This is a genomic window from Alloscardovia omnicolens DSM 21503 (genome assembly GCF_000420505.1).
Classification (GTDB): domain Bacteria; phylum Actinomycetota; class Actinomycetes; order Actinomycetales; family Bifidobacteriaceae; genus Alloscardovia; species Alloscardovia omnicolens.
This window is the reverse complement of sequence record NZ_ATVB01000009.1, coordinates 1-57,671: the sequence shown is the minus strand read 5'-3', so window position 1 is coordinate 57,671 and position 57,671 is coordinate 1. Positions and strand designations below refer to the sequence as shown.

Here is a 57,671-nt window from a genome sequence, read left to right as displayed (position 1 = left end):
GGGTAGCGCAGACAGTGCGGACAGCACAAACAGCGCAGGTAACGCGAAAAAGCAAGTAACGCAAAACGCGCGAAAAGTACGAAAAGTACGAAATAACAATAATTCTTAGTAGAACTCTCACTCAAAGAGGAGTAAATCATTATGACAATCGAATTTCCACATAGTATTCATGCAACTCAGCCAAGCGAGCAATGGCTGACTGACCCATCTATCTGTGCAGTTAATCGTTTAGATGCCCATAGCGACCATGCAATCCGTGGATCGCAGGGCGAAAGTTTGCGCCATAGTTTAGATGACTCTAATGGGACATGGCATGCCAGTGTTGTGTATCACGACAGCAGCTTGCTTGAACGTATCAGTCAGGCAAGTATTCAAGCCAGTGCCCGCGAGTTTTTGACTGAACTCAAGGAGCCTATTTCGAAGGTGCGTGTTCCTGGACATCTGCAAACTGATGAACTGTTCCCTCATCAATATGTTAATCAGCAGTATCCATGGGATGGTCATGCACAGCTCGATGCTCCCGACATTCCTGAGCACAACCGTGTGGGCGTCTACGCCCGTGATTTTATGCTTTCACCTCGTGAGATTGCTGCTCTGCTCAATTCGCGTGACGGCTTAGGCGAGCGTGTGCATCTAACTTTTGATGGCGCGGCTATTGCTCTGTATGTGTGGGTTAATGGTGTGTTTATTGGCTATGCCGAGGATTCTTTTACTCCAAGCGAGTTTGACGTCACCGATGTGCTTCGCGAAGGTGTTAATACAGTAGTTGCTGCGTGTTATGAATATTCCACCGCGCATTGGTTAGAAGATCAGGATTATTGGCGTTTGCATGGTTTATTCCGCAGTGTTCATCTAGACGTTATACCTGCTGTGCATGTGCAGCATGTGCACGCTGCATCTGATTATGATTGGCACACTTCGCGCGGCTTGTTATCTGGAACTGTTTACGTAAACAGTTCGCAGACAGCGCATGTTCACATTGAACTGCTTGACGCTCGCGAAGAAGTAGTTTATGACGAACAATACATGCTCGAACAAGGAAGTAGCACTTTTGAGCTGAACGCAACCGTGCAGAATGCTCAACCATGGAGCGCAGAAGATCCATATCTGTATGCTTTGCGTTTCACCGTGTTAGACGACACTAATACGGTTATTGAGAAATCCCACACTCGTCTTGGATTCCGTCATTTTGAGCTTGACCCTCAGGACCACATAATGAAGCTCAACGGCAAGCGCATTGTATTTAAGGGAGTTAATCGCCATGAGTTTGGTTCTGACTGTGGTCGTGCGCTGAGTGAAGAGCAGATGCTCTGGGATATTAAGTTCCTCAAACAGCACAATATTAATGCTGTGCGCACAAGCCATTACCCTAATCAAACGCGATGGTATGAGCTGTGCGATAAGTACGGCATTTATCTGATTGATGAAACTAACTTGGAAACCCACGGTTCTTGGTGCGATGCTTTTGGTACCGTTACCGAACACCGCGCGGTTCCATCATCACGTATGGAATGGCTCAACCCGTGCATGGATCGCGTGAACTCTATGTTTATGCGCGATGTTAATCATGCTAGCGTTCTCATATGGTCATTGGGTAATGAATCATACGGTGGCGAAGTGTTCGTGCACATGAGCAACTACTTCCATGAACACGACACACGCCCAGTTCATTACGAAGGCACCACATGGAATCGCGAGTTTGAGCACGTTACCGATATTGAGTCACGCATGTATGCGCGACCGCAAGACGTTGAAGCCTATTTAACTGGCTCTTCTGAGCTTGGTCAGCCTCGTAAACCATATATTTCTTGTGAGTATATGCATGCGATGGGTAATTCTTTGGGCGGTATGAAGCTGTATACCGATTTAGAAAAATATGACCTGTATCAGGGTGGATTTATTTGGGATTACGGCGATCAGGCTTTAGAACAGCAGCTAGCAGACGGCTCTACCCGTTTAACCTACGGTGGTGATTGGTATGACCGTCCAACTGATTATGAGTTTAGCGGCAACGGCATTGTTTTTGCTAATCGTAAACCAACTGCTAAGGTTGCCGAAGTTAAATTCCTCTATGCTAACGTGAAGATTAACATCGCTGAAGATTTATCTGTGCACATTGTTAACGATAATTTATTTACGTCTACTCAAGATCATGTTTTTGTGGCGCGCGTTCTTATTGATGGCGTAGAACAGTGGACGCACAATTATCGTTTTAATATTCCTGCTTTAAGTGAGCAAACAGTAAGAGTTGATTGGCCTGATGCTCAGCTTTTCGACGGTAAAGAGATGGTTCTTGAGCTTGCTTATACACTCGGCGAGCATACAGCTTGGGCTCATGCTGGTTACGAGATAACTTTCGGTCAGCGTGCAATTGCTTTACCAGAGCGGCCTGTGAGCGAAATTCATCCATCTGCTCATATTGTTGAGGATTATTGGAATATCGGTTTGCGCACAGCTCAGGCTGAGATTTTGCTGTCACGTCAGCATGGTGGACCAGTAAGTTTTAAGCGACTGAATCAAACTGACGATATGGTTGTGCGCACTCCTAAGCTCACAACATGGCGTGCGTTAACTGATAATGACCGCGGTTACCAAGCAGGTTTTACGCGCGCTCAATGGTTTGCTGCTGGACGTTTTGCGCAGATGTCAGGAAAAGATTTTGCGATTGACCGCAAGAACGGAACAATAACTGGTACATATACCTATACTTTGGCTACAGCTGCTCATACTCCTGTAACCGTCGTGTGGGAAGTCGATAGTTCTGCTCGTGTTCATCTGACTGCTACTTTCTCTGGAAATCATAACGAGCCTTCAAATCCTTTAGCTTTCGGACTTGAATGGATGCTTCCTGCTTCCTATACGCACACACGTTTTTATGGTTTAGGGCCTGAGGAAAGCTATGCTGACCGTCACAATGGAGTAAAACTGGGCGTATGGTCTACTACTATTTTCGATGATGTTCAGCCATATCTTCTTCCTCAGGAAACAGGAAACCATGAAGATACGCGCTTTGTAGAGCTTACTAATCAGTTTGGTCATGGTTTACGTGTAAGCGCTCATGCAGGCAGTACTTTTGCTTTTAGTGCCTTGCCTTATAGCTCCGCCATGCTTGATGAAGCCACCCATCAGGAAGAATTGCCAGCACATACGCATACCTTCTTGCGACTTCTTGCAGCCCAGCAAGGAGTAGGTGGCGATGATTCTTGGGGATCTCCAGTTCATGATGAATTCCAGATTGACGTGACGAAGCCTGTGATTCTCGATGTGGATATTGAATTAATCTAATTGGTATACAAGCGTTCGTGATATTTCACACATTGTGGCTTATTGCGAACGCTTATGCGCGAAAATAGTAGGGACGTTATTTCTGTCACTAAAGAAGGAGAATCATGGCAATTTACACTCTCCCTGAACTGCCATATGACTACGCAGCACTCGAGCCACATATTTCTGGCAAGATTATGGAGCTTCATCACGATAAGCATCATGCAAACTACGTAGCAGGCGCTAATACAGCTCTTGAGCGTCTCGAAGAAGCACGCGATAAGAACGATTTTGCTGCTATCAACTTGTGGGAAAAGAATCTCGCTTTCAACTTGGGTGGTCATATTAATCACACCTTCTTCTGGAACAATTTGACTCCAGAAGGTAAGGGTCGTCCTGATGGTGAATTCGGCGAAGAAATCACCAAGCAGTTCGGTTCCTTTGAAAAGTTCCAGGCTCAGTTCACTGCTGCTGCTTTGGGATTGCAGGGTTCTGGTTGGGCTGTTCTCGCATGGGATGCTTTGGGTGACCGCTTGGTAACCTTCCAGCTCTACGATCAGCAGTCTAATGTTCCAGTCAACATTGTTCCACTGGTTATGCTCGACATGTGGGAGCACGCATTCTACTTGGATTATGTGAATGTAAAGGCTGACTACGTGAAGGCTTGGTGGAATATCGTCAACTGGGATCACGCAGCAGAAACATGGGCAAAGGCTAAGGGCTTAAAGTAACAATAAAAGCCACGTGGGGGTACAGAGTTGAATAACCTGTACCCCCCACTTTTGTTTTCGCCTAGCTTGCGTTTTGATAGTGATGGCGTGCTCTCATACGTTCCTGAAAGTTGCTAGCGTCGCACGCACACAACGCCCACGTCCACTTTAAGGATTGCAGTCTTCGTGCCGTGCATGAATCATGGAGTACTATACCAAATCAAACCACCCCCACGAAACCCCAAGAGCAAGTTTGCCTACATACGTGAAGTCGATACGCGCAACCGATATGCCACTTGTGAAGCCATTTTTCCGCATCAAAACTGGCATAACAGTGTATTAATCGGTTAAGCAGAATGTGTAAGAGTAATAGCTCTTCGGATGTAACGCAGTGTGAAGGTTAATCGCACAGAACAACTGCTAGTCACTCACCTGCAACCTCGAAAACCCTGCTAAACCCCCAAGAACCAGAATACGTCCTCACCATCGCGCAGCATCAATCAGTTGTTTTGTATATTCATGTTGAGGATGCGCAAGAATCTCGCGTGTAGAACCCTGCTCAACAATACGCCCGCGATGCATCACAACCAGAGTATCGGAAACTTGTTGCGCAACACCTAAATCATGCAGAACGATTAAGGTAGCCAGATTACGTTCGCGCTGAATCCTTGCTAAAGCCTCAATAATATGCTGTTTTCCCAGCACATCAACAGCGCTCACTGGCTCATCAGCTACCAGTAGGCTCGGATTACTCAGCAAAGCACGTGCAATTGCTACGCGCTGAGCTTGCCCACCTGAAATATCGCTCACATACCGTCCGAGTAATTCCTCTCCCAAGTCAATGCTGTGCAAAGCAGAAATCACATCAGAGCGATCCACCTGAGTCGTTGAGCCTTCACGCACAATACGTTCCACAGTCCACCGTGGGTCAAGAGAAGTCAGCGGATTTTGAAAAACTAAGCCTGTGCTCGCTGGATCCGCAATCTCCACTTCCCCAGCTTGAGGAGTAATAAAACCGAGCGCAATATTCAAGACGGTGGTTTTGCCTGAACCAGACTGACCGACAATTGCTACACGCTCCCCCTCGCTCACACTCAGGCTGACTGCATGAACAGCAGGCTCATGCGCACCTGCAAAACTATGAGAGACCTCACGTAAAGATAATAAACTCATGATCACTCCCCCTCACCGCGTACAGCTATACTGCGTGCAGCTTCAACCAATTGACGGGTGTAGTCCACGCTCGACTCGTATAGTTCCTCTAAACGTCCACTATCTACAACCCCACCGTTATTAATCACATAACAGCGATGAGCTACCCGAGAAATAACAGCAAAATCATGACTAGCAAATATTACGCTCAAATTCTGCTTATCAGAACGTTCTACAAGCACATCCATAATCTGCTTTTGCACAATAGAATCAACAGCAGTAGTTGGCTCGTCAGCAATAAGCAGTTGAGGATGTGCCACAACAGCCTGCGCAATAGCTGCTCTCTGCGCTTGCCCTCCCGATAGTTCTGAAGGGTAACGCGAGACTAAATCACTGTCTAAGCCAACGCTTTCTAAAGCTTGCTGCACGCGGTGCAAACGTTCCGCAGCACTCAAATTGTAATGCAATGTAAGAGGTAGCTCCACGTTAGCACGCACAGAAACTACCGGGTTAAGAGCTGCCACAGGATTTTGGAAAACAGCAGTCATATACGTACCGCGCATAGCTGCACGTTCATGCTCACTGAGTTCTAAAACATTAACTCCATCAATAAGAATTTGCCCTTCAACCCTCATAGAACGTGGAAGAGTTCCTAAAATTGCTTTTGTTATTAATGATTTTCCTGAACCCGAGGCACCGATTAAACCGATACGTTCATGATCTGCTACGTCAAGATTCACGTTATGCAATAACTGGTTATTGCATAAACTCACAGAAAGATTTTTAATCTGTACACTCATATTATTGCCTCAATGCTTCGTTCGATACAGGATCACTTGCTTCTCGCAGAGCGTCGCCCAGTAAGTTCACGCTGAGAACTGCAAGAGTAATAAGTAAACCTGGCCAGATTGCTACGCTCGGATGGACGGTAACATAGCTGACCGCGCTCGCTAAAGATCGTCCCCATGATGCAATATGACTTGGCACACCAACTCCGAGATATGTTAAACCTGATTCCGCAAGCATTGAGGTTGCTGCAGCCAGAGAAACATTAATAATAACGGATGGCATGATTTGTGGCAGAATATGTTCAATAAAAATTCTGCCGTGTGATTTTCCTTTATACCGCGCGAAAGTAACGTAAGGCGAGCGCGCGGCAGCCACTGCTACAGGACGCACAACGCGCATAAGATTAAGACTGTATGCGAAAGAACATGCGATAATAATGCCTGCAATACTTGCTCCGAGAGGAGCTGCGCATAACAATGCTACAACAATGGTTGGTATGGAAATTAAAGCATCAATAATAATGACGCTGAGTGTGCGCACACCAGTATGACGGCTAATAGTCACAGATACTCCTGCAATACCTACAACACATGTAATCACAGACACAGCTATAACAATAAGTAGCTCTGTAGCAGATCCTGCCAGAAGCCATGATGCAATATCTGCACCTGCTCCATCTGTTCCCAGCCAATGCGCAGCAGATGGCGAGCTCCACACATTGTAACCATCACTAATGTTCAAATCGTATGGAGTCCATACCAGCGAAACGAGGGCAGTAATAATCCATAACGCACAGAAAAGGCAGGCGAATAAACCGTCTGTGCGCATAAGAATGGAGCGGATAATAATACGTAAAGTTCTTAAAGGTGTTTTTTCTGTGTTTTTCATTATTGATCCCGCCTCTTCGTATCCACTTCTATCGCTTGTGTTGCGCGAGTATTAGTGCTGTGAGCAGAGGTTTTTAGACGAGGATCGAGCATACGCACAATCGTGTCAATAACAAATCCCACAATGAGGAAGAAAGCTGATAAAAGCAATAGCTCAGTTTGCACAGACGCGAGGTCTCGCTCAGATAAATCTGTCATGAGCATAGTAGCGAGTCCAGGCAGATTAAAGAGGGTTTCTACGGTCAGAACGCCGGTAATCATGGAGGCAAAAGTAACGCCTGCAACCGATGCAATCTGCGGGGCAGCTAAACGCAAACCTGTGGTGCGCACAGCCTGAGCATAGGTCATTCCTGAAGCCATGCTCCACGCAATATAATCAGATTTTTCTACGTCAACAATTGCAGAGCGGGTGTAGCGCATAAGATGTGCTCCCGTAATAATACTCACTGACAAAGCAGGAATAATTAACGATGCAGCTGCACTCACCACATTCGCAGGTGAACTCAAAGGATTGGATGGGAAGCCCTGCGTTGGTAACACGTTAAGCATTCCGTTGCCTTTTCCAAAAACAATAATAAGAGCTAAAGCTGCCCACAATGCAGGAACGGCGCCCAAAATCTGAGAAATCACACGCAGTCCACCGCGCACCCAAGCGTGCCGTGAAGTGAGCGAGTACACGGCCGTAGGCAAAGCAATCACTAGGGTTAAAACCATGCTCACTACGATGAGCGGGAAAGTCACCGCCGCACGCGTGAGCAATCGCGTGCTCATAGCTTGCCCAGTGAGCAAAGACGTGCCTAAATGCCCGGTAAAAATAGAGCCTAACCATTGCCCATACTGCACAATAAGAGGCCGATTGAGACCTAACTCAGCGCGCAACTGCTCATATTTTTCTGGAGTTGAATTCGTTCCAGCCATAATAGCTGCAATATCGCCAGGCAAAACACGCAGGGCGAAGAAAATAACGACGGATACAATCCACAGCATAAGCAGGAGCACAGCGAAACGTTTGAGGGCAGTTGCGACTTTTGACTGATTCTTTGCCTTTTTTGCCTTTTTCATCTTTTTCGGCTCCGTCGTCGTGCTCGCCTTCGTCATCTCTGTCTTCATCTCCGTCATCGCACACTCACCTCCCACAACGGCAAAACGGTTTGATTCAAATTCACAGGGAATCCTTCTACATTTGTGCGCCATGCAGAGACCACACGGAAATTCATAATCCAATCAGCTGGGGCATCTTCGCTTACAATGCGAGCAGCCTTCGCCAGCAAGGTATCGCGCTGTTCATCACTCAGCGCTGCCATAGCTTCGGCATAGAGCTTCTGAACTTGGGCATTATTGTATCCGTAATAGTAATCTGGCGTAGCCCACTGCTTAAAGTCATGACTATCGTTATGGTCAACCATTGATATGTCGAAATTGTGCTGCTTGTAGACTTGCGCAAGCCATGTGGCAAATTCTGTGCGGTTAACCGTTAAATCTATGCCAATTTTGGCCAGCTGGCTGCGTAATTGTTGACCAATTTCTGCTGGGTAAATATTGGCGTAGGTCAAGGTGAGTTTCAGTGGTGTGCTTGGACTGTATCCTGCTTCTTGCATTAACGATTGTGCTTTTTTCACATCTGTAGCGTATAGTCCTGTTAAATCTTCATAGCCAGGATCAAGGCTAGGAATAGGCCCGCCGAGAAGAGCATCCGTTCCTCCTCGCGAGGCGATAATGGATTTTTCGTCGATGGCATAGCGAATTGCTCGGCGCACACGTTTGTCGGTAAAAGGCTCCTTGCGATTGTTGAATGCCAACACGTATTTGTCTGTGCCGTCGCCTGCTTGAACCTGAAAACGCTCGTCTTTTTCGATGGTAGAGGCAAGTTGTGAGCTGATAGGTGCGAGGACTTGCACATCGTTCGATTCCAGAGCGTGAAGAGCAGCCTGAGGGTCTACGTAATAGTTGAGCACAATAGTGCGTACTTGCGCTTTGTGTGCGCTCCCCCAGTAGTTCGGGCGAGCTTGGAGAGTAACGGATACTCCGGGATTGTATGCGGCAATGGTATATGGACCGGAGCCTACGGCTTGGGTCTTTGCGTCGTATGTTGCATCTTTATCGTAGACCACACCTGCACGGCTCGACAGATTCCACAAAAGTTCGGAATATGGGGCGCTGAGGCGTAGCACAACTGTGTGAGCATCGAGCGCTTTTACCGATTCAAAGTTCGCCAGAGAAACCGCGCCTTGCAGTTGCTTATCCATCATAGTTTGGATTGACCAGGCCACGTCCTGAGCATCTAAAACATGTCCATTACTAAAACTCATATTCTTATGAAGGTGGAAAGTATATTGCTTACGGTCAGCACTGACCTCCCATGACTGCGCTACACCGGGAGACACGCTGTTATCAGAATTGCGCGTGAGCAAAGCCTCATATACATTACCTATAAGCAACTGCTCAAGTGCTGTTCCTGAGGTTGTGCGTAAATCTAAATTAGTTGGCGCTAAAGTAAGACCTATAGCTAGACGATTACTCGTAGTACGCTCAGATAGGTTGATATAGCCAATCGTCACTCCCGTCAGTGTTACAACAACAGCCAGAGCAGCTGCAATCATGCTCCACCACGGTTTTATTTTTGCTTGTAATAATGGTTTTCGACGAGCATTAAGCTCATCGTCTAAACTTTGGACAGGTATGCTTAACTGCCCACGTGAATTGTTTTTCATTTTCTCCCTTAAGTCCCCGCGTCCAAGACGTCGTTGCTCGTAGAGTTTCGTGGTATGTGCACAACTATACTCAGCTGTTCCTACATGAATCACAGATGAATTTCTCACGTCTAAAAACACACGCTCCGTCACGCAAAGCACGTACAATCAAATACAGTTGAACATTCGCGAAGGAGGTTTCTATGCTCATCGCTGTTGATATTGGCAATACCAATATTGTTTTAGGCTTTATGCAGGGTCCAGATATTACGCATAGTTACCGTCTCACCACATCGGGCGTGCGTACGAGCGATGAATACGGCATTCATCTTCTACAGTTTCTCTCTCTAAGCGGTTATACAACCGATGACGTAGAAGATGTGATTGTGTGCTCTGTTGTTCCGAGCGTTATGCATTCTTTCCGCGGTTCGATTGAAAAATTCTTAGGCAAAACCCCTATAGTTGTAGGGCCAGGCATCAAAACAGGTATGGCTGTGCGCATTGACGATCCTAAATCTTTGGGAGCAGACTGTTTAGTAGATTGTGTAGCTGCTTCTGCTTTGTATGGCACGCCTTGCTTGGTTATTGATATGGGCACTGCCACTACTTTCAACTATGTAGATACGAGCGGAGCGATTACGATGGGCGTTATTCAGACGGGTTTGCTCACCTCTGCACGCGCTTTAGCAGGTAATACTGCTCAACTTCCTGAAGTAGAGATTGCCTCGCCGTCAACTGTTATGGCGAAAAATACGTTTAGTGCTATTCAAACAGGATTATATTACGGTTTTATTGGCGGTATTGAACGCATGATTAAACAGTGTCGTGAAGAAACTGGCACTGATTTTACGGTAGTAGCTACTGGAGGTTTTGGGCGCGTTATTGAACACGATAGCGATTTTATTGATATATATGACCCTGATTTGATTTTTAAGGGTATGCGCATTATTTACGAGAAGAATCACTAAAACTCTGTCCGCTCACATCCAGCGGATAGCGTGATTCAAATCGCATAGTGCGATGCGAATACGGATCAATAAACTCTAAACTGCGAGCCACAAGCTGAAGAGGATGAGTAAAATCCGTATCGTCACGTTTACGCATAACTGGGTAAAAATCATCGCCTAAAATCGGTAATCCTAAAGCGTTCATATGCACCCGCAGCTGATGCGTTTTCCCTGTACTCGGATACAGAGTGTAAGCGCGATACCCTGCTCGCACAACATCTGCAGGCTGATTACCAGAAACTTCTATGCGCGTATGAGCATTAACTTCGCCAGGCTCTTCAAATGCTTGCAAAATATGATGCACTTTCACTATATGCGAGCGTCTTTCGAGAGGAAAAGGTGCTGACGGATTATCGCGGCGGACGGTTCCATAACGCGGCGTGCAGATAGGAGACATCGGCGCTAAGCATTCATACACTTTTCTTGCTTTTTTATTTTGGAAGAGTAACTGATATTTACCGCGTGCTTTAACATCGCGCACAAAAACAACGATGCCTGCGGTTAAGCGGTCTAAACGATGTGCCGGCACAATATCGTCTTCGCCAAAAATGTCACGCAAACGCATAAGAGCAGTAGATTTATACCACATACCGCGCGGCATGGTGGGTAAGAAATGAGGTTTATCTACGACGATAATATGCTCGTCTTCGTAAAGAACAGGTAAATCAAAGGGAATATCTGGTTCATCGGTAACGAAGGCATGGGCACGCTGCACTCGATGATTACGATGACGGCGGCGAGACACTAAGCAGCACCCCCCTTCAGTTGCGCTATAGACTGCGGAATGAGTTTTGTCATATCAAGCAGATTAAGAGCATGTTCTCCCTGACCAGAAGCAATGTGTGCTGCTACCGAGTGCACGCGCACTGCTGCAGCAGCTATGCGCACAAGATTATATTGTTGTGCTCTCAGTTCTTGAGCATGTTGAGCAATTACACCGCCCATAAGTCCTGCTAATACATCTCCTGTGCCAGCAGTAGCCAACCAATGCGTAGCAGGAGGACATACGAATGTTTCACAGCCATCGGATACCACAGTCTGAGCGCCTTTCAAAACCATTGTGCAGCCCAGTAATCGCGCTAAGCTCTGTGCTGTATCTTCAGGATTATCAGCACATTCCTGCGCAGAACGTGCGTGCCCCAAGGCAGAAAAAACTCGGGCAGCTTCACCGGTGTGAGGGGTAAGAACGCAGTGAGCACGTTGCTCATCGCTCAGATCCATCGTGGTAAAACCTTCTAAAGCTCCTGCATCAATAACAGCATATTGAGCATCGAGATTGCGGATTATCTCGTCAATAAGCGGGTTACTTCGCGCATCCGCATAACCGCTTCCCAGCACCCAGCAATCTACATGGTTGTGAGAAGAAGCAGAAAACACTACTTCGGGATGCAAACCAAGTAATGCCTGCACAACTGTGCTTGGACCACTATAGCGCACGTATCCAGCACCGCACGAGGCAGCCGCGCTTACAGACAAAACACCTGCTCCAGGATACTCTTCACTGCCCGTAACTAAGCCCACTACTCCCCGTGTATATTTGGAGTCTTGAGCGGACGGAGGGGTAAAAAGTCCGTGCAGGTGTTCGTCTGTGTACAGCATTATCTACTCGACGGTTACAGACTTGGCGAGATTACGTGGCTTATCAACATCAAAGCCTTTCAGCTGAGCCATATTCATAGCAAATAATTGCAGCGGAATAACATCAACTAGAGGGCTCATGAGTGTTGGACACTGCGGACGCCAGAAGACCACATCAGCATAATCGCGTACGTTGTCGTCACCTTCTTCTGCAACGGCGATAGTATAAGCTCCACGAGCACGCACTTCTTCAATGGCAGAAATAACCTTGGAATGCAAAATATTACGACCACGTGCTGGTGGCACAATAACCACAACAGGTTCGCCAGAATCTACTAAAGCAATAGGACCGTGCTTGAGTTCCCCAGCTGCAAAACCTTCAGTAAATGTGTATGCGATTTCTTTGAGCTTTAATGCTCCTTCCAAAGCCACTGGGTATCCCACATGGCGTCCTAAGAAGAGGAAGGAATGCGCATCCAACATTTTTTCTGCAGCTTGCTTAATAGTGTCTGACTGCGTATCGATAACTCGTTGAATCTTATCTGGCATAGCGCGCAGTTCTTCAATAACATCGCGGATTTCGTCACGATACATAGTGCCCTTAGCTTGAGCTAAATACAGGCCAATCAAATAAGCGGCAGTAATCTGCGCAACGAAAGCTTTGGTCGATGCCACAGCAATTTCTGGCCCTGCATGCGTGTAGAGCACAGCATCGGATTCACGAGGAATAGTCGAGCCTTGTGTATTGCAAATAGCCAGTACTCGTGAGCCTTGTTCACGAGCGTGGCGCACAGCCATCAAAGTATCCATCGTTTCGCCCGACTGAGATACAGCCACAACCAACGTACGTGGAGTAAGAATAGGATCACGATACCTAAATTCGTGTGCTAATTCCACTTCAACTGGAATTCGCACCCAATGTTCAATAGCGTATTTTGCCACTAATCCCGCGTAAGAAGCGGTACCGCATGCCACCACAATAATCTTGTCAATAGAGCGGAACACATCTTCATCAATATGCACCTCGTCGAGATTTAAATCTCCGTTGAGGTTAAAGCGTCCGAGCAGAGTATCTGCTACAGCATGAGGTTCTTCATGGATTTCCTTATTCATAAAGGAATCCCAACCGCCTTTATCTGCGGCAGACGCATCCCAATCAACAGTAAATGGACGAAGTTCAACATCGTTGCCATAAAAATCGGTTACTGTAACGCTATCAGGAGTAATCTGCACGGCTTCATCTTGACCAAGTTCTAAAGCGTTCTTCGTATATGCAACGAAAGCAGCTACATCAGAACCGAGGAAGTTTTCTCCCTCACCCAAGCCCACAACTAATGGCGAATCATGACGAGCACCCACAACCGTATGTGCTTGGCGATTATCTACTGCCAAAATAGTAAAAGTTCCTTCAAGCTGACGTGCTACGCGACGCACAGCTTCGAAAATATCTGGTGTACCTGTTTCGGCAATAATATCGTTTGCAGTTTTCCCAATCAGTTTCGCAGCTACTTCTGTATCTGTATCAGATTCAAAAGTATAGCCTTCATCGAGCAGTTGCTGCTTAAAAGCTGGAGCATTCTCAATAATACCGTTGTGAATAATAGCCACTTCCCCATCCTGACTCAGATGAGGATGTGCATTCGTATCGCTTGGAGCACCGTTAGTTGCCCATCGCGTATGACCAATACCAGCCGTTGCATCAGGCAGAGGATTATTGTGAACGCTAGTTACTAAATTATCGAGGCGTCCTTCCCTCTTTCTAAAAGCAATAGTATCTAAGTCAGGAGAGCTTAAAGCCACGCCCGCGGAGTCGTATCCTCGATACTCCAAACGTGCCAAGCCTTGCAAACATACTTCTAATGGCTTACCGCAAGCGGTACCACCGCCTGCATATCCAACAATTCCACACATAACACTTCATTATATAGGATGGGTGCACGTTATGCCCAGAGCCCTTGTACGAAGAGCGCCACTATGAATATGTGCATGAGCTCACGAGCCCATGCACACACAAGAAGGTTTACATCCCCAGTTGTTCTACAGTACTGCCTGTAGGAATTCTTGGAAACGATCAGTTTGTGGATGATCGATAATATCGGAACTACCTGATTCTACAACCACGCCACCGTCCATAAACACAATTTGATCGGCAACTTCTTTAGCAAAACCGATTTCGTGAGTTACCACCACCATAGTCATCCCCTCATCGGCAAGGGTGCGCATGACGTTAAGAACTTCACCCACCAGTTCAGGGTCGAGAGCAGAGGTTGGCTCATCGAAAAGCATAATATCGGGATGCATAGCAATTGCACGAGCAATAGCCACGCGCTGCTGCTGACCACCAGAAAGCTGAGATGGGTAATGGTCCACACGATCAGACATGCCCACTAGATTCAAGAATTCACGTGCTTCCTTCTCTGCTTGGGCACGCTTCATACCTGCAACATGGATAGGAGCTTCCATCACATTTTCTAGAACCGTCATGTGCGGGAAAAGATTGAAACGCTGGAATACCATGCCAATGCGTGAGCGTTGGCGAGCAATTTCTTTATCCGACAAGGTCTGTAAAACAGTGCTACCGCCTGCTGTTACTTCCTTATATCCAATCATTTCGCCATCTACATCTATGCGACCGCCGGTAATAGTTTCCAGCTGATTAATCATGCGCAAAAGAGTTGATTTACCAGAACCGGATGGACCTAAAATAACGGTTACTGTGCTCGGCGCAACCTCGAGGTTCACTCCTTTGAGCACATGAAGATCGCCATATTCTTTGTGCACATCGCGAATAACGATTTGTGCTTGAGTATTCGTTTTAGGCATTGAGACCTCCCCAGAAAGCTTCGTTCTGCTTCTTCACATCGTATTGCGTTTCACCGCTTGTTTTACCTGGTTTTTGTGCACTCTTCGCGCGACCTACAGGCTGCTCGTCGAAACCCTTACCAAAGTACTTTTCTAAATAAGATTGACCCACCATAAGTACGGATGTAATAACCAAATACCACAGAGAAGCTACTAAAAGCAGAGGAATTGGTTCATAAATGCGGTTAGCAATATTATTCGACATATATTGCAAATCCATGGTGAATGGAACTGCCAGAACAAGAGATGTGGTTTTAAGCAAACCAATTGCCTCATTACCAGTTGGAGGAACAATAATACGCATTGCTTGAGGCAAAATAATACGACGCATAATCAAAGAGTGGCTCATACCCAATGCTTGAGCAGCTTCAGCCTGTCCGCGGTCAACTGCTTCTAAACCAGCGCGCACAATCTCTGCCAAATATGCGGCTTCATTAAGCGCCAAACCTAAAATAGCTGCTTTACCTGCAGTAATAATATCCTGAGTATCCCACGTGTATACTCCCACAGAAATCTTAGGAATAAGAACAGAAATCAAACCCCAAAATGTCAGCTGCGTATACACTGGCGTTCCACGGAAGAACCAAATAAAGAACCAGCTGACCCAACGCAACACAACATTGGTGCTCTGTCGCATAATTGCAAGAGTAACAGCAAGCACAATCGCTATTGCCATAGATACAACCGTGAGAATAAGAGTCCAACTTACACCCGTAAGAATATGTTCATTAAACAGATATTTCCACACAGTTGGCCAAGCAAAATTCTCATTAGTAATAACGCCATGTGCCAGAAAAATAGCCAGCAGCGCTACAATAATGCCCGCCACAATAGGACCGGGTTTGCGCACTGGACGTGCATGAATACGATTTGGAATATTATTTGCCATTATCTTGTCTCTCTCGTCCCTTACAACCGATAAATTTTAATCAACCTTCGGGTTAATCACAGCTTTATCAATAGCTCCATCTTCTACACCCCATGCTTTCAAAATACGCATGTAAACGCCTGAATCAATCAGTTCTTGTAAAGCACCTTGAATAGCATGAGCTGTTTTATCATCACCCTTCTTAACCACAATGCCCTGAGGCGCAATATCGTACGGCTTGCCCAACAGTTCGAGCTTACCCTTAGTTTGCTTCACAGCATATGCAGATACAGGAGTATCGGAATACATCACATCACTGCGTCCTGTAATCAGTGCAGTTGTAGCCTGAGTCTGCTGTTCATACACTTGCAAAGCTATGGCTGGCTTTCCTGCTTTCACACAGGCAACCGAAGAATCCTCTAAAGCTGTTTCTTCAGCAGTACCCACCTGCACAGAAGCGCGCACACCGCATAAATTATCTGAATCAATATTCTTCGGATTACCTGCACGCACAGCGTAACTCATACCAGCTGAATAATGTTGCACAAAAGTCACAGCTTTTTCGCGCTCAGCAGTAATAGTAAAGCCGGAAATACCCACATCAAATTTCGAACCAACAGAAGGAATAATCGTAGCAAAAGCTGAGTCCACAACTTTTACTTTCAGCCCCAAAACCTTCGCTACGGCTTTAATAATATCAATATCAAAACCAATAACTGTTTCGTTATCTTCTCCCGTAAACTCTGCAGGAGCCCACGTAGCGTTACTACCCACAGTAAGCACGCCATCATGAGAGACTTCAGGAGAGACCATCGCGGCTAATTGTTTATTTTCGTGCACATCGCTCAAATCAATATTGGCTTGCTGAGCGTCCAAGCCATCGCTTGTACCGCACGCCATCAGCGAGGTGCAGACTGCCAGCGCTACCACTGTAGCCATAACAGCGCGACCTGCACGCTTCAATCCGCTAGAAAGCACCATAAATCTCCCTATTCTCATTCTCTTCTCACAGCGTGTGAAGGTTATACCAGCTGACCGTTTACCAGCTAATCGTTTGCCAACCGAAGGTTTACGCATGCGTGCGAGCATCTTCAAGCGTATGAACGCACTACCGTTCTACCGCAAATTATGTTCACGCATGGCACGCAATGCTTCACGCTTATCTTGCGCCTCTTTGAGAGCTTGACGCTTATCGTATTCGCGTTTACCCTTCGCCAAGGCAATTTCTACTTTGGCTCGCCCATTCTTAAAATATAAGCTTAATGGAACTATCGTATAGCCTTTGGCTTGCAAAGCACGAGCGAATTTCTCTATTTGAACCGCATGTAAAAGCAGTTTACGCTTACGCTTAGGCATGTGATTATTCCACGTTCCGTTTAAATACTCAGGAATATTTGCGCCCTCAAGCCACATTTCATTATGCTTATCGATGCTCACGAAAGACTCAGTTAAGCTTGCTCGTCCTTCACGCAAACTTTTTACCTCTGTACCGGTAAGAACAATACCTGCTTCTTCTGTATCTTCAATTGTGTAATCATGGCGAGCGCGACGGTTTTGCGCCACTACACCGTTGCGCGGATCTTTCGCTTTTTTCGCTGCCATATAGTGTCCTTTTTCTAAGTTTTATTTTTGATTTTATTGTATTACTGTCCGTTTTTACTGCTGTTTAGTCTACACGTAAAACGCGCCACCTGAATAGGTGACGCGTTTTTGCAGTGCGTTCAAGGCTGATAACAGCAGCTTTACCTTTTAATAATGCACGTACTGGTAAGCATTCACATTACCCAAGGTACGTGTTACAGAACGACCCTGATATACAGCACCTGATTCAGAGATAAGGATTGTTCCGTTAGCATTAACACGTTCTACAACAGCAACGTGACCATATGTGCGGTCTGCACCTGCTTGACCTGGCTGGAAGACAACTGCTGCACCAACATGTGGAGTGTTATTCACCACATATCCAAGACGGCGACCAGTATTAGCCCAATCTCGACCGTTACCCATATATGATCCAACAGGCAGACCTAAAGCAGTACGACGATTATAGGCATACCACGTGCACTGACTCCATGGATATGCACCACCCAAAACAGCGGTACGCCCTGTTGGATGACCGTAGCAGCTTGTTGCTGTTGGGCCACAGTTACCAGGAACTGAGTAATCGCCAGCAGAAGTTGCAGCATAGGTTGGTGCTGGAGCTTGTGCAGCAGAGTTGTTACGTGATGCTGTGTATTGTGAAGTTGCAGCATTTCGTCGTGCTGCCGCTGCTTGAGCCGCTGCCTGAGCAGCAAGTTGACGATTATATTCGGCTACTTGAGCTTGGGCTTGAACAATAGCAGCCGCTTCTTGAGCAGCTTGAGTCTGCAGACTGGACTGTTGAGCAGATAACTGCTTTGATTTTTCCTCTGCCTGAGATTGCAAGTCATTTAATGAGCTGACCTTGGCTTGGGCAGCTGTTGATGCTTGAGCGGCGGCCGCAGATTCGCTGTCTGCTTGATTCTTCAAATCACTAATGCGTTGCTCAATAGCCACAAGACGGTCAGCACGATTCTTACCCGTATTTAATTCAGTTGCAGAATCAGATGCTGTTTTTGCTTCTACACGACCGACAGCAGCATCCGACTGCATGGATTGAATAAAGTCAGATGTAGATTTTGAGCCAGTAACAACGCTCATCGTTTTCGACGCGTTAGAACTATGGAAACTTTGACGTGCTAGAGCAGCCACGTTTTCCTTAGCTGTTTCATTACTTGCCTGCGTATTTTGCAACTGATTTTCGAGCATAGTTTTATCGTTCTGTGCTGCGCTCAGACGCTCGCTGGCTTCCTGTGCGCGCTGAGCTGCTGCCTGCGCTGCATCTTGAGCTTGCGATGCTGCATCTTGAGCTGCAGGTATTTGATTATTCACTAAATCATCTAAATCAGTGATGAGACGGGCTAGTTGATTATTAACACCAGCTAACTGAGCCTTCAGCTGTGCTTGTGCCTGCTGATGTTGAGCTAAAGTCTGATACGGTGTAACCGCATACGCATCAGTAAGAGGAGATACGTACCACGATACGATACTTCCTGAGACCAGTGAAAGAGCGACGGTTCCTGCTGCCACAGCTGCTTTAAGCTTGGCACGCATATTTTTCGTTGGTGCTTTCATATTGTCCTTCAATCTTCTCGGTTTAACCGCTTATATACACGCTAATACACGAATACTGGACGGTCAAGAATTATGCGTGTAGATACTTTCGTAGCGAAATTGAGGAAGCGATAACAGACAGCACAATAGATCCCAGAAGAATCCACGGCGCAATCCATAAGACGCTCGTCATATTAATAAAAGTCATCCATGTAATCTGTTGTGCAAGCCAATCAGTAACGAAAATCTTTACAACAGCCATCAATGATCCGATAGCGAGAAGAGAGCCGAGAACCGAGGCTAAAACGCCTTCCAAAATAAATGGCATGCGAATTGCCCAATTGGAAGCACCTACATAACGCATAATCTCTGTCTCTTTACGTCTGCTGGCTGCGCTCATACGAATAGTTGTGCCCGTGAGCAAAACCGCCACAATAATCATAACGCCTGCCAAAACACTTGCTACTACTGTTCCGCGATTCAGCACAGCAAAAACAGGATCGAAGATTTCTCGCTGATCTTCAACCTGTTCCACTCCCTTAGTTCCGCTCAGCATTTCAGAAACAAGCTGATATTTATTAGCATCTTTGAGCTTCAAACGTAAAGAAGCTTGCATATCTGCAGCAGTAAGTGTTCGCCCCTCATATACTCCGTCAGGATACTGCTTCACAAAAGTATTCTTAAAGAAGTCTTCTTTAGACACATAACGGATAGAAGAAACAACTCCCGACAGTTCTGTTTGAATTTTGGCTTCAATATCAGAAACTTCACCGTCAGTTAGTGCTGTTCCTGAAGCACAGTTAGCGGATGTGCTCTTACCATCTGGGCATAGCCACACCACAACTTCTACCTGATCGTACCAATCGCCTTTAGCCTTTTGAACCTGCGTCTGCATGAGAGCGGCAGAACCAATAAAAAGGAAAGAAATAAAGGTTACCAGCATAACGGAGATAATCATGGCTCCGTTACGCTTAAAATTCGTCCATGTTTGAGACAAAATAAAACGCGAACGCATGATTATTCGCCATCCTTTGACTGTTCAGTATTGTTGTTGAGTGTATTTTTGGCGTCTTCCATCAGGAATGCTGGAGGAACTGGAGGAACTGCAGATTCTTGTGCAGATTCTTGCGTAGGCTCTTGCGTGACCTCGTTACGTTGCTCGTTCTGAGGAGGTGCCGGAACGGAGTTCTCTTGTTTGAGTCCTCCGCCCCAGGTGAGTGTTTCTTCTGCTGAGGCAAAAGCCTCTCCGAAACGACCGCGGCGACCAGCATGAACACTGCGCGCTAAGCGTGCAATACCATCAGATTCTTCAGAATTATTAGATGTGCCATGAAGAGCATCCATATCGACGACTTCTTCTTCATAATTATCGCTTATCGTTGTTTCTGGAAGAGCAGCAGTCAGCGAATCAATAGCCTCTTCAGTTTGCTTTAAATGAGTTTTCTGCGCTACTTCTTCATCAGGGAAATACAAAGCAGAATCATACATACCGTTTTCTTCGTCACGAACAATGCGACCGTTATGCAACTCAATAACACGCTTACGCATGGAGTTTACAATTTCTTCGTTATGCGTAGCCATAACAATCGTTGTGCCGGTGCGGTTAATGGCTTCAAGCACTTCCATAATGCCCACGGATGTTGTAGGATCAAGATTTCCTGTTGGCTCATCTGCCAGAATAATAGCTGGATGATTAGCGTAGGCTCGTGCAATAGCCACACGTTGAGCTTCACCACCAGACAGTTCGTGAGGCATACGGTTTTCTTTACCTGTTAAACCAACAGCTTCCAAAACCTGAGGAACAATAGATTTAATAGTAGAGCGCTTCGTGCCAATCACTTCTAAAGCAAAAGCAACGTTCTCCCACACTGTTTTATTTTCCAATAGCTTATAATCCTGAAAAACAAAACCTATGCCACGACGATAATGCGGCACGCGACGATGAGAAATACGACGCAAATCATTACCCGCCACACGAATTTCGCCCTCGCTAATTTCTTCTTCGCGTAGCAAGAGGCTCAATAAAGTTGATTTACCAGCACCACTAGCGCCTACAAGGAAGACAAAATCTCCTCGATCAATATGCACATTCACATCTTCCAAGGCTGGACGTGATGCATGCTCATAGACTTTGCTCACATTCACTAAATCAATCAGTGCCATGGTCTTCCCTTCTTGTACTTGCTCAGTTTAGTTTTGCTCTACTTAGTTTTGCTCGCTGTAGCCTTGCTTGGCTCATTCCTGCTCAGCAAGCGCTTCACGACGCTGCTGATGACGCCAACGAATTCCTGCATCAACAAAAGCGTTCAAATCGCCATCAAATACACCTTGAGTATCTGAGGTTTCATAGCCAGTGCGCAAATCTTTTACCATCTGATAAGGGTGGAGCACATAGGAACGCATCTGGTCTCCCCAACTAGCTTTAATATCGCCAGCTAGTTCCTTACGTGTTTTCGCTTCTTCCTCATGCTTCATAACTAGCAGACGCGACTGCAAAATGCTCATAGCAGCAGCACGATTTTGAATCTGACTGCGCTCGTCTTGCATGGTAATAACAATACCAGTGGGAATGTGGGTTAATCGCACAGCAGAGTACGTGGTATTTACACCTTGACCGCCAGGACCAGACGACATATACGTATCGATGCGAATATCTGCATCTGGCACATCGATATGGTCTGTTTCTTCTACCAAAGGAATAACTTCTACAGCAGCAAAGCTCGTTTGACGACGCGACTGGTTATCAAAAGGAGAAATACGTACAAGACGATGCGTTCCGCCTTCAACGGAAAGCTTTCCATAAGCATAATCGCCTTCAATCTGCATTGTTGCTGACTTAATACCAGCCTCTTCTGCATATGAAGTATCTAAAATCTTGACTTTATAGCCGTTACGTTCAGCGTAACGCACATACATGCGCAACAACATGTGTGCCCAATCGGCAGCATCAACGCCGCCAGCACCAGAACGAATAGTTACCACAGCTGTGCGGTCATCGTAATCGCCATCTAGCAAGGTTTGAATTTCGATTTCTTCGAGTTCTTTTGTAGTGGCAACGAGTTCGGCGCTTGCTTCGCTCATGCTGTCTTCATCGTCTTCTTCAGACCCCAACTCGTAGAGGGTTGCAATATCATCCAAACGTTGAGCCACCGCGTTTAATTTGCGCAATTGCGCCTGGCTTGCCGATAACTTTGCCGTCACTTTCTGTGCGTGTTCAGGATTATCCCATAAGTTTGGCTCACTGGCTTCGCGCTCTAAATCCTTAATCTGTGTACGCAAAGCATCGAGATTTACTGCCCCAGCAATAGTCTCGTATTTCGCGCGTGCTACTTCTAGATCTTGAGAAAAGTCATAATCTGCCACGTTTATTTAGCCTACGCTTTTGGGAGGTCTAGTTCAGCTGTTTTGCTCATGCCTTAACAACCTAGGCACATTTACGGGGGTGTTGAGTGGATGACATGGTGACTTCTGAGATGTTTTCTGGGATGTTTTTTCTGAGATAGATGACGCGCACTGTATACAGTTTTTAGCCTATTTACTCTATTCATAGCGCGCTGCGATTATAGTAAGCGATAGTAAGCAGAAGTAAACAAAAGAGTTCGTCGCCAGAAAGTGAGACAACATGACAGAAGAAATGACTCAAACACAGATTTCAACACAGTCTTCATCCCAGCGTGTGGCATACGGTTGGGGTTTAGCTTCGATTGATGAAGCAGGCGATACCTTGGATGTGTGGTATCCGTCTTTGACACTTGGTACGGCAGATTCTGTTCCTTCTGAAGGCTCACGCGGTGCGCACGGTTTTGGCAATGCCGCTTACGATTCTGCTGATGCGCGCGGGGTGCGTCGTGTGCCTGTGTTTACTGTGTCGTATCTTGATGAGCCGATTGTGGATGCAGCTGACGCCTATGCCCGATTGCACTTGTTGTCAATGCGTTTGGCGATTCCAAACTCCGTAAATCTTGATGGGATTTTTGGCGCACTCAACAATGTTGTGTGGACGAATTATGGCCCGTTTGCGGTGGAGAATTTTGCTGTGCGCAAGTTGGATGTGCTTGCTGATGCGCGTGCGCATGGTCATATTGCGGCTGATGTGAACGTGCTGTCTATCGATAAATTCCCGCGCATGGTGGATTATGTGGTGCCAACAGGAGTGCGTATTGGTAATGCTGACCGTATCCGTTTAGGCGCTCATTTGGCTGAGGGCACAACAGTTATGCATGAAGGCTTCGTGAATTTTAACGCTGGTACGCTCGGCACATCCATGGTTGAAGGACGCATTTCTCAAGGTGTTGTTGTGGGCGATGGCTCCGATATTGGTGGCGGCGCTTCCATTATGGGGACGCTCAGCGGTGGCGGTAAGCATCGTGTATCTATCGGTCGTCACTCTTTGCTCGGCGCAAATGCTGGTATTGGTATTTCTTTGGGCGATAACTGTGTTGTTGAGGCTGGATTATATGTAACAGCTGGCACTAAGATTAGCGTATACGATAAAGAACGTTTGACTGCAGGAATGAGCTTAGAAGTAGTTAAAGGCGCTGATTTAAGCGGTAAAGATAATATTTTGTTTATCCGCAACTCGGTAACTGGTGCGATTGAAGCTCGTTCACGCGCTCAAGGCAAGCTGGGTATTGAGCTCAACTCCGCTTTACATAAAAATTAATGATTGATGAATAGAGGCTGTGCATGAATGCACAGCCTCTATTTTTTACTCGTCGCGAGCTGTTAAGATAATCGGATCTCCATCAGTAATTGCAATAGTATGCTCGGTATGAGCGCCACGTGAACCGTCAACAGAACGCAGCGTCCACCCGTCATTCTCATCCTGATAAATCTCATCTGTGGTAGCTAAGAACCATGGCTCAATAGCAATAACCAAACCTGGACGTAAACGGTAACCGTGGTGTGCGCGACCGTTATTTGGCACGTGTGGATCTCCATGCATAATATGCCCCACGCCATGGCCGCCGAATTCTAAGTTCACGTCATAACCGTAGCTAGCAGCAACGTCACCAATAGCAGCAGAAATATCCCCCAAACGGTTGCCCGAGCGAGCCTGTTCAATACCTGCAGCCAAAGCTTCTTCAGTGCTCCTAATCAAGCGCAAATCTTCTGGATTAGCATCTCCTACTACAAAACTAATAGCGGAATCTCCTACCCAACCATCAACGTTAATTGCTAAATCAAGGCTGAGCAGATCGCCGTTCTTCAAGTTGTAATCATAAGGAATACCATGAAGCACAGCATCATTAACTGACGTGCAAATATAGTGCGCAAATGGTCCAGTTCCAAAATCTGGAGCATAATCAACGTAGCAGGATGTTGCTCCCGCGCGGTTTTCAATAGCGTTCTTAACGAAGTTGTCAATCTCCAGCAGATTTGTGCCTACTGTCGTCATTTTCTTCAAATCAGACAGAATCTGTCCCACAAACTTTCCTGCCGGGCGCATCTGCTGAATTTCTTGAGGAGTTTTCAGTTCAATCATGCTTTTAGAATACGCCCACACCCAAACAGTAGAAAAGTTATTACAGAAGTGCCTTCACTCCTAGTAAGATAAGCACCAATCCTCCGCCTACTTCAGCGCGACGCTGCCATTTTTGTCCAGCAACATCGCCCAAGCGAAGTCCTAGGCTTACAGCAAGAGCTGTTACTATGCCAAGCACAAGCACGCTTACACCGTACGGCAAACTTCCCGATAATCCTACACTCGAACCAACTGCACTAGCATCGATACTGCACGCAAAAGCGAGCGGCGCTAAGGTTTTCCATTGCAGTGGAGGAATCGATTCCATACACTCATCTTCTTGAGACGTTGCAAAAGCCGAACGGATCATAATAGCGCCAACAATAACAAGCAAAGTAAAAGATACCCATGCTCCCACGCCATTCATGACACGAGCTAAGGAATCTCCCAAAAGAAAGCCTAAAGAATACACAACGGCATGTAATCCAGCAAACCAAGCAATCGCAGTGCGGTAATGCTGAGGCATCAAAGCACTATGCATGCGTGCACCAATTGACATGCTTACCGAGAGCGCGTCAACGCTCAACGTACCAGCCAGAAGCACAGCTCCTATAAGAGTAGTTGCCGTACTGAGCATGTGCGCCTTCTTTCTGCACGGTTGGTTTTGTGCTGATGTTAAGAATCTACAAGCTCTTTTTGCGAATAACAGCTTTTTAGGCGTATTCGTTATAGTTTCGAGGGGTCGAACTTATGTGGTTCTTTTGTTTTCTCTCAGGTGAGTTTTCGAACATTTTCAGTTTCCTCAGCTGTTGTGCGTTACCCTTATAGGTATGACTTTTATGAACCGTTCTACTATTTTCGCGCTTTCACGCGCGCGCTCCGTCCGCTCTGCTGATTCAGTCAGCTCAGGTATTGATGTAGAGTCTTTATCGTCTACCGTTCCTGCTCAGGCTGATTTTTTCCGTCACGTTAATGGCACATGGATTGACTCGTACGAACTGCCTGCAGATAAGGCTCGCTACGGCTCTTTCGATAAGCTTGCTGATGATGCTGAAGAGCAGATTCATGAGATTTTGGAAGAAGCTCACCCAAGCAGCCCTAAGTCTGTGGCTCTGTACCGTTCCTTTATGGATACGGAGACTATTGAGCGTGCGGGTATTAATCCTATTCGCGAGGATTTGAATCGTATTGATGAAGTTACCACAAAAATTGGTTTAACTCAGGTTTTGGGTGCTATGGATGCAGCTGGCGGACCTTCTTTATTCTCCCAGGCTGTGTTTGCAGACCCTGGAAATCCTACGCATCATACCGTTCATATTTTCCAGTCTGGTTTAGGTTTGCCTGATGAGGCATATTATCGTGAAGATAACCACAAGCCAGTGGTGGAAAAATATACTGCTATGGTTGCACAGCTTCTTCTCTTAGCAGGCTATGTGAAGGATGAGAAGCAAGGTTTGCGTTCTGCACGTAAGTTTGTGGATATTGAGCGTTCTATTGCCTCTCATCATTGGGATGTTGTTGCTTCTCGCGATAGCGATAAAACGTATAATCCGCGTACTTTTGATGAGTTTGCTGCTGCATTAAATAGTTTCAACTTGGAAGCATGGGTGGATGCATGGCAGGAATCATATAACAATTCTGAGGCTTCCCATGCACAGCCTTTGTCATTACGTTCTGCACTATCTCATGTTATTGTGTATCAGCCAAGCTTTATTGATGGTATTGATCAGTTCTGGTCGGATGCCGATGTTGATGACGTGAAGCTCTGGGCACGAGTTCATGTGCTTATTCATTGGGCAAGCTATTTACCATCTGATTTTGAAAATGCAAAGTTTGATTTCTATGGCAAGGTTTTGCGTGGAACAACAGTACAGCGTGACCGTTGGCGTCGAGCTGTAGCTCTGGTAGATGGCGTGTCTGGAGAAGAAATTGCTCAGGAATATGTGAAGCGTCACTTCCCTGCTTCTTCGAAGGCACGCATGAGCGAGCTAGTAGATAATCTTATTCATGCATATGAGGTCTCTATTAAGTCGAGCGCATGGTTGGGTAAAGATACGCAGGAGAAGGCCTTAGATAAACTATCTAAGTTCACACCAATGATTGGATACCCAGATAAATGGCGGGACTATTCCGCTTTGGATATTCGTGAAGAATACAGCCTTATTCACAATTTACGCAATGCAAGCTTGTACGAAACAGCTTATCAGTTAGCTAAAGCAGGTCAGCTGGTCGATAAGCGCGAATGGCTTATGACTCCACAAACTGTGAATGCGTATTATGAGCCAACAACGAATGTGATTGTATTCCCTGCTGCTATTTTGCAGCCTCCTTTCTTCCACGCTGATGCCGATGATGCTGCTAACTACGGTGGCATTGGAGCAGTTATTGGCCACGAGATTGGTCATGGTTTCGACGACCAAGGCAGTAAGTATGACGGCGATGGAAATCTGAAAGACTGGTGGACACAAACAGACCGCGAAAAGTTCGACAAGCTGACGCATTCTTTAATTGACCAGTACGATCAGTTCACCCCTCAAGATGTGGCAGACAAGTATACTGCTCAAGGTAAGGCTGACCAGATGCCACACGTCAAAGGTGCCTTTACTATTGGGGAAAATATTGGTGATTTAGGTGGTGTAAATATTTCCTTAAAGGCTTATGCCTTGTCTCTTGGCGCTCAGAATGATTCCGATGAAGAGTTAACGCGCGCACTAGATTCAGCTCCTGTTATTGATGGCTTCACTGGTGTGCAGCGCTTCTTCCTCTCGTATGCATCGATTTGGCGTAGCGTTATTCGTGTGGAGATGGCAGAGCAATACCTGCAGATTGATCCACATTCTCCTGCTGAATTCCGTGTGAACGGTATTGTGCGCAACGTTGATCGTTTCTACGATGCTTTCGATGTGCATGAAGGAGATGCCATGTATTTGGCTCCTGACCAGCGCGTACATATCTGGTAAGCGATATACATGCATTATGCCCCTGTTTCTCTTGCCTCGAAGGAGGCAAGAGAAACAGGGTTTCATATATTCACGGGAGCATCGACGATATCGTGTGCACTCGATTCATTCTCAGAAACTGCTGCCTGAGATGACGAGTTTTGAGAAGGAACAGAAGGCGCAGACTGCGTTTGTTGTGGGGTATTTTTTAAGCTTTCATCTTTTTTAAACATGCCATCGCCAAAACTGAGATTATGCCCAATACTGGTGGCTTCTATAGTGGGAATAGTATGACGTACTCCATCTTTCTCCCATGAATCTATACTCAAAGCACCCACAATAATAACGGGATCTCCTACACTTAATGATTTCATAGCATGGGTGGCGAGATTTCTGAAAGACTTGACCTGTACCCATGTGGTTTCTGCAGATTTCCATTGATTTTCTTTCGTGCTGAAATAGCGACGTGTAGAGCCAACGCGGAAGTTACACACTGGTGTATTAGAATTCGTTGTCCATGTTTTTGGCTCGGTTCCCACATAACCAGTAAGCACTATCTGAGCTGAGTTAGTCATCATATCTCCTTCGATACCTTTTCTCTCAAGCTTTCTACTTGAGACTGTAGCTCTACTATGCCAAGATTAGAACCAAAAATCATCTTGTCACGTATATGTGAACCAATGTGAATAACTCGCCTCAGCTTGACAAATCATATAAGCCACACATAAGTAATCACAAAAGCAAAAGAGACCGCACTTTCAATGCGATCTCTTTAACTATCTAAAAGTGTAGCCACATATTATAGAGCGTTCACAGCCTCAATAATTGCCTGCGCAGCCTCTTCAATCGACACAACCTTGGTATCTGAACCATCACGGAAACGAATTTCAATAGTTCCGTTATTTACGGTATCGCGACCGCTTACTGCAATCAGCGGCATACCCAAAAGTTCGGAATCCTTAAACTTAATACCTGGAGATACCTTAGCGCGGTCATCAAAAATAACTTCAATACCTGCAGAAGCTAACTGCTCAACGAGCTGTTCTGCCGTATCAAAAGCCATCTGATCGCGACCTGTAGCAATAACATGCACCTGAGCAGGAGCTACTTCTACTGGCCACTTCAAACCGTTCTCATCGTTGAAGAATTCAGCAATGCAGCTCATCACACGAGACACACCAATGCCATAGCAGCCCATCCATACAGGCACAGCTTTACCGTTCTCGTTCAAAACAGTCAGATCCAGAGCCTTCGAGTATTTCAAACCGAGCTGGAACACCTGACCAATTTCTACGCCGCGCTCCAAGCTGAGCGGACCTGAACCATCAGGGCTCATATCTCCAGTGCGTACTTCTACAGCCTCAACGAAACCGTCAGCCTCGAAATCGCGTCCATACACAGCGTGGAAAACGTGTGTATCAGCTGCATCTGCACCAGTAATCCATTCGGAACCTCGAGCAATATGAGCATCGAGCAGATACTTAATGCGTGAATGACCTTCTTCATCGGTATTCTGTGGTCCGAGCACGCCTGGCCCAATATATCCCTTAACGAGCTCTGGGAAAGCAGCCAAATCTTCTGGTGTTGCTTCTTCAATCTCAGCTGGGGTGAAGCTAGCTTCCAAACGCTTCATATCTACCTGGCGATCCCCTGGCACGCCAATAGCTACGACCTCACGCTCACCTGTTGGATGCTTCACAGCAATCATCAGGTTCTTTAACGTGTCTTCCGCTTGCCACGAACGACCATCGCTACGAGGATGCAAAGCATTAGATTGATCCACCAAAGTTTCAATAGTTGGTGAATCTGGTGTTTCCAAAGCCACCATAGCTTCAGTAGAGCTAAAATCAACATCCTGTGGCTTCACTGTAGTAAGCGCTTCCACATTCCATGCTGCGCCAGAAGGAGCCAAAGCGAATGTATCTTCGCCAATAGGCATAGGCGACAAGAATTCCTCAGAAGCAGAGCCACCCATCGGGCCGGAGGTTGCATGAACCATCACATAAGGCACGTGTAGTCGCTGGAAAATACGCTCATAAGCATCGCGCTGAATCAGGTAGTTCTTCTTCAAATCCTCTTCGGTCATGTCGAAGGAATATGCATCTTGCATCACAAATTCGCGTCCACGAATCATGCCTGCACGAGGACGGAATTCATCGCGATACTTGGACTTAATCTGATACAAAGTAACAGGCAAATCCTTGTAGGAGGAATACATATCCTTGACCATCAAGGTGAACATTTCCTCAGCAGTAGGCACGAGCAAATAGTCTGCATCATGACGATCTTTTACACGGAAGAGGTTATCTCCATACTCTTCCCAACGGTTCGTAGCAGTGTATGGATCTTTTGGCAAAAGCACAGGAAATTCAACTTCCTGAGCGCCAGTTTTCGCTAATTCCTCGCGAATAACGTTTTCAATTTTACGCAGAACTTTTAAGCCAAGAGGAAGCCACGAGTATAAGCCTGGTCCTACTTTGCGAATATATCCTGCCCGGATAAGCAACTTTGCTGAATTAACATCTGCGTCCGCTGGATCGTCGCGCAATGTGCGCAAAAACATCTGGGACATACGTAATACTTCTGAGCTCATAAAACCCAAGATTATAGGCGCTACCCGACTTTACAAGTTACGTTTAGAACCACGTGAAGAGACCGACTATAGGAAGGACTAATATAGGAGCAGCTACTTAGAACAGTGCTCCTTGATTGAACTCATCTTCAGCCTCGTTCAACGCAACTGGACGTTGAGATTGGAGAACTGCCTGTTGCCCTTCTTTCTCCAGTAAAGCGCTTGCTGTTTCAGACTCAAAGCGCAACTGTGCATCTAAAAATACTGCTTGTTGAGACACGAGGAAGGCGCGTTCAGTCAAACCTTGCACGAACAAGCCTTCTAATCCTTGTACTCGCGACATAGCTACATATCCCATCCCGGGAGCAAATGTGCGACGCAAATCCATAACAGAGCGATCTAAAGTCATTCCTTGTGATTTATGAATAGTAATAGCCCACGCACAGCGCAAAGGAACTTGAGAAACTACGGCAAGAACAGTGTCCGCATCAGTAATTTCCCAATCTGCTGGCTTCATTGTAACCACATGACCGTTTTCAAATTCCACGATGGGCCATCCGCCTTTAGATTCAGAAGCAAAAGATTTTACGATGCCCAGAGAGCCATTCACATATTGTTTATCGCTGTCATTGCGCAGAGCCATAACTGTAGCTCCCTCTTTAAGAACAAGAGTTTCTGGAGCAAGCATATTCTTCTTTAGACGGTCAACCAGCTGCTTAGATCCCGATGATGTCGCTACGAACGCATGTGCATCGCCACGCAATAAAGCCAAACGAGTGTCATTGAGCGAATCTGCTTGTTTATTTGAAGGGAACAGATGCGTAATAAGATCGTTCTCATCAAAAGAAGCAGACATGCGTGAAGCGATTGTATTGTAATCGTTTTGATCAACCGAACCGTCACGTATAGAGCTGAGAACGCTGAGAAGTTGACCGTCATCTTGACGATGCTGTTCTGTGAGATAACAGATAACAGGACGAAGCGCATCCCATGCAAAAGATTCGGTAATAAAACCGTTCATATCTTTGCCATGCGATGCGTATTTGTTTTGCATGATCACAGCTTCTGGCGACAGTCCCAGAAGATCGGCATTTCGCGATGCCACAGACACAGGAGGTAATTGGAAGAAGTCGCCAGAGACCACAACTTGCATGCCACCGAAAGGTAAATCATTTTTGCGAGCGCGCCTGCAGATTTCATCTACGAGGTCGAAAAGCCATGCATGAATCATAGATACTTCATCAATAATGAGAATATCGGTGTTCGCAATAGTTTTCTTGCGTCTGGTGAGAATACGTTTCGTTACACTTTCTGTGAGATACGTATTTACGCCTAAACCGCTGTATGAATGGATAGTTTGCCCGTTAATATGCGTGGACGCAATACCTGTAGAGGCTGTAACTGCGACTATTTTACCTTCTGTACGCGCTCGCTTAATAAATTGATTAAGAACGTAGGTTTTACCTGCTCCCGGTGCACCTGTTAGATATGCAGATGCACCAGAGTTGAGAATCTGTAGAGCTTGACTTTGTAGCATAGTAAGGTCCTCTTCTCAGGCAGATTAGGGGCGTAACTTTCCGTGAGTTTTACACAGCTGCATACGCTCAGCGTTTTAATAATCGGCTTTTTCTGGCGTATCTTCGCTTGTTAAAGCGTTGCCGTTCTTTTCGTACTCACGCAGCAAACTAGTTTCTTCTACATGCTCAGCACCTGCTTGAGCTTCTTGAGCGCTTGGCTGAGCTTGGACGAACATCATATCTCGGTAATAACGCAGTTCATCAATAGATTCAATAATATCTGCCAAAGCGCGGTGTCCGCCATGCTTAGCAGGCTTATTTTCGTACACAGCTGGATACCAGCGGCGGCTCAGCTCTTTAAGAGTGCTCACGTCAATAATGCGGTAGTGCAGATTGCTCATGAGTTCAGGCATGTATTTGTCGAGGAATTTTTTATCGGAATGAATGGAATTTCCTGCTAAATGAGCTTTTCCATTACCATCGGTTGGCAAAAAACGCTGTACGTATTCAATAATCTGCTGCTGCGCATCAGCTAGGCTTAAACCGTTATTCCACTCGTTGACTAAGCCGGAGGATGTGTGCATATTGCGCACAAAATCATTCATATGATCCACCGCTGCTTGACTTGGCTTAATTACTAAATCAATGCCTTCGTCGAGAACACGTAAATTAAAGTCAGTAGGGACCACGGATACTTCGCATAGCTCATCGTTATTAATATCTAAACCGGTCATCTCGCAATCAATCCAAATGAGTCGAGATTCTTCCGCACTCAAAGCCGTTTCCTGCGCCATATTTATCTCCCCTCAACGCACATGCACTGGTCTTCTGTTGCACTTTAGTACGCTGTACGCATTGATTCTATCATGATTCTATGTCGCTTCTATTGTTGCACGCACGGCAAACCTTGGCGCTATCTTTATGCAGTATCTTTATAGCGGCTTTATTCTGCGCACAGATTCTCGATGAATTTCTCGCTAAATTTTTGCTCTGTTTTTCCAGTTACTGCAAAATATCCGCAGCAACACAGTTTACCTAATTTTTGCAAACGATATCATCAAGTATTTCCATGCCGTACAGCACTTTTACATGCGACTCGCCGAAGATGGCAAACGCTTTCATATTATATGCAAAATCATATATACTTTCTCTCGGAAACAAAATGGAAAACGGTTACATTAGTAAGGGTTATATGCAAACCGTACCAACCAAAACTTAAAGGAGAGTTTTATGGCAGAAATTCAGCGCTCCACTGACGCTTTATGGTGGCAGAACGCAGTGGTGTATCAGATTTATCCTCGCTCCTTCGCCGATAGCACAGGCTCAGGTTTAGGCGATATTCCAGGCATTACCGCGCATATGGATTATCTCGACAAGTTGGGCGTAGATGCTATTTGGCTCTCGCCTTTCTACCCATCCGCTTTGGCCGACGGCGGTTACGATGTGGACGATTACCGCAATGTAGATCCTCGTTTGGGAACGATGGATGATTTTGACGCCATGGTTGAAGCAGCTCATGCTGTGGGTATTAAAGTTGTGGTCGATATTGTTCCTAACCACAGTTCCAACCGTCACGAGTATTTCAAAGCTGCTTTGGCAGCCGGTAAGGGCTCTCCAGAGCGCGACCGCTACATTTTCCGCGATGGTCGTGGAGAAAACGGCGAACTACCTCCATACGATTGGGAATCCATTTTTGGCGGCTCTGCATGGACGCGCGTTGAAGACGGTCAGTGGTATCTGCACATGTTCGCTCCAGAACAGCCGGATTGGAACTGGGACAATCCAGATGTTCATGAAGAGTTCATTAAAACCTTGCGTTTCTGGTCCGATCATGGCACGGACGGCTTCCGCGTAGACGTGGCTCACGCTTTGAAGAAGGATATGAATTCCCCAGAGATTGCCGAGGTCTCCCCTCGCGATGGAGCTAACCGCATTGACGGCTCTCACCCCCTCTTCGACCGCAATGAGGTGCACGAAGTTTACGCTGAATGGCGTAAAGTGTTCAACGAATACGATCCTCCTCGTTTTGCTGTTGCTGAAGGTTGGGTGCGTCCTGAACGTCAGTATTTGTATGCCAGCAAAGATGATTTGGGACAGATTTTCAACTTCTCTTTCGCAACCAAGCTTTGGGCGCGCAATAACTTCCATGAAGCCATTGAAGCAGGCATTGAAACTGCTGAACGTTCTGGTTCGAGCGCAACGTGGGTTTTGAGCAATCACGATATTATTCGTCACGCAACACGTTTCGCTTTGCCTCAAATTCCTGCTACTGACCAGCATCAGATTGCTGTTGATTGGGTTTTGCGTGACGGTAAGAGCTATACCGAGAACCGCGAACTAGGTACGAAACGCGCTCGCGCTGCTCTGCTTTTGGAAATGGCTTTGCCAGGTTCCGCTTATATTTATCAGGGTGAAGAGCTCGGACTGTTTGAAGTTGCCGATATTCCTTGGGATCAGTTGGAAGATCCGAGTGCTTTCACAAGCCAAAATAATGGCGTATTAAAGGGTCGTGACGGTTGCCGCGTTCCACTTCCATGGGTGTCTGCCGATGCGGATGGTTCCTTCGGCTTCTCTCCTGCTGATGCTTCTGAAAAGCCACATCTTCCTCAGCCAGCATGGTTCGCTGATTTCTCTGCCGATGTTGAAGCAGATGATGCTGATTCTATGCTCAGCTTATACCGTGCTGCTTTGAAGTTGCGTCACGAATTCCAAACTAATGATTTGAGTTTGGAATGGCTTGAGCAGGATAAGGAAAGCGGTTTGACAGATGGTGCTGACGGCAATCCTGGCGGCATTATTGCCTATAAGCGCGCCAATGGCTGGGCTAATCTGACGAACTTCTCCGCTACCCCTGCCGAACTTCCTGCTGGCGAAGTTGTGCTCGCTTCTGGCGAACTCACCGCTGATGGCAAGTTACCACAAGACACCTCGGTGTGGATTAAGCTAGACTAGTTGAGAATAAGTATTCTTCACTATTCAAGGAGATAGTATGCAAGCAATTATGCACACTACACACGGTGATATTACACTCGAGCTGTTCCCTAACGACGCTCCTGTAACCGTAGAGAACTTCGTAGGCTTAGCAACTGGTGAAAAGGAATGGACTGATCCTTTAACCGGTGAAAAGTCGCACGAGCCTTTCTACAATGGTCTCACCTTCCATCGCGTTATTAAGGACTTTATGATTCAGGGTGGCTGCCCTTTGGGTACCGGCACTGGTGGTCCTGGCTATAACTTCGATGATGAGATTAATCAGCATCGTTTTGACGAGCCTTATAAGCTCGCTATGGCAAATGCTGGTCGCCGTCCAAATCCATTCACGGGTAAACTCTCTGGCACTAACGGTTCCCAGTTCTTCATTACAACAGTTCCAACCACATGGTTAGACGGTAAGCACACAATTTTTGGTGAGGTTACAGATGAGGCTTCGAAGAAAGTTGTGGATGCCATTAATGAAGTAGCTACCGATGCTCGCGATAATCCTGTTGAGCCAGTGATGATTGAAAGCATTGAGATTATTAAGTAGTCTACTGCATAGCTCTCTATAATGAAGGGGTCGCAGCTCAGTTCACTGAAGCTGTGACCCTTTACTATTGCTAGGGTTTAGTGTGTGGCGTGGTGCGCCGCAAGTTTGACGGTTGCGCTTTGTAAAACTTAGCACAGGATTAACCAGTATTGTGTCCTATCACCAAGCTTTAACCTAATGCGTTAAGACCAAAAAACTATTCTTTAGCTTTTAGTAACTCTTGGGATTTTAGCGGGGTTTTGGTTGGGGCTGGCTTATTTCATCTGGTTATTATTGCGGCGTGTAGGAACTTGAGTGATGCGTGAAACATGACTTGCTCTAGCGTTCCATGATTCATGCACGGGTGAGGATTTCAATCACTCTTAACGATGGACGTGAGCATTGTGAGCGTTCGGCGCTAACAACGTCTACGTATCTCATGAGTGAGAATTGAGAGGGTTTTTCAAGCGCACACATTGTCAGCGTTGTGCGCTGACAACTTTCACGCACTCGTGAGCGCTGATTTCATCTGAATTATGGACGTGGGCGTTGTGCGCGTGCGACGCTAGCAACTTTCAGGAATATATGAGAGCTGATATGACATGAAAAAATGACCGCACAGCGCTTACACAAGAGAAAACACAAGAAGGCCCGCACCAACGCAGTGCAGACCTTCTAATGTTTTTACAACTTTTTACTCGTGGAAACCAGAGTAATTTGGAGCTTCCTTGGTCATCACAATATCGTGTGGATGTGATTCACGAAGAGCAGCATCCGTAATACGAATGAACTTGCCCTTAGCCTGAAGCTCAGGAATAGTGCGAGCACCTGTATAGAACATAGACTGGTGCAAGCCGCCAACCAATTCATAGAGAACGTAGTTGAGTGGTCCACGGTATGGCACTTCGCCTTCAACACCTTCTGGAACAACCTTATCACTGCTAGTCACGTCTGCTTGGAAGTAACGATCCTTAGAGTAGCTCTTCTTACCACGAGGAGCCATAGCACCCATGGAACCCATACCACGGTAGACCTTGTACTGCTTACCGTGCAACAGAACCTTCTCACCTGGAGCCTCTTCAGTTCCAGCCAAAAGTCCGCCAAGCATAACGGTAGAAGCACCAGCAACCAAAGCCTTAGCAATATCACCAGAGTAGTGAATACCACCATCAGCAACCACTGGAATGCCAGCTTCACGTGCAGCCAAAGATGCCTCGTAAACAGCAGTCAACTGTGGAACACCCACACCAGCCACAACGCGAGTGGTGCAAATAGAACCTGGGCCAACACCCACCTTCACAGCGTCAACACCAGCGTCAATCAAAGCCTGAGCACCTTCGCGGGTAGCAATATTGCCACCAATAATCTCGATGTTCTTAAATGCAGAATCAGACTTCAAACGCTTAATCATGTCGAGCATTAACTTCGCATGACCATGTGCGGTATCTACAACGAGCACATCAACTCCTGCATCTGCCAAAGCAGTGCAACGCTGCCATGCATCACCAAAGAAGCCAACAGCAGCAGCAACGCGCAAACGACCTTCGTCATCCTTCGTAGCATCTGGATACTGCTCAGTCTTCACGAAGTCCTTCACAGTAATCAAGCCAGTCAGCTTACCTTCAGCATCAACCAAAGGCAGCTTTTCTACCTTATACTGAGCCAAAAGCTTGTGTGCATCGTCCTTAGAAATATTAGAAGGACCTGTAATCAGCCCTTCGCTGGTCATCACGTCCTTCACTCGTAAAGAATCAAATTCTGCTGGATCTACAAAACGCATATCGCGGTTTGTAACGATACCAAGCAAACAATCGTCGTGGTCTACTACTGGCAGACCAGATACGCGGAACTGTGCGCACAAACGATCCAAATCGGTTAAGGTAGCGTCTGGGTTTACGGTAACAGGATTGGAAATCATACCGGATTCAGAGCGTTTCACGGTATCGACCTGTGTTGCCTGATCTTCAATACTCAGATTACGGTGAATAACACCAATACCACCGTTGCGAGCCATAGCAATAGCCATTTCTGCTTCGGTTACGGTATCCATTGCTGCAGACAGCACTGGAGACTTCATGGAGATATTTCTGGTGAGCTGAGTAGTGGTATCTACTTCTGATGGAATAACATCAGTTTCGTTAGGAAGAAGCAAAACATCGTCATAGGCGAGGCCAAGCTTCTCAAAAGGGTTTGGAAGTGGTTTGTATGTTTCTTGAGCCATAGCACCACTGTATTCAGTCTGCGCGACTTTTCAGGGTGTTTATACGCTCTGCGAGTGTCTTTATCTCACTGCTGTTTATAAGATCTGCGCGGTAGCAGTAATAATAAGGTTTTTAATAGTGCATACAAAAACAGTAAAAACGAGAAGGAAAAAGAAAACAGCTGTTTTCAGCGATACGAAGCTTAAGAAAATAGCTCCTAAAGCGCACACAGCAATAAGTTTTAGCCCCCATAACTGAATAAGAAAAATAATATACTGTTTACTTTTGATTTTGAGCGCATCGAGTATAACAGTTATAACCGCGTTTGTTTCCGAAAAAACAATAGCGAGAATCCATCCGCACAGAGCTGAGAAAAAGCCTGACCAGTTCGCGTTCATAAAGCCAGCGAAAAGACCGAGAACCAGCATAACCGCGTCAATAATAATGCTGATAGTAGAGGTGCGCGCAAAAGCAGATCCGAGCGTAAAACCTAAACGTGATTTTTTCATGCGTCACTTCCTTCACCACTACTGCGTTCTGAACCGTTCACATCATGCCGTTGCGCGTGTTCAGCGCGAATTTCTGCAATGCGTACACGATAATACGGCAACATAGTAATAACTGCCAAAATCAGTGCAGCTATGCAAAATCCTGCGAAAACATAACGCATACGGAAGAACAGTAAAAGAACCGAGGAACATGAAATAAGAGCAGCCCAGCTCCACAAAATACCTACAGCTCCCCGCACGGAATGTCCAATCCTCAACATGCGATGATGTAAATGCATACGGTCAGGATGCATAGGAGATAAACCTTTACTTACGCGGCGCACAATAGCAAGAATCATGTCGAGCACAGGCAAGAACAACACTAAAATCGGCAGCAAAATAGGAATAAAAACAGGCAAATACACGTTCACATGATGTGCATTAGGGTCTAAACGGCCGGTCATAACAATCGATGCGCACGTTACCATATAGCCGAGCAACATCGAGCCGGAATCGCCCATAAAAATACTTGCAGGATGCCAATTATGCAGAAGGAAGCCCACGCATACGCCCACAATCACCACATCAATAATAATTGCTACAGAAGCAAAGTTCGCTGTGGAACGTGCCAGCATATAGGAGTACACGGCAAAAGCCACACCTCCAATACCCACAATACCGGCTGCTAAACCGTCTAAGCCGTCCACAAAATTTACCGCATTAATGGAGGCAACGAGCAAAAACGCGGAAATAGCAATAGACCAGCTGGTAGATATGGAATACAGATTTCCCAGTGGTAAAGAAACGATTTGCACTCCTCCCCACGACACGAGCAGAGAAATAAGGAGCTGACCAGACATTTTAAGCATCCAGTCCAAATCAAATAAATCGTCAAGCACTCCTACGGCGTTAATCAGCACAGCACCCAGCAACACCACCCAGAGCTGATGAGATTCATCAAAAAGATTATCAACCCACGGCAAACGGCTGGCGAAAATAAATGCAACAATAACGCCGGTCAGCATGGCAACACCACCAATACGTGGTGTGGGCACTGTGTGCACATCGCGAGCGCGCACTTCCCCCACAGCTCCAATACGGAAAGCGAGTTGACGGATTACAGGCGTCATAAACCAGACAACCGCTCCTGCTATGGCGGCGATAAAAATATAGATTCGCATAGTGCCTCTATGCTAACACAGCGCGAATCTGTTGGGCAGTTATTGCTCCCTCGCGCAAGAATATTGGCTGTTTATTCAGCTCATCCCACGCAACAACTGTGCTAGCCACTGGGCCAGGCGTAGAACCGCCATCAAGATAGAGACTGACCGTATCTCCCAGTTGCGCGTATGCTTCCTGGGCGGTTGACGGCGAAGGATTACCGCTCAAATTAGCGCTTGAAGCCGCTAATGGTCCTGTAGCACGCAAAATACTGAGGCTAACAGGATTATTCGGCAAACGTACCGCTTGCGTATATGAACCGTCTGCTTCTTCGCGTACGGTTGCTAAAGTTTCCAAGCTTTCCGAACGGTTAACGGTAGCGATAATACTGACTGCTCCGGGCATAAAAGTGCTGACAACAGGGTTCAGCGCTTGCGGCACACGCACACCATAACGCTGTGTATCAGTAAGAGAGGCCGCAAGAATTTGTACACTTTTTTCGTGCGGACGGTGTTTAACAGTAAATATTTTTTCTACCGCTTGAGCGTGTACTGGATGAGCAACGACACCGTAAACTGTATCGGTGGGAATAACCACAACCTCACCTTGCTCAATAAGAGATACTGCTAAAGCGATTGATTCCTCATTTACCGGCTGAATACCGTATGTATGCGTCATATATATGCCTCGTTTAGATCATATTAACTGTTAGACGTATTACTGCTGCGCTCACAAGAACAAGAGGATACGCCCACCATAAGAGCCATTGATTGCCTTGATTTTTACTGTGAGAAACGTGTCCAATTAACCATACGCTCACAAGAGGTGTTATGCCTGTGCCCACAGCCGTCATAATAAGAGCAGTTTGCCTACTGATGCTTATAGATTTCCATGTGAACTTCTCGTCAACTGGCCACACTAAAAGAAGCAGAGTAAAAAGAACAATACTCAAAAGAACTTGGAAAGCGAAGGACCATACAACTGCCACAATAACTAAAACTAAGCGCACTATCACAGTGGAGGGCATAGAATCGGATTCAATATTCCACACGCTACATGTGACAAGAGCAATAATCACCGCCCATAAGGGATTTTGTGATGAATAATCCCACCACTGACCTGAACGCGCATAGTCGTACGGCGCTTCGCACAACAGAGCCAGAAAAGTCAGAACCGCAATATAGCACCATAACACGACTTGAAAAGGAACAGTCATAGTACGCAAGGCACGCACCCGTCGAGCTACAAACCATGCAGGAATCGCAGCCATACTCCATGAGAGCACTTCTAGGGCGACGGATCCGTACAGCCATATATCAAAAGACTGCACAGCCCCATTAGGATCTGGCTCTATAACACGTGCCACTATAGACAGCACAACCCCTAGTAACGCACAGCATGCTAAGGTAGTGCGCGTTATTCCTTTTCTCTTCATATATGTCAGCTTAGTGCGCACCCTAACTTTATGAATAAAATGCTTGGTGCAAACTACGCAGACTGTGCGGACTGTGCAGGAATAATTCTCGCAGAAGTATCGTCACCCTCAATACGCACAGGAGTCTTACACAGCCATGAAAGCACAGCCTCATAATCAGCACCCTCTACGTTCAACGTAGCATGCTCGCTACACGCCGGATCTCCAGGAACAGATAAAGGCGTATGCAGATAAATCGCATCCATCTGAACGCCCCGAGCGCCAAGCACATCGCAACCAATTTCATTGCCCATATACACAACCTCATGAGGACTCAGCCCACACTCATCTAAGGCATGCTGGAAGAAACGCGCATCAGGCTTTTTAATGCCGAAATCGGACGAAAGGAAAATCCTATCGAAGTATTCAGTAAGATGATGAGACTTCAAATCTGGGCGAGTATAGGAAGCTTGAGCATTCGATACGAGAATCGGGCGCAATCCCAAGCGCCGCACGACTGCTAAAAATTCACGTGCTTTCGAATATGGCTCAAGAAGACTCATACTTGTCTGATGGAAATACGTTGACGTGCTGTAGGCTTCCTCGACACTCACCTCTGCTCCAGAACGCTCATACAGTGTTTTCCATACAGGAACGAAGTCAATTTCCACATGAACACCTTTATCACGCTCGCCCCGAGCCTGCGCTTGGTTCATCTCATGCAGATAATTCTCATACAGATCAGCTCCATTGACATAGTGTGTTCCCCTGTCGTTCATATATGCACGCATCTCCTCCCATACGGAGGCATCATCTTCATGCGTAGAAATATCGAAAATCGTTCCATATAAATCGCAAAAGATTGCTTTGTATGGGCATGAAATGGGAAGCATGAGGTCTCCTTCTTCCTTGAAAGACTTCCGTAATAGGCTAATTGCTGTGTTTATTCTAAGAAATAATTAAACACTTTATTCAGTACGTCCACTGAATGAACACGTAAACTTACTTATGTTCTATTAAGCCTACAAGTTCATGTGCCACATATGGTTCACTGAGGTAATCAACATCAGTCTGAGTTAATTCAACGTCACCATAGCGCACAGCATCTGCAAAATGACGTGGCGAAGTAGCGCCCACAATAGGTGCTGTCACTCCTTGCGATGCCAACCATGCTAGAGAAATTTGTGCCATAGATACGCCATAACGGAGAGATAACTCATGTACTCGCTTAATAATCTGTTCATCATGAGCGCGAGATGCATCATATTTTGAACGCGCTACTTTATCGCTCATACTGCGCTCAGATGCGCTATTATCCCATGTGGAACGTGTTAAATGCCCTGCTGCAAGAGGGCTATATGGCACAAGAGAAACTCCATACTGTTTGCACACTGGAATAAGCTCACGTTCATCTTCACGGTAAAGCAAATTATAGTGATTTTGCATAGTAGAAAACTGAGTCCACCCATTCTTTTCAGCAATAATCTGCATATTATGGAATTGGTACCCATACATTGCAGAAGCTCCCAAAGCACGGACTTTACCAGCTTTTACAAGCTCGTCTAAGGTTTCCATAGTTTCTTCAATAGGCGTATCGTAATCAAAACGGTGAATCTGATAGAGATCTACATAGTCAACGCCTAAACGTTGAAGGCTTCCATCAATTTCTCTTTTAATTGCGCTGCGGGAAAGTTTTCCCTCATTAAAATACACTTTTGTTGCCAGCACCACATCTTCACGCTTCACACCTAAAGTTTTCAGTGCTCCACCAATAAATTCTTCACTTGTGCCATGCGCATACGTATTAGCGGTATCTATAAAATTAACGCCTAAATCAAGAGCCTGTTTAATCATTTCTGTAGTGCTATCTTGGTCGAGCGTCCATTGATGAAAATCCTCGAAACGTTAACCGAAAGACATTCCACCAACGCATAAACGTGATACTTCAATACCTGTTTTCCCTAGTTGCGCATACTTCATATGTCCTCCTTAACAGTATTAGGTATACGCAAGGTGTGTGCGGCTACGTTGCACTGTCTTTATTTTATGGCACGCAGATAACGTTCTTTTCCAGCGAAATCTCGGTGCGTTTGTGCACTACTAAACCCACAGTTTCGTGCCTGTTCACAGGTACTCTTTCCCTGACTCCAGTCATGCTCCATTAACAGCAATCCCCCAGTTTTCAGCAATTGCGATACTCGTTGAATAATCAGAGACGGAATTTTCATACCGTCATCGCTTGCTCCATACAGCGCCATATCAGGGTCGGATTCGCGCGCCTCAACTTGCTCAGGAATATCGGTAAGAGGAATATACGGTGGATTACTCAGAACTATATCTACTGTTCCGTTTAAATCTTGCAAAGTCTGTTCAAGCGTGGCATCGGCTTGTATAACTTCATAATTACGCGCTTGGACTCGCCGGCTATTTTTCTGCGCATACACAAAGGCTTGTTCAGACAGTTCAACAGCCCACACATAACTCGAATCAATCTCGGTTGCAGCAGCTAATCCCAGAGCACCGGAACCCGCACATAAATCCACAATGCGCACAGCTGCGCTGGAAGATTGAGAAGACCGCAGCGAACGTACATATTCTAAAGCCTCATCAATCAGCAGTTCTGTTTCCGGTCGAGGAATAAAAACGCCTGGGCCTACAAGTAAATCTAAGTAACGAAATGGAGCGCGCCCCACAATATGCTGCAATGGTTCGCGCTTCTCACGACGCTCTACCCACTTATTAAAACGCTTCAACTGAATAGCAGTTCCCAGCTCTCCCAACGTTTTACCCATTAAAGAGGCGGCTTGAATATCGCGCGCATTCAGTCCGCAAGCTTCAGCCAGCAAAACCGTCACCTCGTGACGGGCTACTTCAGGCTGTGTATCAGAGAAATCTTGCCCTACTCCAGCTGCACACAAGCGCTGTGCGCACTGCAATACAACAGTGCGCACATCAGCATTTTCAGCATAATCAATCACGAGAAAACTCTTATCAGTATTGTGCTCGTTAGTGTGCCAATTGGTGTGCTGGTGATGTGCTGGTTGTCGTTGAACTGGCCGTTATATCAGCGAGCCACTACCAACCAGCACTGCCCTAGCAATCGTTTTAGTTTTCGCCGTTCTGGCTGGCAAGACGTGCAGCCTCATCAGCCTGGATATCAGAATCAATTACTGCTTGCAAATCACCATCAAGCACAGCATCCAAGTTATATGCCTTGTAATTTGTGCGATGATCCACAATACGGTTTTCTGGGAAGTTATAGGTGCGAATACGCTCAGAACGATCCAAAGTGCGTACCTGAGAATGACGCATATCTGCAGCTGCCGCAGCTTCCTCTTCATGCTTCATAGCCAATAAACGAGACTTGAGCACGCGCAAAGCAGCAGCGCGGTTTTGAATCTGAGACTTCTCATCCTGCATAGACACCACAATTCCAGTTGGAATATGAGTCATACGCACAGCAGAATACGTTGTGTTCACAGACTGACCGCCGGGACCTGAAGACATGAAAATATCAATCTTCAAATCTTTCTGATCAATCTCAATCTCATCATTGTCGTCTTCTGCTTCAGGGAAAACGATAACGCCTGCTGCAGAGGTCTGAATACGACCCTGCGATTCGGTTACTGGAATACGCTGCACACGGTGCACGCCACCTTCATATTTGAGGCTTGCCCACACACCATCAGCAGGAGCAACAGTACCCTTGGCGCGGAAAGCAATCTGCACATCCTTCACGCCACCCAATTCAGTGGCATTTTGCGACTGAATTTCGTACGCCCAGCCGCGCTTTTCTGCATAGCGCATATACATACGTAGCAAATCACCCGCGAACAAAGCAGCTTCTTCGCCGCCTGCGCCTGCCTTAATCTCCATAATCGTATCGGAGGCATCATCTGGATCGCGAGGAATCAAAGCCTTACGCAAGTTTTCTTCAACTTCAGGAAGCTCAGCCTGCAAACGCGCTGCTTCTTCGGCGAAGTCAGGGTCTTCACTGGCAAGCTCTTGGGCGGCTTCCAGGTTCTCGGTTACGTCCAGGTACTTCTGGTAAGCCGACACGATCTGACCGAGCTCCGCATGGCGACGGCCCAGCTTGCGAATCTTATCTGGATTGGACGCCACGTCAGGCTGGCTCATCTCAGCTTCGATATTATGGTATTCCTCAAGAGCAGTTTGAGCTGCTGGGAACTGATTCTCAGATGCCACTGGCTGTGCCTTTCCTCAAAGTCCGTTGCGCGCCCGCTCCAGCCAAATCAAACTGCCTGCGAAACGAGCCGCTTTCTTAAATCTCTATAACAATCAAAAATCTGTATTAAAAAACGCCAACCAGCCGCCTCGCCGCGCGTGCAACCGAAAGCCGCACAGCCCGCGAAAGCGCTGGATGACGTTTTAAAAGAGCTAGTTCTTCTTACCGTAGCGTGCTTCGAAGCGAGCCACACGACCACCAGTATCGAGAATCTTCTGCTTACCAGTGTAGAAAGGATGGCAGTTAGAGCACACGTCTGCAGTAATATGACCGCTCTTTACGGTAGAACGGGTAACGAAAGTGTTGCCGCAAGAGCATACAACTTCAGTTGCCACATATTCAGGATGAATGTCCTGCTTCATAATATCTCCTAGGGAATCTAAGGAACCCGGGTCGCATAACCTTGTGTTAAGCGTGAACCGGAGAACCTAACATATTATACTCACCTCGCCAGACGAGAGCAAGCCAGAGCGCAGGCAAGCTTCGCACACAGCGAAGCGATTCGCCAGCTTAGACCATCGCCTTGTTCCAGCCCATCTCCCAGAAATCAAGCTCATACTGCGAGCAGCGGCGGAAGATTTCGCTGAGCTCAGCCATCTGCTTGTCGGAATAATCGACAGCCAAACGGTTAAAAGTCTCGGTGAGCGAGCGATTGTTCGCAGCATATTCCTCGCCCGAATAGCAGCTAACCCACTCGCCGTACAGTTCGTGTTCAGTAGCCTTCGGATTGTTCTTCACAATATTGTTCGCAATATATTCGTAGCTAATCGCGCACGACAAAATTGCCGCAAGAATCTCCACCTCGCCGGCCTCGTATGCCACGCGCAGCATGTACGAGGTGTACGAAAGATTATCGAGACTGCGTGAGCTATTGCCCAGCTCCTGCGGCTTCACATTGAACTTGCCCATATATCCGTTGTGCAAATTCATTTCCACATGCGTAATTGCTGTAAGAATTCCCGAGAAAGTCTGCATAAGCTCATGCGATTTTGCCTTGGCCACGCCCACTGCGAAAACCTTGGCATACTCCTCGAGATATAGATAGTCCTGCAGAATGTAGAAACGGAATTTGTCTGGATCGAGGTCGCCGTTTTGCAGTCCTAGAATAAACGGATGTGTGTAGTACTGATCCCAAATATCTTTGCTGTCTGCCAGTAAGCGTTCTGTTGCGTTCATTATTATTCCTTTACTTCCTTATATGTGCCGTTCAGATTGAAATTGTGCTGCATCGGACCGCTCCCCTTGCCCAGGTCGAGCATGGCGGCGAGCGCGTCGCTCAGATAGTTTTTCGCGCGCTCAATAGATTCGTCGAGGTCGTATCCCTTCGCCAGGTTCGAGGCAATTGCGCTCGAAAGCGTGCAACCAGTTCCGTGCGTATTCGTGTTATTTATGCGCTGACCGACGAACCACGTTCCCTTATCCGCGTCCACGTCGAACAGGTAGTCGTTCGCATCGTTTACGCGATGACCGCCCTTGACCAGTACCGAGCATCCGTACCGTTTCGCGATATCTGCTGCCGCTTCTTCCATCTGATTGGCAGTGTCGATGTTCTTGCCCCACAACACTTGCGCTTCGGGAATATTAGGCGTTATAACGGTTGCGAGCGCGAAAAGCTGATTTTTCATCTCCTCGATAGTGCTGCTCGTCGACAGCGCACTACCGCTGGTAGCCACCATCACAGGATCCAGTACAATATTGTGCGCCTCGTATTCGCGCAGTTTTTTCGCGATAACATCGACGAGCTCAGGTGAGGAGATCATTCCGATTTTTACCGCGTCGAGCGCGATATCCGTAAAAATACTGTCGATCTGCTGCTCAAGGAAGGTAGGCGTCACCTCCATTACCGCTTGCACTCCGGTCGTGTTTTGCGCGGTCAGCGCGGTGATCGCTGTCATCGCGTACACGCCGTTCATGGTCATGGTCTTCAGGTCCGCTTGGATACCGGCGCCGCCGCTGCAGTCGCTTCCGGCAATGGATAATACTGTTTTCATTTATTCTTCTTTGTTTATGATTGATTCGTCCGCGATTTTTAGGCAGTCTGCCCACTGATTCGCGTTTGATTGATCGAAAACCGCGACCGTATAGAAACCCGCTTTATGCGCGGTTTCGAGCGCATGATACGCATCCTCGCACACGGCTATATCGCTCGGTTTGACTGCCCAGCGCTTGGCTGCTTCCAAGTAAATCCTCGGCTCGCGCTTGCTCGTCTGCAATGTTTCGCACGAGAGTAGAAAATCAAAATGATGCAGCACACCTAAGCGCGCTAAACACGCTTGAATAAGCGGTTCTGCTGTGGCGGATGCCACGCACATGTGCACGTCTTTTCTGCTCAGACAGCGCAAAGCTTGCTCGACGCCTGGTTTAAGAACGAGGTCTTCGCGGTAATGACGCTCTAGCAGCGCATCAATCTGCTGCTCTATAGCGCGCGGACTGCCTAAGCGAGGAAAATGTTGGGATAACAAAGCTGTTCCCTCGCTTACGGTCAGCATATCTAACTGCTTCACGAGCTGCGCGTGATCTACGGGCGAAATGTCTTGCGATTCCAAGTACTCGCCAACCAAATTGGTCCACATCTCCATAGAATCAATCAAAGTTCCGTCCATATCCCACACAACGTAGCGTTTAAGCATGCTCGGGCACTACTTTCTCAGCGAGCGCGCGCAACTGAGCGGTGGCTGCAGCCGAATCGTCCGCACCAAAAATGGCGGAGACGACCGCTACGCCATCGATACCTGTGCCTTGCAGAAGCTGAATATTTCCTGCGTGAATGCCGCCAATAGCAACGGTAGGAATATTCACAGTCTCGCAAATTGCACGTAGCTCATCCATACTGAGGTAGTCGGCATCTGCTTTGGTGGATGTGCTGAAAACAGCACCCACTCCCACATAATCTGCACCATCTTTTTCAGCTTTAATAGCTTCCTCAAGGCTTGATGCAGACACACCTACAATCATGGAACTGCCTACGCGAGCGCGCACCTGTGTGGCAGCTTCGTCACTTTGACCAACGTGAATACCGTCAGCGCCACAAGCAATAGCTACATCAACGTTGTCGTTAATAATAAACGGAACATTATAGTGCTTGCATAAAGCGCTCACTTCGCGAGCTTCAGAGAGAAAATCCTCGTCACTCATATGTTTTTCACGCAGCTGAACGCACGTCATGCCGTTATCTAAAGCTTCTGTAATGCGCTGTATAAGCGGGTAATTACTTGACCACGTGCGGTCAGTAACGCCATACAGTAGCATCATATCTTTAACGGCTTGCTTGCGGTTATCGAACTTCATAACGTGCCTTGTTTTCAAGCTGCTGAGAAGTTAAGCGCTGAACAGCGTCAATAATATAGTTGCGATAGCTGGAGTTACCGTCTACATCAGTCATGCGTTCATGACCAATCTCACCGCATACACCCATAACAATAACTGCAGCAGCGGCAGCATCTAATGGAGTCGTTGGGTTAGCACCCAAATACGAGCCAAGTAAAGCAGAAAGCTGGCAGCCAGATCCTGTAATCGTAGACATTTCAGCGTGACCGTTGAAAATGCAATACGCTTTTTCTGTATCTGCTACTACATCGATCGCACCAGTCATAGCAATAACCGAGCCAGTTGCGCGCGCCATAGCCTTCGCAAAAGCTGCTGCCTCATTGAGGTTGTCTTTCGTAACCTTATCTTCATCGCTGGCATCTACTCCACGGCTTTGAGACGCTGTATTTACATCGAGGCCAAGCAAATCAGCAATGAACTTAATTTCGGAAATATTGCCGCGGATAACGCTAAACTGCACTTCTTTGAGAAGCTGAACGATAGTCTCGTTACGCAGAGTTGATGCTCCCACGCCCACTGGATCGAGAACCACTGGATGATTAACTTTATTCGCTTGCTTGCCCGCACGAACCATTGCTTCGCGCGTTGCATCGTTAAGCGTACCAATATTAATGTTAAGCGATGCGCAAATTGTTGTGATTTCTTCTACTTCATCAATGCCGTCTGCCATGATTGGCGAGCCACCACTAGCCAAAACGATGTTGGCGCAATCGTTCACAGTCACATAATTCGTGATGTTGTGAACGAGCGGATTGTGTGCTCGAACATTCGTGAGCATTTCTGTGAGCATTACTTACCCCTTTAATGTAACTCCATGAAAGTTTCTGAAGTTCCCGGAACTTTCTGAAAGTGGGAAGGAATGCGGCGATGCAGTAGCTGTTCTCACGGAGGCGAATGTATGAGTATGAGCACACATCGCCACATTTCTTCGTTTCCTGTTGTTTATGAGAGGCCTGAAACGGAACGTTCCGCGACGAAATGATATGCACTGCATTTCCCTACGTTGGCATTATCCACATCAGGTTCAAGGGTCGATGGTCGTACCATCCTCTCAGCCTGTTACACAAGCTCCCCGTGGTGTACATCATACAGCAAGGGGAATAAAAGGTGGAATATAGGCGAAATAAAAGAGATTTTAGGTTTTAGGGTTTATATAGCAGACTTATATAACAGCTTCTGATTCAAGTAAGCTTTTCAAAGTACTGCTACGCAGGTGAAAATCGGAATATTTTTTCATCGAATACCTCACGAAGCGATTGTAGAGATCTGTTGGATTGAGCAAATCATTCCACTTCACACGTATAAATGAATATCCCAAAGACTCAATTGCATTTTGCCTATTGAGCTGGGCGTGGAGAGCATCATTAAATTCTTGTTCGTTTGTTCCCATTTTTCCCACGCCATCAAATTCAATAATGAGATGCACTTCTGGAACTGCAAAATCTGCAAAATAATCATGACCGTTCATGTGAATCTTATACTGACTCACCAAAGCGTCTGAGAAAACCGCATATAAAATCGGTTGTAATGCTGCTTCTCCTGCTGATTCACAAGCTGCATCGGCTACGTTTATGAGTACTCTTCCTCTGTCATAATTACCTAACTTTGGGTGTTCTTTCTGTATCTTGTCTAAACGTACAAGAAGTGACTGTTTCACTTGTTTTTCTAACGAACGCGAATATTGCCATTGAAAATGCGAAAATCGCGTAAGCCTATGCAGAATTTGGGATACCGCAACCAACGCATCAACCGCTGGACGAGAAATAACCATACGAATAGCAGTATTTTCCAGAGACTCAACCGGAAGATTGTCGATTGTTAGATACTCATCGCTGCGTTGCAGGCTAAAGGTTGGACGAAATTCTCTTGGTTCAAAAACCTCTGTGTTAATCGTAACTTTTGGTAACGTTGTTTTATGCCGATTGCTATTGGTAGCAGCATAAACTGAAGGCTCTACGTTCCACGGCGAAAGGCCATGTAAGAGTACGGCAGATTCATGCGTAAAGTATTGCAGGTTTTTCCGTGTACGATATACGCCCACAATTCTTGCCAAATTTAGTGCATAACGAATCTGCCAACGCGGAGTTTCTGCTGAGAACGACTCAATGTTCATAACCACGGACCGCAGAACAGTAACATGGGGATAATGTACTCGTCTTTTCTCATTCGCTCGTAAACTCGATATGTTCTTCTGTAAATTATTCATACTATCGATACTGGTTTTTCCTTCTGAGAAAATCAATTTTTCAAGACATTGTGAACCAATGTGAATAACTACGTTTATTCGATGACTTATGCACTCACAACTACCTTGGAACTTATGGTTGTGCTCGCTGTGATTATTCGCTTGGATTCGCTTAGATTCACTGAACTCGTGTCCTCTCATTCGTGAACCTTGAAAGCTTAGCTGCTCTGAAATGGATTGGTATGGGCTTTATCATTCACATACGCTGACTTATGTGAGTGTTACAGCGGAAAAAGACCATTTTTAGGTCGTGGTAAAAGCTTTACCACTCACGCATGTGGACTTATGTGAGCCTTACAGCCGAAAATACCTCTGAAATCAGGGTGGTAAAGGCTTTACCATTCACACATCTTGACTTGTGTGAGCGTTAAAGCCGAAATATGCCATTTTTACCCCTTGGTAAAAGCTTTACCACTCACACACGAGCTCATCTGTGAGCGTTACAGCACAACAGTCAATCCACACCGATTGTCTTTCCTTGATTTTTCAACGAAAACCGAACACCTGCTTCACCACGATATGCTTTACCATTCACACACGCTGACTTATGTGAGCGTTAAAGCCGAAATATGCCATTCTTACCCCTTGGTAAAAGCTTTACCACTCACACACAAGCCCATCTGTGAGTCTTAAAGCAAAGCAAACCAATACACAGAAACAATACGCAAAACAGCGTCCCCCCCCCCGATAGCATTCTGAATTAATTAGCAGTCTCCTCATGTACGCAATTACGCGATATGAAACCTGTTTTCCTTATTGCATTGCGCGTATTCAATCAGACTACTAACCGCTATCTCACGAGAGAAAAGAGAAAACGATGAGTGATACTCCAGAAGTAACTCCAGTAGCGCCTCAGCCTGAGCCACAGGTTGCAGCCCCTGCCCCACTTCCAGCACAGGAAGCAAAATCAACGAGCGGTTTAGCTATTACAAGCTTGGTGCTCGGTATTACTGCAATAGTGTTGTCTTTCATTCCTATTATCAATAATCTCGCTTTTATCCTTGGAATTATTGGCGTTGTATTCGGCGTAATTGGTCTTGTTGCCACAGGTAAACGAGGTAAGAAAAAGGGACACAACATCGCTGTTGCTGGTGTGGTATTAACTGTTCTCGCTATGGTTATTACCATTGCTATGCAGAGCGCATTTTCAAAGGCGATTTATGACGCTACTAAGGAAACAACTTCTTCTGCAACAGCTGAAAGCACAACTGAAAAGCCACAGAAATCCGAGGCAGACAAGTCGAGCGAAAAGGCTGAAGAGAGCGCAGACGGTTCCGTAAAGATTGATAACGGGAACTACACAGTCAAGATTGTTTCCGCTGTTAAGTCAAATCCTGATTATGAAGGTAAGCCAACAGTACTCGTTACTTATGAAGTAACAAACAATAAGAATAAGAATTCTAACTTCATGGAGATTCATACGGAAGTTTTCCAGAATGGTAAATCGCTCAATAATGCTATCTACATGGATAATCCAGAAGGTTACGATCCTAACAGCGCGATGACTACTCTCCAGCCAGGCGCAACAAATACGGTAACACAAGGATATGTTCTTGAAGATGAAACAAATCCTGTAACCGTTGAGGTTAAAGGCACTATCGATTTCTCTTCTGGTGACGAAGCCAAGAAGGAATTTGCTCTGCAATAAGCGATTTATCGCCTTCTATAAAACAAATAATAGTCTCCTCGTAACTTCTGTTTGAGGAGACTATTTTATTGTTCCATCCACAAAAATTTCATATGCATATGAGCTTCAGATCCGATGGAAGTTTTCGCAGAATAATAATCAACAATAAACACACAGCATATGACTATCAAAGAAAATGCGGAGGAAAACATCGGAATTATGCCATAACACCACACAACATAACACAACCACAAAAAATAAAAAATCTCACGACATAGTTAGCGCAACTATGTCATGAGACATGACACGGTAGGGCCACAGGGACTTGAACCCTGGACACAACGATTATGAGTCGCTTGCTCTAACCGACTGAGCTATGGCCCCATCCTTGCAACTGTTTATCGCGAGCAGAGGGTCAAAGCCATGCGCGCGCAGTCACGTGTTTTAGTGTAGCGAGAGCGCTCGAAAAATCAAAACGTTTCGCCACGCGCCACAAAACAGCACCACAAAACAGCACCACAAAACAGCACCACGCGCATACACCAGCAACTTCCGAACCGCCCCCCCCCGCACGAACTAAAGCAAGCGAATCAACTTCTACTGCACTACGGCTTCTACGCCCTACTCCGCCTTCTCCAGCTCATAATAAGAAGGCAATCCCATGTAGTTGAATTTCACGGTCTTCATCTTTTGAGCTGCTCCAGCCGACACATTGTCATACCATAGCGGAATCACAGGCAGATCCTTCAAAAGCAGCCCCTCAGACTTCTGATACGTTGCAATTGCATCGTCCAAATTCGTTTGAGCAGCGGCAGTATCCATAAACTGATCAAATTCAGCAGACTTGTAATCACCATTATTCAAGCCCTTACCATCAGCCGAAGCCGAATCATAAGCCTGGAAAAGGTACCCTTCCGGGTGAGGATAATCAGATTGCAATCCTGAGCGGAAAGCACCATGCGTCTCACGCTTATTCACCGCCGTAGCAAAATCCTTACTCGTGGCATAGGAGTCACCGCGCGCTTCAATACCCAAAGCATTGGAAATCGAGTTTGCCACAGCGTCAATCCATTCCTTGTAAGGACCGTCAGCATTGTATCCGATAGTAAAAGTGCCTTCCCAAGGCGAAATCTCATCAGCCTTCGCCCACAGTTCTTTCGCTTTCTTCGCGTTATACTTCAAAACCTCAGAGCCAGTCAAATCCTTAGAATATCCAGCGATAACAGGCGCCAAGAAATCGGCTGCAGGAGTTGCTGCGCCACTTAAAATTTTCTTCGTAACACTTGAACGGTCAATCGCATAAGAAATAGCCGCGCGACGCAAAGCGCCCTCTTCCCCACTAAAATGAGCTAAGTTCTGAGGAATGGTAATCGACTTAAAAGCAGACGAGCGATCAGAGAAAGCCTGAATACTGCGATCATTCTTATACTCACCCAGAGCAGATGTTGGAATGGAATCAAGAACGTCTAAATTACCGCCTTGCAAATCTGCGTAAGCGCTGTCGAGAGAATCGTAGACCACGAAATCAATACCCGCATTTTTAGGCTCGCGCACACCGGAATACTTCTTATTCACACGCAACTTAATATTCTCATTGATGTTCCATGCGTCCAATACATATGGACCGTTCGAAACAGTTGGGTTCTTACCGAAAGCGTGAATATCCTTATATGCCACAGATGGAATAGGCAAAAATGCCACGTCTCCTACTTTGTAAGAGAAAGAAGAGTCTGGAGCGTTCAGCGTAACTTGGAGAGTGCGATCATCAACTACCGACAAACCCGACAGCTGAGCATTTGGATCTACACCCTCAGCCTGCAGCTCATCGTAACCCTTAATAGTTGCGAAAATAGAAGCACCCACCTGCGCGTTTGCAGCATTGGCAGCATAAGACCAAGCTCGCGCATAGGTTTGAGCAGTAATAGCTTCACCATTGGAGAACTGCAAGCCCTTCTTCAGCTTGATGGTATAGACAGACGCATCCTCGTTGGGAGTAATAGATTCCGCTTCGTCCAGAACTAGCTCACCTTTATTTGTGAAGGTTACCAGACCGTCGAAAAGCTGTGTAGCAATTTTCCAGCTGGCAGTATCAGATACATTTCCGGGGAGTAATTCACCAGTTGGTTCCACACTGTTAACAGTGATAATTGCGGAACTATCGACGCCTTTACTCTCGGTTTTTGTGTTACCTGTTGACGCGCATGCCGTTAAAGCAAAACTGACGAGAGCAGCAATACCAGCGATAGCAAGTTTTTTGAGTGCACTTTTGCGTGCGCGTACTTCCATTTTCTCTCCTGAAGATATATGAGATGATTATATTTTCTACCCTTAATCCTAAGGAATACACACGTCCTACACCATGATTATGTCGGAAAATTGCCATCGGCATAATTTATAGCGCGCGTATGCCTGAGAAGGCGAGATGAACGCTCGGTTTTGCGTTAAAAGAAACACTTCCATCGACAAGTAGAGCAAGCAAAAAGAACGTATGCATATAACGAGAAGCAGGATTAATGCCCTTTTAAACGTCGCCCTCTACTATGATCAAGAAACAGCTTAATGTTTAAGCTATTGGTGTATAGTACACTTTTAGAAACAACACACCAATATAGCTCAGACTAAGTCTACACAGCAAGCATATTCGCGTTAATTTGATCTATTACACGTTTTATGCCAATCCATATTTGCATATCCGTAAATATGTCGACGATACTTCCTTTGTCCGTAAAAGGAGTTTCTTGAAGAACATGCATATCTTTGAGCATTCCGTTGCGCACTACATACTCAATAATTTGATTCACAAAGTAAATTTGCCTGCTATCCATATACGTTTCATCAAGATACTGTGCAAAAGCAGCCTTTGCAGCATTCATGTCAAGCCCAACAATTTCACGCACGAATTCACCTAACGGTTTATCACCGTACTCCGCTTCATAATCTTGCTGAGTACCAATTTCATTCCAAAGAATTGTTTCCAATGCACTAATATCATCAGCATGTAGTGGGACGTTGTTCTTCAATTTAGTAACTACTGCATTATCCTGATGCTGACGAATATAGAATTCTGCCTTCGCCTTGTAATTCTTCAAATCGTCACTCTCGAGTTCAGCTTCTTTCCATTCCATAGAAAGAATCTCATCATCGAAGTTTGTATCGTAAGTCCTACCTTTTCTTGGCATATACTTCATCAAATTACGCAGAGACTTACGAATATGCTCAAATTCATGAATATCGGCATTATCCAGATAGTCCGTATGCAAAAGCTTCACGAGTAAGTCCGACTGAGCAGCTATTTCTGAAATATTTGCAACTTCATATATTCCAGCGACTCGATAACGAACATCACGTTTTGCTCGCTCGTGTTTTTCCCCTATCAAACACGCAAGTTCAATCCCATACATAAGAGCATCAAAGCGGAGCGCAGCAATATCATCATCATCATCCGGCTGAATGAGCGGCGCCAACTCATCTTTAACCACAAGAGTATCTTCATAAGTAAGCGCTTGATAACCAGATACCTGAGCATACTGATCTACATAGCGCAAATGTTGACGAACAGCGAAATTCTCACGGTTAAGTTCTCCAACTTTACCAACCATATAGTCCACAAGTTCATTGCGATATTGGATAAGATCATCAGTTTGATACTGTCCATCTTGCAATTTATATGCCATATCAAAGTGAAGATTAAAAAGTGCGCTCTGAAGAGAGGGTTTATTTGCCACAGCTTTACCCTTATTCATGCGGAAAAATTCAAAGTTTCGACAGAAATCAAAGATGTAAAATTGCTTTTTATCTGCACCATCAATCAACTCTGGGCACACTCTCGTTCCTCGCCCAATCATCTGCCAGAATTTCGCCTTGCTCATAACCTTTTTGAAGAACACAAGATTCAGCACCTCAGGAACATCAATTCCCGTGTCAAGCATGTCAACGGAAATCGCGATTTGAGGTAGTTTGCTCGGGTCAGAAAACTCATCAATAGCACTCTGTGCATACGTCATGTAATTATCAATGACCTTCGCATAATTGTTCAAATGAGGATATTCCTTATTAAACACTTCAAGAATCTTCTCAGCATGCCTATGATTTTTGGCAAAAATAATTGTTTTACCAATCTTATTCCCATAGTCAACCTTCAAGCCATTTGTCATGACAACGTTGAGCACTTCACGAATGGTATCTGTATTAAAAATCCATTCGTTGAGTGCAGACGAACTAATATTTTCAGGCATTACACCGTCTTCATCTTCAAAAGTTTCCTCATATAACTGCTTATCTGCATCAGATAAGTCATCGTAAACAATCCCATTTTCAATGAATTTCAGTGTCGTCTCCACCGATATGAAATCAACAAGATAACCATCTTTCACTGCCTGAGCAAGTTCGTAACCATAGGTTGGAACGCCATTTTCAAGCTCAAAAACTTCATAAGTGTTCTTATCAATTTCGTCTTTAGGAGTAGCAGTTAAACCAACCAAAGGCGCATCGAAATAGTTAAAAATCTCTTTATATTTGTTGTAAATAGACCTGTGAGCCTCATCGCAAATAACGAGATCAAAGTGCCCTGCAGTAAAGAGCTTCCCCTCATTATCGGAGACTTCATCAATGCAATTCATCATTGTTTGATACGTGGAGAAAACACAATGTGCAGCATAGTTATCTTTTTCTTCACTCAAATTAGTAACGGATAGGCTAGGTAATAAATTAACAAAATTACGCTTCGCCTGCGTTACCAATGAAGTTCGATCTGCTAAGAAAAGAATATTCTTTACCCAGCCTTGCTCAAGAAGTACTTTACATAAAGCAATTACTGTACGCGTCTTCCCAGAGCCCGTTGCCATGACAAGAAGTGTCTTACGACGGTTCTTTTTACCAAAACCCTCGCACACCGACTTGATAGCTGCTTCTTGGTAATAGCGATCGGCAATATTCTTATCAACTCGAATATTTTGAAGACTTGAGCGCGTACGTTGCAAGTTAAAGAGTTTTTCCAAGTCGCGCTTGGAGTAAAAAGCAGCTACTTTACGCTCAGGATATTGGTTATCAATGATTCGCATATCGAAACCATTTGTAAGGAATACAACTGGACGACATCCCTGCCGCTGTGCAATCAAATCAGCATAAAGTTTTGCCTGTTGACGACCCTTTGCCACGTCAACACACGTTTTCTTCGCTTCAACAACGGCTAGAATGCTTCCATCATCGCCACACAGCACATAATCCGCAAAACCAACTCCAGACTTATTTGGCATTCCTAGAACTTCATATTCATTAATCCAGTTCTTGCCCTCAATCCAGCCTGCATCTTCAAGCATCAAATCTATATAAATCTTACGAGTTTTGAACTCAGAAAATTCTAGTGGCTTCGGAGCATAAGTAGGTTGCTGCTCTTCGCGCTTACTGGTAAGTTGCTCACGTAAATCAGCATTTTCCTTCATGAGCTGTTCGAGTTTTATCTCTACATCAATTGAATGATTAGACGTTCCTGCAACCGCAACTGAACCAGATTCAGCCTTACCAATACTCTCATGTGAAAAATTAGGCTTTGTATAATTATCGGCGTAACAGTATGCAACAAAATCCATAAAATAGAAAAGATTTTCTAAACATACCAGTGCCGCATCTTCCGTAATCTTCTTATCGCCATGTGCTGCAGAATTTCCTATTTTACGAATGAAATGCATGCGGGCGAGTAACTCTGGGTCAACAATACCTCTGAAATCATCAGTACTCATCAACGTAGCAAGCTTTTCATCCCACGGTTTATTGAGATATGTATCAACAGAATACATCCATTTAATTGCAAGCTCCATTGCACGACGACATGTAACAGCAGACGATTTCACATCTATCGGCAAAATCTTTTCAGCAGAGATTGCATCATCTGAAAAGCTATCAAATTTTGGCTCTAATTTTAGAAAATCAAAATTCGTCATGAGTATCTCCTCGTCGCTTTTCAAACTTCATAGTTCTTTTATCATGATAAACCAGTTGGTGCATTAAACAACTTTTGATTTGTCGAC

At 45.9% G+C, this 57,671-nt stretch carries 47 protein-coding genes, 1 tRNA gene, 1 pseudogene and 1 riboswitch; of the genes and pseudogenes, 8 read left to right on the top strand and 41 right to left on the bottom strand.

Annotated elements, in window-relative coordinates; translation table 11 throughout:
- The first annotated feature begins 141 nt into the window (after positions 1 to 141).
- Positions 142 to 3,285, top strand: a complete 3,144-nt coding sequence (gene lacZ / locus G464_RS0104980; RefSeq protein WP_022856980.1) for a beta-galactosidase, LacZ type — start codon at positions 142 to 144, stop codon at positions 3,283 to 3,285.
- Between the two features lie 104 nt (positions 3,286 to 3,389).
- Positions 3,390 to 3,995, top strand: coding sequence for a superoxide dismutase (locus G464_RS0104975; protein ID WP_022856979.1), 606 nt, complete (start codon positions 3,390 to 3,392; stop codon positions 3,993 to 3,995).
- Between the two features lie 459 nt (positions 3,996 to 4,454).
- On the opposite strand, the gene G464_RS08990 is transcribed toward G464_RS0104975, so the two are convergent.
- From G464_RS08990 to G464_RS0104950, 5 genes are read right to left on the bottom strand one after another with little or no spacing between them, the layout of a single operon-like run.
- Positions 4,455 to 5,147 (bottom strand): ABC transporter ATP-binding protein, encoded by a 693-nt coding sequence (locus tag G464_RS08990; protein ID WP_022856978.1) that lies wholly within the window; start codon positions 5,145 to 5,147, stop codon positions 4,455 to 4,457.
- Positions 5,148 to 5,149: 2 nt separating this feature from the next.
- On the bottom strand, positions 5,150 to 5,926 hold the full coding sequence (locus tag G464_RS0104965) for an ATP-binding cassette domain-containing protein (RefSeq protein WP_022856977.1): 777 nt from the start codon (positions 5,924 to 5,926) through the stop codon (positions 5,150 to 5,152).
- A gap of 1 nt (position 5,927) precedes the next feature.
- Positions 5,928 to 6,803 carry an ABC transporter permease gene (locus tag G464_RS0104960; protein ID WP_021617879.1) on the bottom strand — a complete coding sequence of 292 codons (876 nt, stop codon included), beginning with the start codon at positions 6,801 to 6,803 and terminating at the stop codon, positions 5,928 to 5,930.
- Complete coding sequence (locus G464_RS08985) at positions 6,803 to 7,921, bottom strand: ABC transporter permease (RefSeq protein WP_420834445.1); 1,119 nt, start codon at positions 7,919 to 7,921, stop codon at positions 6,803 to 6,805. The genes G464_RS0104960 and G464_RS08985 overlap by 1 nt, the downstream gene beginning before the upstream one ends.
- The gene (locus G464_RS0104950) at positions 7,918 to 9,513 is read right to left on the bottom strand and encodes an ABC transporter substrate-binding protein (RefSeq protein ID WP_026472628.1); all 1,596 of its coding nucleotides are present in this window, start codon (positions 9,511 to 9,513) and stop codon (positions 7,918 to 7,920) included. The genes G464_RS08985 and G464_RS0104950 overlap by 4 nt, the downstream gene beginning before the upstream one ends.
- A gap of 182 nt (positions 9,514 to 9,695) precedes the next feature.
- Between G464_RS0104950 and G464_RS0104945 the strand changes: the two genes are divergently transcribed.
- Positions 9,696 to 10,460: a type III pantothenate kinase gene (locus G464_RS0104945; protein WP_022856975.1), complete on the top strand. Its 765-nt coding sequence runs from the start codon at positions 9,696 to 9,698 to the stop codon at positions 10,458 to 10,460.
- Here G464_RS0104945 and G464_RS08980 read toward each other — a convergent pair.
- The 11 genes from G464_RS08980 to prfB all read right to left on the bottom strand — a co-directional run bounded on the left by G464_RS08980 (position 10,438) and on the right by prfB (position 22,302).
- On the bottom strand, positions 10,438 to 11,214 hold the full coding sequence (locus G464_RS08980; protein WP_049215138.1) for a pseudouridine synthase: 777 nt from the start codon (positions 11,212 to 11,214) through the stop codon (positions 10,438 to 10,440). The genes G464_RS0104945 and G464_RS08980 overlap by 23 nt on opposite strands.
- A gap of 29 nt (positions 11,215 to 11,243) precedes the next feature.
- A complete protein-coding gene (locus tag G464_RS08975; RefSeq protein ID WP_022856973.1) occupies positions 11,244 to 12,098 on the bottom strand; it encodes an ADP-dependent NAD(P)H-hydrate dehydratase in 855 nt (284 codons plus the stop codon).
- Between the two features lie 3 nt (positions 12,099 to 12,101).
- On the bottom strand, positions 12,102 to 13,988 hold the full coding sequence (gene glmS / locus G464_RS0104930; protein ID WP_022856972.1) for a glutamine--fructose-6-phosphate transaminase (isomerizing): 1,887 nt from the start codon (positions 13,986 to 13,988) through the stop codon (positions 12,102 to 12,104).
- A 126-nt stretch (positions 13,989 to 14,114) separates the two neighbouring features.
- Positions 14,115 to 14,900 (bottom strand): amino acid ABC transporter ATP-binding protein, encoded by a 786-nt coding sequence (locus G464_RS0104925; protein WP_022856971.1) that lies wholly within the window; start codon positions 14,898 to 14,900, stop codon positions 14,115 to 14,117.
- Positions 14,893 to 15,828, bottom strand: coding sequence for an amino acid ABC transporter permease (locus tag G464_RS0104920; protein WP_022856970.1), 936 nt, complete (start codon positions 15,826 to 15,828; stop codon positions 14,893 to 14,895). Before G464_RS0104920 ends, G464_RS0104925 begins: the two co-directional genes overlap by 8 nt.
- 36 nt (positions 15,829 to 15,864) lie before the next feature.
- Positions 15,865 to 16,788 carry an ABC transporter substrate-binding protein gene (locus G464_RS0104915; protein ID WP_022856969.1) on the bottom strand — a complete coding sequence of 308 codons (924 nt, stop codon included), beginning with the start codon at positions 16,786 to 16,788 and terminating at the stop codon, positions 15,865 to 15,867.
- 135 nt (positions 16,789 to 16,923) lie between these two features.
- A complete protein-coding gene (gene smpB, locus G464_RS0104910; protein WP_021617869.1) occupies positions 16,924 to 17,409 on the bottom strand; it encodes an SsrA-binding protein SmpB in 486 nt (161 codons plus the stop codon).
- 147 nt (positions 17,410 to 17,556) lie between these two features.
- The gene (locus tag G464_RS0104905) at positions 17,557 to 18,960 is read right to left on the bottom strand and encodes a CHAP domain-containing protein (RefSeq protein WP_022856968.1); all 1,404 of its coding nucleotides are present in this window, start codon (positions 18,958 to 18,960) and stop codon (positions 17,557 to 17,559) included.
- Between the two features lie 70 nt (positions 18,961 to 19,030).
- Positions 19,031 to 19,954 carry a permease-like cell division protein FtsX gene (gene ftsX, locus G464_RS0104900; RefSeq protein ID WP_022856967.1) on the bottom strand — a complete coding sequence of 308 codons (924 nt, stop codon included), beginning with the start codon at positions 19,952 to 19,954 and terminating at the stop codon, positions 19,031 to 19,033.
- Positions 19,955 to 19,956: 2 nt separating this feature from the next.
- Positions 19,957 to 21,102, bottom strand: a complete 1,146-nt coding sequence (gene ftsE / locus G464_RS08970) for a cell division ATP-binding protein FtsE (RefSeq protein WP_022856966.1) — start codon at positions 21,100 to 21,102, stop codon at positions 19,957 to 19,959.
- Positions 21,103 to 21,174: 72 nt separating this feature from the next.
- On the bottom strand, positions 21,175 to 22,302 hold the full coding sequence (gene prfB / locus G464_RS0104890) for a peptide chain release factor 2 (RefSeq protein WP_021617865.1): 1,128 nt from the start codon (positions 22,300 to 22,302) through the stop codon (positions 21,175 to 21,177).
- A gap of 259 nt (positions 22,303 to 22,561) precedes the next feature.
- Between prfB and dapD the strand changes: the two genes are divergently transcribed.
- The gene (gene dapD, locus G464_RS0104885) at positions 22,562 to 23,602 is read left to right on the top strand and encodes a 2,3,4,5-tetrahydropyridine-2,6-dicarboxylate N-succinyltransferase (RefSeq protein ID WP_022856965.1); all 1,041 of its coding nucleotides are present in this window, start codon (positions 22,562 to 22,564) and stop codon (positions 23,600 to 23,602) included.
- Between the two features lie 45 nt (positions 23,603 to 23,647).
- Here dapD and map read toward each other — a convergent pair whose 3' ends face one another.
- Together map and G464_RS0104875 are read right to left on the bottom strand one after the other, a co-directional pair.
- Complete coding sequence (gene map / locus G464_RS0104880; RefSeq protein WP_026472625.1) at positions 23,648 to 24,424, bottom strand: type I methionyl aminopeptidase; 777 nt, start codon at positions 24,422 to 24,424, stop codon at positions 23,648 to 23,650.
- Between the two features lie 40 nt (positions 24,425 to 24,464).
- Positions 24,465 to 25,040 (bottom strand): manganese efflux pump MntP, encoded by a 576-nt coding sequence (locus G464_RS0104875; protein ID WP_022856963.1) that lies wholly within the window; start codon positions 25,038 to 25,040, stop codon positions 24,465 to 24,467.
- 202 nt (positions 25,041 to 25,242) lie between these two features.
- Here G464_RS0104875 and G464_RS0104870 point away from each other — a divergent pair, with 202 nt between their 5' ends.
- On the top strand, positions 25,243 to 27,363 hold the full coding sequence (locus G464_RS0104870) for a M13 family metallopeptidase (protein ID WP_022856962.1): 2,121 nt from the start codon (positions 25,243 to 25,245) through the stop codon (positions 27,361 to 27,363).
- A gap of 62 nt (positions 27,364 to 27,425) precedes the next feature.
- Here the strand turns inward: G464_RS0104870 and G464_RS08965 are convergent, their stop codons facing one another.
- From G464_RS08965 to orn, 4 genes are all read right to left on the bottom strand, one after another.
- On the bottom strand, positions 27,426 to 27,920 hold the full coding sequence (locus G464_RS08965) for a single-stranded DNA-binding protein (protein WP_080651160.1): 495 nt from the start codon (positions 27,918 to 27,920) through the stop codon (positions 27,426 to 27,428).
- Positions 27,921 to 28,141: 221 nt separating this feature from the next.
- The gene (locus G464_RS0104860; protein WP_026472623.1) at positions 28,142 to 29,935 is read right to left on the bottom strand and encodes a proline--tRNA ligase; all 1,794 of its coding nucleotides are present in this window, start codon (positions 29,933 to 29,935) and stop codon (positions 28,142 to 28,144) included.
- Between the two features lie 97 nt (positions 29,936 to 30,032).
- Positions 30,033 to 31,451, bottom strand: coding sequence for an ATP-dependent DNA helicase (locus tag G464_RS0104855; protein ID WP_022856959.1), 1,419 nt, complete (start codon positions 31,449 to 31,451; stop codon positions 30,033 to 30,035).
- Positions 31,452 to 31,526: 75 nt separating this feature from the next.
- Positions 31,527 to 32,225, bottom strand: a complete 699-nt coding sequence (gene orn, locus G464_RS0104850) for an oligoribonuclease (RefSeq protein WP_021617857.1) — start codon at positions 32,223 to 32,225, stop codon at positions 31,527 to 31,529.
- A gap of 436 nt (positions 32,226 to 32,661) precedes the next feature.
- Here orn and G464_RS0104845 point away from each other — a divergent pair, with 436 nt between their 5' ends.
- Both G464_RS0104845 and G464_RS0104840 read left to right on the top strand, forming a co-directional pair.
- Entirely contained in the window at positions 32,662 to 34,383 is a 1,722-nt protein-coding gene (locus tag G464_RS0104845) for a glycoside hydrolase family 13 protein (protein ID WP_022856958.1), read from the top strand.
- A 37-nt stretch (positions 34,384 to 34,420) separates the two neighbouring features.
- Positions 34,421 to 34,957: a peptidylprolyl isomerase gene (locus G464_RS0104840; protein ID WP_022856957.1), complete on the top strand. Its 537-nt coding sequence runs from the start codon at positions 34,421 to 34,423 to the stop codon at positions 34,955 to 34,957.
- A 673-nt stretch (positions 34,958 to 35,630) separates the two neighbouring features.
- Here the strand turns inward: G464_RS0104840 and guaB are convergent.
- From guaB to G464_RS0104760, 16 genes and pseudogenes are all read right to left on the bottom strand, one after another.
- Complete coding sequence (gene guaB / locus G464_RS0104835; RefSeq protein WP_022856956.1) at positions 35,631 to 37,157, bottom strand: IMP dehydrogenase; 1,527 nt, start codon at positions 37,155 to 37,157, stop codon at positions 35,631 to 35,633.
- 75 nt (positions 37,158 to 37,232) lie between these two features.
- Positions 37,233 to 37,646, bottom strand: coding sequence for a hypothetical protein (locus G464_RS0104830; RefSeq protein ID WP_022856955.1), 414 nt, complete (start codon positions 37,644 to 37,646; stop codon positions 37,233 to 37,235).
- Positions 37,643 to 38,806, bottom strand: a complete 1,164-nt coding sequence (locus G464_RS0104825) for an MraY family glycosyltransferase (RefSeq protein ID WP_022856954.1) — start codon at positions 38,804 to 38,806, stop codon at positions 37,643 to 37,645. The genes G464_RS0104830 and G464_RS0104825 overlap by 4 nt, the downstream gene beginning before the upstream one ends.
- A 7-nt stretch (positions 38,807 to 38,813) precedes the next feature.
- Positions 38,814 to 39,464: an L-threonylcarbamoyladenylate synthase gene (locus tag G464_RS0104820; protein WP_022856953.1), complete on the bottom strand. Its 651-nt coding sequence runs from the start codon at positions 39,462 to 39,464 to the stop codon at positions 38,814 to 38,816.
- Positions 39,465 to 39,477: 13 nt separating this feature from the next.
- Positions 39,478 to 40,152 (bottom strand): hypothetical protein, encoded by a 675-nt coding sequence (locus G464_RS0104815; RefSeq protein WP_049188015.1) that lies wholly within the window; start codon positions 40,150 to 40,152, stop codon positions 39,478 to 39,480.
- Between the two features lie 122 nt (positions 40,153 to 40,274).
- On the bottom strand, positions 40,275 to 41,093 hold the full coding sequence (locus G464_RS0104810; protein ID WP_022856951.1) for an HAD family hydrolase: 819 nt from the start codon (positions 41,091 to 41,093) through the stop codon (positions 40,275 to 40,277).
- 109 nt (positions 41,094 to 41,202) lie between these two features.
- A pseudogene (locus tag G464_RS08960) lies at positions 41,203 to 42,072 on the bottom strand (aldo/keto reductase); the annotation flags it as partial.
- A 167-nt stretch (positions 42,073 to 42,239) separates the two neighbouring features.
- Positions 42,240 to 43,118, bottom strand: a complete 879-nt coding sequence (gene prmC, locus G464_RS0104800) for a peptide chain release factor N(5)-glutamine methyltransferase (protein WP_049216950.1) — start codon at positions 43,116 to 43,118, stop codon at positions 42,240 to 42,242.
- A gap of 187 nt (positions 43,119 to 43,305) precedes the next feature.
- Positions 43,306 to 44,406: a peptide chain release factor 1 gene (gene prfA / locus G464_RS0104795; RefSeq protein ID WP_022856949.1), complete on the bottom strand. Its 1,101-nt coding sequence runs from the start codon at positions 44,404 to 44,406 to the stop codon at positions 43,306 to 43,308.
- 192 nt (positions 44,407 to 44,598) lie between these two features.
- Complete coding sequence (gene rpmE, locus G464_RS0104790) at positions 44,599 to 44,808, bottom strand: 50S ribosomal protein L31 (RefSeq protein WP_021617841.1); 210 nt, start codon at positions 44,806 to 44,808, stop codon at positions 44,599 to 44,601.
- 148 nt (positions 44,809 to 44,956) lie between these two features.
- Complete coding sequence (tenA, locus tag G464_RS0104785; RefSeq protein ID WP_022856948.1) at positions 44,957 to 45,622, bottom strand: thiaminase II; 666 nt, start codon at positions 45,620 to 45,622, stop codon at positions 44,957 to 44,959.
- 2 nt (positions 45,623 to 45,624) lie between these two features.
- The gene (thiD, locus tag G464_RS0104780) at positions 45,625 to 46,437 is read right to left on the bottom strand and encodes a bifunctional hydroxymethylpyrimidine kinase/phosphomethylpyrimidine kinase (protein ID WP_026472621.1); all 813 of its coding nucleotides are present in this window, start codon (positions 46,435 to 46,437) and stop codon (positions 45,625 to 45,627) included.
- On the bottom strand, positions 46,438 to 47,076 hold the full coding sequence (locus tag G464_RS0104775) for an HAD family hydrolase (RefSeq protein WP_026472620.1): 639 nt from the start codon (positions 47,074 to 47,076) through the stop codon (positions 46,438 to 46,440).
- The gene (gene thiE / locus G464_RS0104770) at positions 47,069 to 47,734 is read right to left on the bottom strand and encodes a thiamine phosphate synthase (RefSeq protein ID WP_021617837.1); all 666 of its coding nucleotides are present in this window, start codon (positions 47,732 to 47,734) and stop codon (positions 47,069 to 47,071) included. Before thiE ends, G464_RS0104775 begins: the two co-directional genes overlap by 8 nt.
- Positions 47,721 to 48,563: a hydroxyethylthiazole kinase gene (thiM, locus tag G464_RS0104765; RefSeq protein ID WP_021617836.1), complete on the bottom strand. Its 843-nt coding sequence runs from the start codon at positions 48,561 to 48,563 to the stop codon at positions 47,721 to 47,723. The genes thiE and thiM overlap by 14 nt, the downstream gene beginning before the upstream one ends.
- A 188-nt stretch (positions 48,564 to 48,751) precedes the next feature.
- Positions 48,752 to 48,856, bottom strand: a riboswitch (TPP riboswitch).
- Between the two features lie 79 nt (positions 48,857 to 48,935).
- Positions 48,936 to 49,979, bottom strand: a complete 1,044-nt coding sequence (locus G464_RS0104760) for a DUF559 domain-containing protein (RefSeq protein ID WP_162138581.1) — start codon at positions 49,977 to 49,979, stop codon at positions 48,936 to 48,938.
- An 856-nt stretch (positions 49,980 to 50,835) separates the two neighbouring features.
- On the opposite strand from G464_RS0104760, the gene G464_RS0104755 reads away from it, so the two are divergent.
- The gene (locus G464_RS0104755; protein WP_022856946.1) at positions 50,836 to 51,666 is read left to right on the top strand and encodes a DUF5067 domain-containing protein; all 831 of its coding nucleotides are present in this window, start codon (positions 50,836 to 50,838) and stop codon (positions 51,664 to 51,666) included.
- A 289-nt stretch (positions 51,667 to 51,955) separates the two neighbouring features.
- Here G464_RS0104755 and G464_RS0104750 read toward each other — a convergent pair.
- The 3 genes from G464_RS0104750 to G464_RS0104740 form a co-directional block, all read right to left on the bottom strand.
- Positions 51,956 to 52,029 (bottom strand) — tRNA-Ile (locus tag G464_RS0104750).
- Between the two features lie 237 nt (positions 52,030 to 52,266).
- Entirely contained in the window at positions 52,267 to 53,931 is a 1,665-nt protein-coding gene (locus tag G464_RS0104745; RefSeq protein ID WP_022856945.1) for a peptide ABC transporter substrate-binding protein, read from the bottom strand.
- 338 nt (positions 53,932 to 54,269) lie between these two features.
- Entirely contained in the window at positions 54,270 to 57,584 is a 3,315-nt protein-coding gene (locus G464_RS0104740) for a DEAD/DEAH box helicase family protein (RefSeq protein WP_022856944.1), read from the bottom strand.
- Positions 57,585 to 57,671: the final 87 nt, after the last annotated feature.

Coding starts and splice junctions, on each gene's coding strand:
- guaB (WP_022856956.1), bottom strand. CDS start 37,157: ATGGCTCAAGAAACATACAAACCACTTCCAAACCCTTTTGAGAAGCTT.
- G464_RS0104965 (WP_022856977.1), bottom strand. CDS start 5,926: ATGAGTGTACAGATTAAAAATCTTTCTGTGAGTTTATGCAATAACCAG.
- G464_RS0104760 (WP_162138581.1), bottom strand. CDS start 49,979: ATGAATAATTTACAGAAGAACATATCGAGTTTACGAGCGAATGAGAAA.
- G464_RS0104755 (WP_022856946.1), top strand. CDS start 50,836: ATGAGTGATACTCCAGAAGTAACTCCAGTAGCGCCTCAGCCTGAGCCA.
- G464_RS0104845 (WP_022856958.1), top strand. CDS start 32,662: ATGGCAGAAATTCAGCGCTCCACTGACGCTTTATGGTGGCAGAACGCA.
- G464_RS0104810 (WP_022856951.1), bottom strand. CDS start 41,093: ATGCTTCCCATTTCATGCCCATACAAAGCAATCTTTTGCGATTTATAT.
- G464_RS0104740 (WP_022856944.1), bottom strand. CDS start 57,584: ATGACGAATTTTGATTTTCTAAAATTAGAGCCAAAATTTGATAGCTTT.
- rpmE (WP_021617841.1), bottom strand. CDS start 44,808: ATGAAGCAGGACATTCATCCTGAATATGTGGCAACTGAAGTTGTATGC.
- G464_RS0104825 (WP_022856954.1), bottom strand. CDS start 38,806: ATGCGAATCTATATTTTTATCGCCGCCATAGCAGGAGCGGTTGTCTGG.
- lacZ (WP_022856980.1), top strand. CDS start 142: ATGACAATCGAATTTCCACATAGTATTCATGCAACTCAGCCAAGCGAG.
- thiM (WP_021617836.1), bottom strand. CDS start 48,563: ATGCTCACAGAAATGCTCACGAATGTTCGAGCACACAATCCGCTCGTT.
- G464_RS0104875 (WP_022856963.1), bottom strand. CDS start 25,040: ATGCTCAGTACGGCAACTACTCTTATAGGAGCTGTGCTTCTGGCTGGT.
- G464_RS0104840 (WP_022856957.1), top strand. CDS start 34,421: ATGCAAGCAATTATGCACACTACACACGGTGATATTACACTCGAGCTG.
- G464_RS0104870 (WP_022856962.1), top strand. CDS start 25,243: ATGAACCGTTCTACTATTTTCGCGCTTTCACGCGCGCGCTCCGTCCGC.
- dapD (WP_022856965.1), top strand. CDS start 22,562: ATGACAGAAGAAATGACTCAAACACAGATTTCAACACAGTCTTCATCC.
- G464_RS0104820 (WP_022856953.1), bottom strand. CDS start 39,464: ATGACGCATACATACGGTATTCAGCCGGTAAATGAGGAATCAATCGCT.
- orn (WP_021617857.1), bottom strand. CDS start 32,225: ATGGCGCAGGAAACGGCTTTGAGTGCGGAAGAATCTCGACTCATTTGG.
- G464_RS0104745 (WP_022856945.1), bottom strand. CDS start 53,931: ATGGAAGTACGCGCACGCAAAAGTGCACTCAAAAAACTTGCTATCGCT.
- G464_RS0104830 (WP_022856955.1), bottom strand. CDS start 37,646: ATGAAAAAATCACGTTTAGGTTTTACGCTCGGATCTGCTTTTGCGCGC.
- G464_RS0104960 (WP_021617879.1), bottom strand. CDS start 6,803: ATGAAAAACACAGAAAAAACACCTTTAAGAACTTTACGTATTATTATC.
- map (WP_026472625.1), bottom strand. CDS start 24,424: ATGATTGAACTGAAAACTCCTCAAGAAATTCAGCAGATGCGCCCGGCA.
- G464_RS0104945 (WP_022856975.1), top strand. CDS start 9,696: ATGCTCATCGCTGTTGATATTGGCAATACCAATATTGTTTTAGGCTTT.
- G464_RS0104915 (WP_022856969.1), bottom strand. CDS start 16,788: ATGGTGCTTTCTAGCGGATTGAAGCGTGCAGGTCGCGCTGTTATGGCT.
- G464_RS0104855 (WP_022856959.1), bottom strand. CDS start 31,451: ATGCTACAAAGTCAAGCTCTACAGATTCTCAACTCTGGTGCATCTGCA.
- G464_RS08965 (WP_080651160.1), bottom strand. CDS start 27,920: ATGATGACTAACTCAGCTCAGATAGTGCTTACTGGTTATGTGGGAACC.
- ftsX (WP_022856967.1), bottom strand. CDS start 19,954: ATGCGTTCGCGTTTTATTTTGTCTCAAACATGGACGAATTTTAAGCGT.
- G464_RS08985 (WP_420834445.1), bottom strand. CDS start 7,921: ATGACGGAGATGAAGACAGAGATGACGAAGGCGAGCACGACGACGGAG.
- G464_RS0104775 (WP_026472620.1), bottom strand. CDS start 47,076: ATGCTTAAACGCTACGTTGTGTGGGATATGGACGGAACTTTGATTGAT.
- thiE (WP_021617837.1), bottom strand. CDS start 47,734: ATGAAGTTCGATAACCGCAAGCAAGCCGTTAAAGATATGATGCTACTG.
- G464_RS08990 (WP_022856978.1), bottom strand. CDS start 5,147: ATGAGTTTATTATCTTTACGTGAGGTCTCTCATAGTTTTGCAGGTGCG.
- G464_RS0104905 (WP_022856968.1), bottom strand. CDS start 18,960: ATGAAAGCACCAACGAAAAATATGCGTGCCAAGCTTAAAGCAGCTGTG.
- G464_RS0104920 (WP_022856970.1), bottom strand. CDS start 15,828: ATGGCAAATAATATTCCAAATCGTATTCATGCACGTCCAGTGCGCAAA.
- glmS (WP_022856972.1), bottom strand. CDS start 13,988: ATGTGTGGAATTGTTGGATATGCAGGCGGTGGTACCGCTTGCGGTAAG.
- thiD (WP_026472621.1), bottom strand. CDS start 46,437: ATGAAAACAGTATTATCCATTGCCGGAAGCGACTGCAGCGGCGGCGCC.
- G464_RS08975 (WP_022856973.1), bottom strand. CDS start 12,098: ATGCTGTACACAGACGAACACCTGCACGGACTTTTTACCCCTCCGTCC.
- G464_RS0104975 (WP_022856979.1), top strand. CDS start 3,390: ATGGCAATTTACACTCTCCCTGAACTGCCATATGACTACGCAGCACTC.
- G464_RS0104925 (WP_022856971.1), bottom strand. CDS start 14,900: ATGCCTAAAACGAATACTCAAGCACAAATCGTTATTCGCGATGTGCAC.
- smpB (WP_021617869.1), bottom strand. CDS start 17,409: ATGGCAGCGAAAAAAGCGAAAGATCCGCGCAACGGTGTAGTGGCGCAA.
- ftsE (WP_022856966.1), bottom strand. CDS start 21,102: ATGGCACTGATTGATTTAGTGAATGTGAGCAAAGTCTATGAGCATGCA.
- tenA (WP_022856948.1), bottom strand. CDS start 45,622: ATGAACGCAACAGAACGCTTACTGGCAGACAGCAAAGATATTTGGGAT.
- G464_RS0104860 (WP_026472623.1), bottom strand. CDS start 29,935: ATGAGCTCAGAAGTATTACGTATGTCCCAGATGTTTTTGCGCACATTG.
- G464_RS0104950 (WP_026472628.1), bottom strand. CDS start 9,513: ATGAAAAACAATTCACGTGGGCAGTTAAGCATACCTGTCCAAAGTTTA.